Source organism: Cerasicoccus maritimus, from assembly GCA_031296935.1.
Taxonomy (GTDB): domain Bacteria; phylum Verrucomicrobiota; class Verrucomicrobiia; order Opitutales; family Cerasicoccaceae; genus Cerasicoccus; species Cerasicoccus maritimus.
This window is the reverse complement of the sequence record JAVDPD010000005.1, coordinates 230,687-272,499: the sequence shown is the minus strand read 5'-3', so window position 1 is coordinate 272,499 and position 41,813 is coordinate 230,687. Positions and strand designations below refer to the sequence as shown.

At 55.7% G+C, this 41,813-nt stretch carries 25 protein-coding genes; 14 read left to right on the top strand and 11 right to left on the bottom strand.

Going from position 1 to position 41,813, the window contains the following annotated elements; translation table 11 throughout:
* Positions 1-621 precede the first annotated feature (621 nt).
* Entirely contained in the window at positions 622-4,722 is a 4,101-nt protein-coding gene (locus tag RBB62_RS05400; RefSeq protein WP_309397712.1) for a hypothetical protein, read from the top strand.
* 163 nt (positions 4,723-4,885) lie between these two features.
* Here the strand turns inward: RBB62_RS05400 and RBB62_RS05395 are convergent, their stop codons facing one another.
* The 4 genes from RBB62_RS05395 to RBB62_RS05380 form a co-directional block, all read right to left on the bottom strand.
* Positions 4,886-11,377: a GH92 family glycosyl hydrolase gene (locus RBB62_RS05395; protein WP_309397711.1), complete on the bottom strand. Its 6,492-nt coding sequence runs from the start codon at positions 11,375-11,377 to the stop codon at positions 4,886-4,888.
* A gap of 239 nt (positions 11,378-11,616) precedes the next feature.
* Positions 11,617-12,333, bottom strand: a complete 717-nt coding sequence (locus RBB62_RS05390) for a PEP-CTERM sorting domain-containing protein (protein WP_309397710.1) — start codon at positions 12,331-12,333, stop codon at positions 11,617-11,619.
* Between the two features lie 356 nt (positions 12,334-12,689).
* Positions 12,690-13,328 (bottom strand): methyltransferase domain-containing protein, encoded by a 639-nt coding sequence (locus tag RBB62_RS05385; RefSeq protein WP_309397709.1) that lies wholly within the window; start codon positions 13,326-13,328, stop codon positions 12,690-12,692.
* 380 nt (positions 13,329-13,708) lie between these two features.
* Positions 13,709-14,581 carry a helix-turn-helix transcriptional regulator gene (locus RBB62_RS05380; protein WP_309397708.1) on the bottom strand — a complete coding sequence of 291 codons (873 nt, stop codon included), beginning with the start codon at positions 14,579-14,581 and terminating at the stop codon, positions 13,709-13,711.
* A gap of 88 nt (positions 14,582-14,669) precedes the next feature.
* Between RBB62_RS05380 and RBB62_RS05375 the strand changes: the two genes are divergently transcribed.
* Positions 14,670-15,716: a Gfo/Idh/MocA family protein gene (locus RBB62_RS05375; protein WP_309397707.1), complete on the top strand. Its 1,047-nt coding sequence runs from the start codon at positions 14,670-14,672 to the stop codon at positions 15,714-15,716.
* Positions 15,717-15,730: 14 nt separating this feature from the next.
* Entirely contained in the window at positions 15,731-16,519 is a 789-nt protein-coding gene (locus tag RBB62_RS05370; RefSeq protein WP_309397706.1) for a ThuA domain-containing protein, read from the top strand.
* Between the two features lie 66 nt (positions 16,520-16,585).
* Here the strand turns inward: RBB62_RS05370 and RBB62_RS05365 are convergent, their stop codons facing one another.
* On the bottom strand, positions 16,586-17,254 hold the full coding sequence (locus tag RBB62_RS05365) for a Crp/Fnr family transcriptional regulator (protein ID WP_309397705.1): 669 nt from the start codon (positions 17,252-17,254) through the stop codon (positions 16,586-16,588).
* 139 nt (positions 17,255-17,393) lie between these two features.
* On the opposite strand from RBB62_RS05365, the gene hcp reads away from it, so the two are divergent.
* Together hcp and RBB62_RS05355 are read left to right on the top strand one after the other, a co-directional pair.
* Positions 17,394-19,025, top strand: coding sequence for a hydroxylamine reductase (hcp, locus tag RBB62_RS05360; protein WP_309397704.1), 1,632 nt, complete (start codon positions 17,394-17,396; stop codon positions 19,023-19,025).
* A gap of 27 nt (positions 19,026-19,052) precedes the next feature.
* A complete protein-coding gene (locus tag RBB62_RS05355; RefSeq protein WP_309397703.1) occupies positions 19,053-19,307 on the top strand; it encodes a YecH family metal-binding protein in 255 nt (84 codons plus the stop codon).
* Positions 19,308-19,539: 232 nt separating this feature from the next.
* On the opposite strand, the gene RBB62_RS05350 is transcribed toward RBB62_RS05355, so the two are convergent.
* Entirely contained in the window at positions 19,540-23,112 is a 3,573-nt protein-coding gene (locus RBB62_RS05350; protein ID WP_309397702.1) for a LamG-like jellyroll fold domain-containing protein, read from the bottom strand.
* Between the two features lie 243 nt (positions 23,113-23,355).
* On the opposite strand from RBB62_RS05350, the gene RBB62_RS05345 reads away from it, so the two are divergent.
* Positions 23,356-23,571, top strand: coding sequence for a hypothetical protein (locus RBB62_RS05345; protein ID WP_309397701.1), 216 nt, complete (start codon positions 23,356-23,358; stop codon positions 23,569-23,571).
* Between the two features lie 869 nt (positions 23,572-24,440).
* Here the strand turns inward: RBB62_RS05345 and RBB62_RS05340 are convergent.
* From RBB62_RS05340 to RBB62_RS05325, 4 genes are all read right to left on the bottom strand, one after another.
* The gene (locus tag RBB62_RS05340; protein WP_309397700.1) at positions 24,441-25,544 is read right to left on the bottom strand and encodes a hypothetical protein; all 1,104 of its coding nucleotides are present in this window, start codon (positions 25,542-25,544) and stop codon (positions 24,441-24,443) included.
* A gap of 229 nt (positions 25,545-25,773) precedes the next feature.
* Entirely contained in the window at positions 25,774-29,289 is a 3,516-nt protein-coding gene (locus RBB62_RS05335; RefSeq protein ID WP_309397699.1) for a transglutaminase family protein, read from the bottom strand.
* A gap of 406 nt (positions 29,290-29,695) precedes the next feature.
* Positions 29,696-30,538, bottom strand: coding sequence for a helix-turn-helix domain-containing protein (locus tag RBB62_RS05330; RefSeq protein ID WP_309397698.1), 843 nt, complete (start codon positions 30,536-30,538; stop codon positions 29,696-29,698).
* Positions 30,539-31,063: 525 nt separating this feature from the next.
* The gene (locus RBB62_RS05325; protein WP_309397697.1) at positions 31,064-32,338 is read right to left on the bottom strand and encodes a BaiN/RdsA family NAD(P)/FAD-dependent oxidoreductase; all 1,275 of its coding nucleotides are present in this window, start codon (positions 32,336-32,338) and stop codon (positions 31,064-31,066) included.
* A gap of 87 nt (positions 32,339-32,425) precedes the next feature.
* On the opposite strand from RBB62_RS05325, the gene RBB62_RS05320 reads away from it, so the two are divergent.
* Together RBB62_RS05320 and RBB62_RS05315 are read left to right on the top strand one after the other, a co-directional pair.
* On the top strand, positions 32,426-32,866 hold the full coding sequence (locus tag RBB62_RS05320; RefSeq protein ID WP_309397696.1) for a DUF1294 domain-containing protein: 441 nt from the start codon (positions 32,426-32,428) through the stop codon (positions 32,864-32,866).
* A gap of 76 nt (positions 32,867-32,942) precedes the next feature.
* A complete protein-coding gene (locus RBB62_RS05315; RefSeq protein ID WP_309397695.1) occupies positions 32,943-33,776 on the top strand; it encodes an RNA methyltransferase in 834 nt (277 codons plus the stop codon).
* A gap of 91 nt (positions 33,777-33,867) precedes the next feature.
* Here RBB62_RS05315 and RBB62_RS05310 read toward each other — a convergent pair whose 3' ends face one another.
* Positions 33,868-34,503, bottom strand: coding sequence for a ThuA domain-containing protein (locus RBB62_RS05310; RefSeq protein WP_309397694.1), 636 nt, complete (start codon positions 34,501-34,503; stop codon positions 33,868-33,870).
* Between the two features lie 80 nt (positions 34,504-34,583).
* Between RBB62_RS05310 and RBB62_RS05305 the strand changes: the two genes are divergently transcribed.
* From RBB62_RS05305 to hisS, 6 genes are all read left to right on the top strand, one after another.
* A complete protein-coding gene (locus RBB62_RS05305; protein WP_309397693.1) occupies positions 34,584-35,981 on the top strand; it encodes a sulfatase family protein in 1,398 nt (465 codons plus the stop codon).
* 12 nt (positions 35,982-35,993) lie between these two features.
* Positions 35,994-37,385 carry a sulfatase family protein gene (locus RBB62_RS05300; protein WP_309397692.1) on the top strand — a complete coding sequence of 464 codons (1,392 nt, stop codon included), beginning with the start codon at positions 35,994-35,996 and terminating at the stop codon, positions 37,383-37,385.
* 263 nt (positions 37,386-37,648) lie between these two features.
* On the top strand, positions 37,649-38,548 hold the full coding sequence (locus tag RBB62_RS05295; RefSeq protein WP_309397691.1) for a TIGR01777 family oxidoreductase: 900 nt from the start codon (positions 37,649-37,651) through the stop codon (positions 38,546-38,548).
* Between the two features lie 3 nt (positions 38,549-38,551).
* The gene (locus RBB62_RS05290) at positions 38,552-39,523 is read left to right on the top strand and encodes an NAD(P)/FAD-dependent oxidoreductase (protein ID WP_309397690.1); all 972 of its coding nucleotides are present in this window, start codon (positions 38,552-38,554) and stop codon (positions 39,521-39,523) included.
* 8 nt (positions 39,524-39,531) lie between these two features.
* Complete coding sequence (locus tag RBB62_RS05285; protein ID WP_309397689.1) at positions 39,532-40,407, top strand: DMT family transporter; 876 nt, start codon at positions 39,532-39,534, stop codon at positions 40,405-40,407.
* Between the two features lie 60 nt (positions 40,408-40,467).
* A complete protein-coding gene (gene hisS / locus RBB62_RS05280; RefSeq protein WP_309397688.1) occupies positions 40,468-41,799 on the top strand; it encodes a histidine--tRNA ligase in 1,332 nt (443 codons plus the stop codon).
* The last annotated feature ends 14 nt before the right edge of the window (positions 41,800-41,813 follow it).

Sequence of the window (41,813 nt, the reverse complement as noted above, 5' to 3'; positions counted from 1 at the left end):
ATACGACTAACGCTTCGTTCGCTCACCAGCAGCCGCTGAGCGATATCAGCAACACGATTTCCTCCCGAGCGAAGTTCTACAATACGATTTCGAATATCCATGCTTAAGGCTTTCATGAATAAATACTGCTAACACCTTTTTCAAAAAAGACGCCTATAAAATATGCCTATATCAAGAAAAAATGCTCTAGAGATAACATGAAGTTGCCGGGTCCAGCACTTACTCAACCCGGCAACTTCATGTTATCTCTAGACTTGGTGCCGATGAATACTTGTGTAAAGATCTTGTGCGTGAGCCCACAACGGCCGAGTGCATGACTTACACGCATCCGATCAGACTATAGACATTGTATCAATTGCCACTCAGCACCAACTAATGCTAGCGCATTGCAGCTTAATACAACATTTGATTAACATTCATCCACACTGAACTGGACACGAGCACCACCTAGTAAAAACGTCCAAGCGGTTGATCAAAGCTACCAATCAAGTCGGAAAAGTGCATTTGAATCTTCCGTAAACCCCTTGATCTCTGATTGACGGATCAAAGACTAACTAACAAGATATGTATGTCGCACGAGTTCGCGACCATACCTCTCTAAAATTAAACCGTACCCCTGATATGCATACTCCCCCAATCCGCTGGCAAGCGGCTTTTGGGGCGATAGCTGGGCTTTGCCTGGGCGCCCCGACTTATGCCACGATCGACGTTACCGGCGATCAGACCATCTGCCAAACCGGCAACACCATCACCGACACTGGTGTCGTCATCGACAATACCGACATCGCCCGCGTGACCGGCGGCGACCTGACCCTGACCAACCTGCCTTGTATTGCCCTAAAGGACAGCGGCAGCTACATCCAAACTGGCGGCAATGTCGATTTGTCCTACGAAGTGCAGGTCAACCGCAACATCGCGACCGGCGACGCCGTGTTCGAGATCCACGGCGGAAAATTCAACACCACCGAAAACAGCGGCGTCCACCTAACGATGCCCTACGCCGCACACACCAACGGGGGCACGACTGGCGCTGCGCTGGTCACCGGCGGAGAGCTGCATCTGGACCGCCTGAGCCTGTCCCATGTTGGAGGCGCGAACAGCGGCACGTCGTATAGCTTAACCCAGACTGGCGGCAAAACCGTTTTCCGCTCGATGAACCTCGGCACGGTCACAAGCCCGGCTGCGGTGAGTGTGGAAATCTCAGGCGGCGAATTCCTCGACGACCACCAGTGGCATAGCAACACCATCGACCAAGCCACCTTCCACGTGAATGGCTCCGGCGCGACGCTGATTGATTTCACTGGCAACCTGACCACCACCGCCAACGCCACGCTCAAGTTCACGGTGGACGCAGGCGGCGTGACGCCGATCAGCCTCAACAGCGGAGCCAGTGACAGCTTGGCTGGCACGATCGACCTGGAGCTCAACGGCGCGGCCCCGGCCAACGGCGCAACCTACACGCTCTTATCCGCGACCGACGGCGGTAACATCTACGCAGGCTTGGCCCTTGATGCCAACGATGCGGCCGACTGGGCGCTTCAGGTCAACGGCAACAACCTGGAGGCCGTTTACCAAGGTGCCCCGCCCCCCGTAACCACGATCGAAGTCTATGCGACCAACAGCGACCAGGCGATCAAGGCCGATGGCAGCGCGCGCTTCATTGGTGAAGCCGGCTCGCGCATTGGCAGCCGTAGCTCGGTGCTGGAGAACTGGGTAGTCGTGATCCCGATGGCCCTGCCCGACCTCAATGGCGGCGCCCTGCAAAACGCCACGTTGGAGGTCAGCTTCAGCAGCGCTTCTACCTGGGCCGACGCCAACCTCGACAACATCGATCTCTACGGCAGCACGCTCTATGACTACATTGGCGACGCCGCCGATGCCCAGTTCTTTGTCGACGGCGAGAACCCGACCAACCCCAACGCCACGCTCCTCACGGACAACATCCTGACACACGCCGACATCGTGGCTGACAGCTTCGGCTGGCGTGTCTCAGCCGACATCAGCAGCTTCGTCGAGAGCTTCTACACCGCGGGCGCGCAGCCCGGCGCGTTCGTTTATTTCATCCTCACAAACGACAAGGCGCCGAACGCAGGTTACCAATACGTGATCTACGACACCGCCGACAGCGGGAACAACCCGAAGCTCACGCTCGAAGTTGCCGGCAGCCAAACCGTCGGCACCAGCTACGGCACCACTAGCAGTATCACGAGTAACGGCGTTACCTGGACCTTCGCCTCGCCGGTCAGCTACGGCACCTTTGTTTCGGGCGATTACTGGGTCGTCGGCCCCGTGACCGTATCGAGCATTACCAACAACCTGAACGACCCCGCGTGGACGCCCGGCGTTGGCCAAAACGGCTCAATGCTCAACCCGCTCTCGCCAGGCCAGGACCGCGAAGAGCAAGGCTACGACGACGGCATCAGCAGCTACAACGCCGCGCTCAACGTCGGCCTCAATCTGCCGCTTACGATTCAAAACGACAGCACACTGATCTCCTCCGTCAGCTGGATGTATGACTCCGTTAGCGGAACCGCCGAGCCCGGTGCCCCGACGTTTAATGGTGGCACCGGCACCCCGCGCCCCGTCACCCGATCGGCTGCCGTGCTGACCGTGCTCGACGCTGCGCCCGCCGACTATTCCTTCCGCCCGCCCTACGCTGGCACGGACAAGACGGTGAACTACAACCTCAGCGACATCGACACCTCCGTCCTCGCGAACCTCGCCCCCGTCGGTACAAGCGTCCCGGACCCGGCGACGGTCGAGTCGTATTTTGCCCGCCCGTGGATTGACCACGTCTTCGAATACCTCGGCGCGTTCATCCACCCGTCCGAGCACATGGACAACTACGGTCAACACATGGCGCAGGACATCAATGAAGCGCTGATGATGCTCAACCTCGACTACAGCCAATTGCCCGGTTCCCCGAGCAAAGACCAGCTGCTCATCTCCTTCACCCAGCTCGGCATCGACCTCGCTGGCATCGCTGACAATGGCGGCGGTTGGCGCGCGAACGGCGGTCATGGCCTGGGCCGTAAAATGCCGATCATCGTGGCCGGTCTCCTCCTCGACGACCAGCACATGAAGGACGCCGGCATCTGGGGCCAGGGCGACGGGCTCGGCAACGGCGGGGTGGAATTCCAGGAGTTTCAAAACACCTTCTACGTCGACCAGGCCATTGTCGACCTGACCCAAAGTGGCCTCTCCGACACCTCTAACAAGTGGCCCGCCACGCACCCCGGCGTCCTGCCCGGCGGCCAGTGGGAGCCCGACTACCGCAACGTTTGGGACTCGACCACGCAGACCGTCATCAACGAATACACGCCCTACACCACGGCCGACATCGGCATGCCCGATTGGGGCATTCGCCATAGCTACGTGCCTGCCTCCGACAACGCCCACTTCGCCTCCAAATACCGCGATATCAACGGCAGCGTCTACCCGGGCATCACGCTCGCCGTCGAGATCATGGGCGCGCGCACGCTCTGGAATGACAACGCGTTCCTCGACTACAGCGACCGCTACATGGACATCACCGGCGGTAACAACGGCTCCAACAACCTGCCGCAATTCATCAAAGATATGTGGAACGCCTACCGCGCCGACTACTCGCCCATCTGGCCCGATACCGGCAATGGTGCCGGCGGTAGCCAGCAGCTGAATGTGCCCGTCCCGGCCGATGGTTACCACTACGATTCCTATGCCGAGCTTGAGTGGGTCTGGCCTGCCAACCACGGCGAAGGCCACGTCTGCCTGTGGAAGGATGACAAGCTCGCCGCGCTGTCCATCACCATCGATGACAACAACGCGCCCGACGTTCCCTTTTGGGAAAGCATGGCCGCACAGTTCGGCTGGAAGTTCACCTGGTTTCTCATCGTGCACGACGGCATGTGGGACATCTACCTCGACCAGACCGGCTACAATAACGGCTATGCGGGCACCGCCATCGGCACCTGGAAGCCGCTCTACGACGCCGGTCACGACATCCAGCTCCACGGCTCCTGCACTCAGATGAACGGCCTCTCCGCCCAAGACTACCTCGACCATTGCCTGCTCGGCATCGACCACCTCGAGGGCGAGATTGGCAACTACATCTCGACCTACGCCTACCCCTGCGGCGACCCCGGCACGAACGACGAGTATAAGATCGCGCTGAGCGACAATCTTATCTCAGCCCGCGGCACCTCCGGTGGCCCGACCCCCATCCACATGGCCGACTTCATGGAGACGAAATCCATGGGCGCGATCAAGACCTACGACACCGTTATCAACGGCACCTGGTTCAACCGCCTCGAAGACCAGCGCAACTTCGCCTACTCGCAGTACCGCGGCTGGGGCGTGCTACTCTACCACGGCATCAACGGCGACCAGCAGGACATGGATGACATCGAAGCCGCCTTCCAGGCCATCAAGGACAACGAGGCAAAATACTACGTCGACACCTACACCCACGTTGCCCAATACGCCCAGGAGCGCCTTACGAGCAACCTCGTCATCGACTCCGTCAGCGCCAGCGAAATCCGCTTCACGCTGACTGACGAAATGCACGACGGCCTGTTCTACACGCCGCTCACGGTGAAGCTCCGCGCCGATGGCTGGACGGGCGTCTCCGCTCTGCAAAACGGCATCTCCGTCCCGGCCCAGATAGTCACCAACAACGGCGACACCTACGTCTTCGTGGACGCCGTCCCCGACAACGGCCAAGTCATCCTCACCGCCCAATAAGCAGCGTCCCGCTGCACCGGAAGATTTGCGCATTGCGCAAATACGGTGAGGCAAAAAGCAAAGCCAGCTACCGAATCCCATTGTATATTATGGTTAATCCGACCGCTCTTCTCCGAGAGATGAGCGGTCGGACTAGGCGATATGGGAAACGGGTAGTCGGCTTTTAGTCAGTGCTTTCCATTAACACTGCATCTGTAGTATCAGGCGTCCAAATGAAAAAGCCTGCGCCATCAGTGTCCACATCAGGCTCGACTTCGATAAGTTCGATGTTCTCCCATGACTGTAGATCATGGCTAAACAAAAGCTGAAGTTTCAACTGAACCTGACCTTCATCTCCAAGTTTAATCACTGGACGCTCACCTGCCAAGCCTACGATCGTCGACGAAGTGAAGAGGCCAAACTCAGTCTGCAATCCTAGATTATTACGCAGAGCTTCCAACATGCTATCACGCAAATCACTGTTCATGACGATTGGATCGAGCCCCGCCTGGTATTCAACACCGTCGCTAAACAAGTCACCATCGCTATCCGCCAAGGTTGGGCTAGTATGGATTTTCTGCTCGTCAAGGTTGTTCAGGCCGTCGCCATCCACATCGTCATCGGCTCCATAAACAAGGGAACCAAAATTCGCTATTTCCCAAGTATCCTCCAAGCCGTCGCTGTCCGAATCGATCGCATTCGAAGCGATGGCAAAATCGCCTTGGTAATCAAGACGCGCCCATACTATATTGTTGTCCACATCGACACCCCAAACACCGACCTCATCATCTGAACTGGGTGCACGGTAAACTGGCTCAGCGACTAAATCTCCGAGGGTTGCGCCCGCAGCATTGGTCCAATCACCAGGATCTGAATCCGCATCGTCGTAATCAACAAAAGCAATTAGATTCAATTGCTTCTCCTGAGAATCGGATAATTCACTATCATCGTAGGAAAGGCTTAGTGTGTAAGCGTCACAACGGTTACGTACGGGATCATTCCGCATGCCATGAATACTGGCAATGTCAGACGCCAAATCGACGCCATCTGCATCATGCCACTGAGATTGCATAATCCAACCAATGGTTATGTTGCGGTAGAGTCCGAACGTTTCACTATCCACTGTATAGTAAGTAGCATCACTATTTACACCGTCACTCACCTTCAAACTGGTCCCCACAAAGCCGTCTTTATCGGGCGCTGTGTCAACGATGTTGGCGTCGTTATAGGTGCCCTGCGCTGCAACATTGTACTGGCCCCCATTTCGCGAGTAGGTGTAGGTGTCCCAAATCGACCATTCCGTGAAAGAACCATCATCATGCTCGGGCGTCATCCAATTGTGCATGGTGACAAAGTCGCCGTTGATTTCGATGATTTGAAACGCAATCGGCTCGCCTTCAGTGTGCGTACTGTCAACCAAGTGGTTCAGGCGCTGATCATCCGCGGGGAGTCGGGACAGGCTATAGAACTTTTCCGATGCCGATCCACATGTGATGTAGAAGAACTCTGAGCGTGCGTCGTTGTCCAAATCCACCGCCATAGAACGGTCGTAGATATGGTTATGCCCTGCAAGCCAACCATCTATTTCATACTCCGCACATGCTTCGATAAATGGCTCCGGACCAGTGGAGATGTATTCAGTCATGGCCGGGTGCAGCGCCATTGCGAACAAACCAGTGTGTGAAAATGGGAAGATGTGCGCATCCGGGTGCTCGCTGCGAATCTCCGCCAGCTTATCAGTGATCCATTCGCTGTAGTTTGTGTCCGTGCCTCCATCCCATTCGTCGAGCGCAATCATGAAGGTATTGGCACCTGTATCATAAACGTAGGAGTAGTTCTTGTAGTTCGGGGTATCCGCACTGCCGCCGGGGACATCCGTGGGATCGATTACTGCACCGTCTCCCTCGAAGAGCCAAGGGAACGCCGCCTGCCAAACCCAGCTCAAACTGCTCGTCAAAGAACTGGCCAATGAATCGTGGTTACCGCGCACCGGATAATACTCGATGCCATTGTTGCGCAGTGGCGTGACCATTTGTGCCTTGAGCAACTCAAGTTGAGACAGCTTTGCGTCGCCCGATGAATTGCCATCGGTTACGTCACCGACTTCGATCACAAACGAAGGAGCCAGCTCAATAAGCTTGAGCGCAACTGCATTCGCTTCGTCAACTGGTACTCCATTGGTCGATCCTTGCGTATCAGGGATCACACCAAACCGAAGCGTATCGCCCAATGCTGGGAGTGGCGCACGTAGTATTTCAATCGCCTCTTCCACAACTATGTTCAAAGTAAAGCTAGCGGAGCCATCTTCATTATCGGTGACTGAGATCACGAACACACTCGTGCCGACATCGGAAAAATCCGGCTTCCCCGAGATCGTGCCATCGGAATTGACCACGAGCCAATCTGGACCGCTTACCTTCGTGTAATAAAGCGTATCACCATCGGGATCCGTTACGTAATCATTGAGGTCGCCCACATAGCCGCTCAGCGCACTGGCATTGACCTCCGAGGTCACGGCATTGCTTTGCGGGACCGGAGCGAGCTCAGCCAGATTGCTGGTGTAAATCATGCAATCACTGATTGCTACCGTATCTGCATCCAGGTCATTACCCACACGGAAACCGACGCGATTGAAAATCGATGCATTCGGACTGGAATCCGATCCCGTGAAGGCGCTCATCAACACGCCGTCGCTTTCACGAACAAGCGCAGCATAGTAATCCATCGTAGAGTTTTCAGACCAAGTCAGCGTGAGGACCAAACGGTAGTCACCATCTTCGAGCGGTGCTTTGGGCAAGGCAAAACTTGCCAGCGAAGATGCTTCGCTTTGCACATAAAAGGCCTCATCATCAGCCGACGTTTTACTGAAAAAGGCTGAGGTTCCCGCATCATCGATACCATCAGTTGCCGCGAGATAACCCGACCAAACAAGCGTATCTTCATCACCTGAAAAGAGCCCCCAAGCGAAATTCTCCGCAGCGCCATTATTGTCGTTGCTTAGTCCACTGAAGCTCACTTTGGCGCTGAGCGTCATCGTAGCGCCACCTTGGTTCAGGAACACTGACTCAAACGGAGCATAGATGGCAGAGTTTGCGGCAGCATCAGTCGAACCACCCCAGGAAGGGGAATCAGTTTCGGCACCATCCAATGGAGCATCCCCCAAAGCGCTGGCCCATTCACCCGACACAGCAAAAGAATCATCATAGTTGAGTGGCGCCTGGAAATCAGCACCCGTTCCCCACTCATTGGGATAGGCACCCATGACCAACTCCAGGGTTGAGCCATCGGTAAAGTCTGCATGGCGAATCAATGCTTCATCCAATACCTCACCATTGAGCTGAGCGGATTGAATGTAGTAATTTTCACCGCCAGCATTTTCCGCCAGAATCGTAAACGTATTTCCATTCGGCGCATGAAACGACACTTCGGGAATACGCGGACCATGCAGGTAGTAAACGTCTTCTGTCGCCATTGGGAAGAAGCCCGCCGTAGTGAAGAAATAAAGCGACGACATGGCGCCAGAATCTTCGTCTCCCGGGTAGCCATATTCGCTGAAACGCTCACGTAGCTGCGATGCCCAATACGAAGCCAGGTATGGTCGGCGCGCATAACCGAAGAGGAATGTTGTCTGAAAACCGGGCTCATTCGTGTAGTCAATATAACTGCCGTCACCCTGCCCCAACGCAAACTCAAGTCGCTGAATGAAGCGCGCATGCCCGCCCATTAACTCAACCAGTTCATCGCGCTCGTGTGGCACGTTGAAAGAATAGTTCCAACTGGTTCCCTGATAAAACCCGCTCGACGAAGTTGCAGCCGATTCATCAAACTCACCATCGCTGCTGCGTGCTTTGATAAAGCCCGTGAAGCCATCGCTGGTGGCGGATTCATCCCACACGTTTCGCCAGTTTCCGGAGCGGTCGCGCAAAAGCTCAGCTTCGGTCGAATGTCCCAGACTCTCAGCGACCAGCGAAGCGCACCAGTCACCATGTGCAAATCCGAGCGTAGACGATGCAGAGGCAAGGCGGAAGTCGTAGCCATTGGAATTTCCGTCCGTAGCGACATAGCCAAGATTCCGATATTCTGGCGTACGCCGCGACGCATTAAACTCAAGCAAGTCCCAGACTTTCTCCCAGTCGATGCCCTCAATCTGTTTGACGAATGCGTCTGCGATCACGCGATCCACTTCGTCGCCGCCTTGGCCGACTTGATAATCCTTGCCTTGAATAAACGCGGTTTCGGCAACGCCATTGTGTTCGAATCGCTCGGCAAATGAATTAACATTCGCGGCGACGGACTCCGGCCTCACGATAGCAAGTAGCGGGTAGAGTGTTATCCAAGTATCCCAAAGCGTGTATTGGTCATCCCAAAACGGCGCATCTGACGGCCAATCAGCTGGATCGCCGGTACGGTCACGAGGCTGAATCAGGCTATGGTAAAGCGCGGTGTAAAATAGACGCGCTTCGATCTGGCTAATATCAGGGGTTGAAACTGTTCCTAGGGCGTCATTCCACGCTTCTTTCGCCTGAGCTTCAACAGTGGAAAAATCCCAACCGGCATTCTCACTTTCGAGGTATTGCTGCGCCTTAGCCACGGAATCGAAAGATACAGCGATCTTCAAGCGAACCATCGTATTTTCGGTGGTGTCAAATGTCAGCCAGCCTCCTAAGCGTTGGCGTGTTTCAGTGGAGGCGGTTAAAGCGCCTTCAGTGGCAGTCGCTCCAACCCACGAACCTCCGGAAATCGGCGTACGGTCAACCACCGCGTAAAAGTAGAGGTTGTAAGCGGCGGGGTTCCAATTCCCATCAAACTCACCGCCGCCGCTAATGGTCCCGCTTTCGAGATCAATCTCCAAAGAACCATTCACCATACCGGTGCTGCTGCCCAATTTACGCGCAACATCGAAGTTAATCCGCGCATCTGTCGAGGCAGGGAACTCAAACTCGTAAATGGCAGTATTGGCGGTTGGCGCGAGCGCAAAATCAATTCCCCATTCGCTAAGGGTTCCCTTAAAGGAATAAGGATGTGCTTCCGCATCTAGTAGGACGGAAGCATGATCATCCTCATCGATGTCGAGCCCTATGCGCGGCGAGACCAGAAAGTTGCCATAAGATAGAGTCGACGAACCTGCGCCCGTGGCGTGTATCTGCGCAAAACCAACCACCGAACTACCAGCCGCATAGCCCGATGAAGCCGCCGATTCCGTATTTGGGCTGGGATAGATTGATGACTGGGGCAGACAGGCACCTGGAGGGCAGGAACCAGCGCCAATCGTACCAATCCAGACGTCAACCAGATCGGCCAAATCAGTATTAGGGTCGACCACCGGATCTGGTAAATCTTCATCCAAAGTACGCCCTGGGTTTTGGTATAGCTGCAACGCCTGCGTATCATCGATGCGCCCGGTGTAGACCTGAAAATCATCCACATCACCGTGGAACTCATTGATAATCGAGCCGTTTTGCATCAGCGCTCCAATGGTAAAGTAACGCAGCGGATTGGTCGTTATCGCAACTGCTGCATCATCACTTCCGACCAATTCACCATCAACATAAGTGAAGCGAGTATTTTCCAGAAACACTACCACCACGTGACGCCATGCCCCCGTAGCGACATCTACACCAGTCGCAATTTCGCCTACGGTACTGCCGTTGCGTTGCCACGCAAACAAAGAGCGAGCACTTGCATCATGAGTCGCCACCTCGAAGCCAGTAGCGTAAGTATCTGGGTTCGTTGACCCAGTGCTCATTCCAAAAACCGAATGCGTTCCATCCGTAGCATCAGTCGGATTTTGACGAATCCAAAACGCCAAACTGAATGGACGAAAAACACTGTAGTCACCCAAAATGGACAGCGCGCTGCCCAGGCTCAAATCTGCCAGTAAGCAATCTTCTGCACCACCTAGATTAACGTATCCATCTACTGCTCCATCACTGCCAACGAAAGTAACTGAGTCGCCACTGACACTCAAGTCCGCCAAGCCCAATGCGTCCGTAGCGTCATTATCAAAAGGATAATGGTGCACCAAGCTCGCCTCAGCCGCAGGATCAGGATATTGGTTAAAGCTGAGGTTATCAATAGCGTGGCGACCGTTCGAACTGTAAGTCTGCGAAGTCAGATCAAAGGTCAGCGTATAACTCTCGCCCAACTCGCCGGTGAAGTCTGGCTCAACTGTAACAACGGAAGTACTGGTGCTAGAGCTATCCATGTTTAATGTTTCAGTCCAAACCACGCTCCCATTGGAATCCTTCAGCGTGAGTGCCCAAACAGTAGTCCCACTGGTTTCCTGAGTATGAACGAAATCAAATGAATTCAGTACAACGGCGTAACCTGCATCGGCTTCAAATGTAATCGTGTGATAATCGATATCAAGCTGCCCCACCCGTGGACTATTTCCTTCGTTATCCCAATCGCCACCTCCCACGGTGAGGCTTTCCAAGTTATTGAACCATGAGCTAGTATGTATATCCCACGCAGCATCCCAAAGAAGCGCGATGTTAGGCGTTACGCCATTAGTTACAACATAGCCACTGCCATCCACCGAAGCATTAGAAGCTAAATTTGAGGGTATCGAGGTATTACTGCCACCTAATTCACCAAAGCCAATGATGGTTGCATGCCCCGAACTAACAGCGCCAGCCAACAAGCCTAAGGCGAAGAGTATTTGAGAATTTTTCATATATTAAATTTACTAAGGCTTATACTTATTAAATTCCGTTAGCCTAAATTTTCTGCGATAATTGCCTTTCTTGAACTCAGCTCAAACGCTCTGTAGGTCAGTGATACGAACGCAAAATGAGACAACGCGGCACCGACCAATCGATATGACTGGGTTGGAAAAACGAAGAGAGGTCGCGATGGTGGACTGCAACCACCATCGCGTGCGCACTAACTAAACGCTGATAAAAATTCTATTAATTAATTGGCCTGCTGCTGGCGCCGGCGAAGTAATGGAACTAAAACGCACAAACCCATGATTGCAGCAACCGTCGAAGGTTCTGGGATCGCAACCTGACTGAAGGTTAAGTTATCAATAGCATGGCGCCCGTTGGAACCATAAGTTTCCGAGACCAAGTTGAATGAAAGCGTGTAGGTTTCTCCGTCAAGTCCTGTAAATTCAGGCGCTATCGTAAGGATGGAAGTCTCAACGCTCGAATTGTCCAAAGTCAGGAATTGGCTCCAAACAATGGCGTTGTCAGAATCAGTCAGCTCCACATCCCAAGTCGTTACTCCAGTGGTTTCGGCAGTGTGCCCGATGTCAAATGAGTTTAGGACCAACGCGTATCCGCTATCCACATCAAACGTGATGGAGTGTGAACTGGAATCCAGCTGCGCAATGCGATTTGTGCCACCTTCGTTATCCCAGTCACCACCACCTACAGTTTTGTTTTCCAAATCCGTAAACCAAGAACTCGTGTGGACATCCCACTCAGAATCCCAGGTAAGGGTAACATTGGGCGTTGCGTCGTCCGATATGATGTATCCGTTTCCGTCAACAACAGCATTAGATCCAAAGTTTGTCGAGATGCCAGTATTACTGCCCCCGATCTGACCGAACCCGAGTGAAGTCGCGTGAGACACGCTAGCTAAGGTCGCTGCAAAAGCTGCGGTAAAAACATGTATGTACAATTTCATTTTAAGAAGTTATAGGTTTTAGAATAGAGTAATTAGAAATCATCTGTATAGATCTTAAGGACCCCCCTCACGACAGGGTCAATAGACAAGATCGTTGCCACCTCCTTATTTGCTTTGACGTAACTAATGTTTTCCAAACGACATAATCGTAACATTATTCCATTCAGTGAAACCACTAATCCGAAATGTTCTGGCACCATCAAAAGACAGGCATAAAGTTAGCGCATGACGTGCATTAGAGGAACTTCGAAGCCAGCCTGATTTGACAGTTGAGCTGGTGTGAATAGTTGCGCCCAAGAAAGAAGCTCGACTACAACCTACATAACAGCAAAGCCCATGTCTCAATGAATTGAAAATTACCGCGTAGAAGAAGAAGCATTTGTCTTTTTTTCAAAAACATAGCTGGTCCATTCCAAACCGCGACGATGCCACTGATCATCATCATGCCAAGCCTGCACCAGTTCGAAACCTACCACATCTGCAAGAGCGATCACCCTCTCGTAAGGCAACTCAGCATAGTAGCGATTGTATTCATCACGACGCTCCTCGTTGAGACCATCACGCGTCGCGGAAACCGTTAGAAAGAGCCGACCATTGATGCGTAGCAAGTCATACATATTCTGAATCGCTACGCCCTGCTCTTCCTCCTTAAGATGCATCAACACCGCCGAGCAAAGAATTCCGCGAAAATGCCCATGCCAGCGAGTTAGCAATTCTCCGTTCAACGGCAAAGCGCCCTGAGTAATGCGGCCTTTAAGCCGCGGAAAATGCTTCACCGCACCATCGATAAGAGTGATGGCCGGCTCCAACCCACGGGAGTCGTAACCGGCTTCCAACAAGCGGTCCATGTCAATACCGCCGCCTATCCCTATTTCCAGGATGGGGTAGCGATGCCCAAAAGCCTGCTTTAATCGCTCAATCGGCGCGCGCGCTCCATTTCGGTAACGTCTGGCAAAACTATCACCATGAGTATCATAAGCTTCAATCGTAGGCATATCCATTTGCTGTAGTTCCTTTCAAGTCCTGACTGACCCCGTGTCCCCCCAAGCACGACAAAGATGCTATCCGCCCGCCAGGCAGACTTCATCCTCATCAGATCCCACGAGACAACTTTCGAAGTAGGCGGCGGAAAACCGGATAAGCGCACACCAGCGTGTTTCACATATACGGTACGGGTAGTCATGGATGGGTGTTCAAAGTAAGCAATCAGCCACAGACCTGAATGGGGTAGGCCTGTTAACTGTATTCATCCTGATTGGATGACCAAACCTTATAACAAGACGCCAACCGTTGAAAGTTTAATAATACCCAAACAACACAGAAGTAGCATAAGTTATCATTTCAAGTAAAACACAAACGGTCACTTATACCTATATTAGAGGATAGAATTTCGGTAATTTTTGGGTGTTTGTCCGAACTCCTGACGAAAAGCGCGGATAAAATAGTTGAGTGAGTTAAAGCCACATGACCACGCCACCTCTGAGATACGCAACTCGCGCTGCGCGAGTAGTCGCTTGGCCAAGGCCATGCGCTCGCGCCTCAGATACGCCTGAGCCGACATGCCCAAGACCGAGCGGAAGCTCCGCGATAAATGGTCTGGCGTGCAGCCGGCATCGGAAGCCAGCGAGGCCACTGTTAAGCCGGAGTCTGCCAAATAAGCATCAATTGTCGCCTGAGCTTTTCCAACGAGCGCCGACGACTGATCCATGCTCACGACACCTTCAACCGACTGCCTCAGCGATTCCTCTAACAAGCCCAGCAAAGCATAGAGTAACGCGCTGCGCACATCGTCCCGGTTCACGACTGCCACATCCTCGAGCAGGCGGCTAATACGGCCTCTATTACCCGGAGCCAGGTGCATAAACTGGTCCACGTAAGGCTTGCCTCCCTCTGAACGCACGCCCGAAAGAATAAGCGTGACCCCATGCGGATGCTGACAGACGACAAGACCACGGAAAGGCTTCCCCGCGTGCGAATAGGCTCTCTCAGCATGCGGTACCGATGCCGGCACCACCGCCAACTCATTAGGAGACACTGAAAACTTTTCATGCGGGCAACGAAAATCCCAACGCCCACTGATCACCATGAACAGCTCCGCATAGTCATGGAAATGCATCTGCGGAAGATTCTGGCGCAAGCCCAACCGCTTGGCGACCATCACACAGCCGTCATCCCTAAGCCTGCGCTGAAAGGCTTGAATCGGTTTCATCAGCTCTGCCTCTTGCGCAACGGGCGCGATGTCTTCCAATCTAGCCATGTCGGATAAGTGCTATTTTTGGCGGTTCCGTGAGGCCTAATAAATTTGTGAAAAACTTACCTGAGTCAATCCTAGAGGCATGATTAAAGTTGCTGTTATTGGAACTGGCGGCATGGCCAAGAACCATGCCCTAAAGCTATCCCAAAAGGATAAATCAAAAGTAGTCGCCTGCTGTGACATCTCTGCCGAGCGCGTGGCGGAGTTCGCCAAGACCTACAATATCCCGGAGACCTACACAGATCTTTCAGAAATGCTGGAGAAATGCGACTTCGACGCGATTTCCATTGTCACTCCGGATGCATTCCACGCCCCCATTGCCCTGCAAGCGCTCGCCGCTGGCAAGCATGTGCTGAGCGAAAAGCCACTCGCTACTAGTGTTGAAGACGCGGAGAAAATGGTCGCTGCCGCGAAGAAAGCCGGGGTCATCAACATGGTAAATTTCTCTTACCGCGACAGCTCCGCAATTCAGCGTGCGGCGAAGATGGTTCAAGGCGGTGAGCTAGGTCGGATTTTTCACGTCGAGGCCCACTACCTACAGAGCTGGCTTACTGCCAAGGATTGGGGTGACTGGGCAACCAGCCCAGGCTGGCTCTGGCGTTGCTCAACCGAACACGGCAGCAACGGCGTGCTTGGCGATGTCGGCGTACACATTTTGGATTTTGCCACGTTTCCCGTCGGCGATGCCGCCAGCCTACAAGCTCGCTTGCATACCTTCGACAAAGCCCCCGGCAACCAAATCGGCGAATACAAACTCGATGCCAACGACAGCGCATTGATGATTGTCGAGTTCGCCAGCGGCGCCATGGGAACCGTGACCACCACGCGTATGGCGACTGGCCACATGAACTCGCTTGCTCTGAGCATTCATGGCGAGAAAGGCGCGCTGCGCATCGACCTCGATAAGTCCTACCACATGATCGAGACCAGCCGCATCGGCGCTGACGGCAAAACCGAGCCTTGGGAAAGCCACTACTGCCCGCCCACTCCGAATATCTACGAACGCTTTATCGAAAGCATTGCGAGTGGCGTGCAGGATCAACCCGACTTTGCTCGCGGCTTAGCCGTCCAGAAGATGCTCGACGCCGCAACTGAATCCAACCAAAGCAAACAACCCGTCCAACTTTAACCCCCGTATATATTATGCCAATCCGCGTTACCATCTGGAACGAATTCGTTCACGAAAACACCAACAAGGTCGTTCAGGGCATCTATCCCAACGGCATCCACGGTGCCATCGCCGAGGGACTCAAAAAGCTCTTGGGCGACGAAGTTGCCGTCACCACGGCAACCCTTGACCAACCCGAGCACGGCCTGCCGCAAGATGTCGTCGACAACACCGACGTCATGCTCTGGTGGGGCCACTGCGCACACGGCAAAGTCAGCGACGAGATCGTTGACCGCGTGCAAAAACGTGTGCTCGAAGGCATGGGTTTGATCGTCCTGCATAGCGGGCACTTCTCGAAGATTTTCAAGCGCCTCCTCGGGACCTCTTGCGCGCTCAAATGGCGTGAAGCAGGCGAGCGCGAACGCCTATGGGTCACCTCCCCCGCCCATGCAATTGTTAAGGGCCTCGGCGAATGTATCGAACTGCCGGAAACGGAAATGTATGGCGAGCCTTTCGGCATCCCCACCCCGGACGAGCAGATCTTCATCTCCTGGTTTGAAGGCGGCGAAGTCTTCCGCTCGGGCTGCACCTGGCGTCGTGGCGCGGGTAAAATCTTCTACTTCCGCCCCGGCCACGAAACGTATCCGATCTACCACAACGAAACCGTCCGCCAAGTCATCGCGAATGCCGTCGAGTGGGCCAAGCCCGAAGGCAACTGGGCCGGCGCGATGGACGCGCCAAACGTCCCCGTCGACAAGGCGCCCGAGAAGATCACCGCCAAAGGCGGCAGCCTCCACGAAGAAGGTCAGGAAGGCTTCAAGTAAGCCAAGAGCGCCAAGTATCTGATATCAACGCCCGGGCATCAAGCTCGGGCGTTTTTTGTGTGCCACTTAGCCCGCCAACTCGCGTAATTTGGGCCAGTCGAGCAGTGCAATGGCCTTGCCTTCCGAGCGGATCACGCCCGACTCTTCCAGCCGCCCCAGCACACGCGACAGCGTTTCCGGCGTCGTGCCCAGAAGGTTGGCCAGCTGGCCCTTGGGCACGCGCAGCGTCACAGCGTCGGTGCGCTTTTGCGACTCGCTGAGGTAGATCAAATGCGAGGCCAGCCGCGCAGGGACTTCACGCAGCGCGAGGTTTTCAATCTGCATGGAGAAGCGCCGCAACTTCTGGGCGAAATTCGCCAGCATATTCATCGACAGCGAGGGATGCTGCTCGATGATTTCCACGAAGCGCGCCCGCGGAAAGCACAGCACCTCCGAGGCCTTCATCGCCATCGCCGAAGCAGGATACGGGTCGCCGTGAAACACTGGCACTTCCGCAAAAGATTCCCCCGGCCCGAAGATGTGGAGGATCTTTTCGCGCCCCTCGGCGTTGCTCTTGTAGATCTTCACTTGGCCCGTCGCGACGACGTAAAATCCGACCGCCGCCACCCCTTCGAGGAAGATCACTTCACCGCGCCCGACCTGCTTCGTTTCACAGGCAGCGGCCAGCATCAGCACGTCCTCTTCGTTCAGACCGTTGAAGAGGCTGCATTGGGCTATAATTGCGGCGCGGTCCATTGAGGCAATCTGTAGCGCCCCGCCCGCTAAAGCACGCAGTTTTTTCGAAAAACTTTCCGGTTCTTGATCTAGGTCAAGGAAACCGCCGCCTCATTTCTGCTATGCTACTGGAAAACCACAACTGGGAGGATTCAAAAACATGTACTGCAACCAATGCGAACAAACTGCTAAAGGGGTCGCCTGCGAAATCGGCGGCGTCTGCGGCAAAACCGACATCACCGCTGCCCTGCAAGACGCGCTCATCTACGCGCTGCAAGGCCTGGCCTTTCCCGCCCATGAAGCGCGAAACCTCGGCATCGTCGATGAGGAACTCGACTTCTTCGTGCTCAAAGGCGTCTTCACCACGCTGACCAACGTCAATTTCGACGCCGATCGCCTGTGCGATCTCATCCGCGAAACCGTCGCCCGCCGCAACGCGCTGACCGCCCAGCTCGCCGAAGCTAGCCGCGACCTTGGTTTTCCCCATCCCTCGGCTCGCTTCATACCCGCCGACACCAACGAGGCGCTAATTGAACAAAGCCGCGCGCTTAACCTCATCGAAAAGCTCGATGCCGACGCCGACATCCGCTCGCTCAAGCAGATCCTGCTCTACGGGATCAAGGGCATCGCCGCCTACGCTGAGCACGCCTACAAGTTTGGCGAGGCCGATCCGGTCGTCACTGAGTTCATCTACGACGCCCTCCTCGCGCTGACTGCCGAGGGCTTGACCGTGGAAGACTGCGTGAAGGCTGCGCTGCGCGCTGGCGAGATCAACCTACGCGCGATGGAGCTGCTCGACGCCAGTAACACCGGCCACTACGGCCACCCAGAGCCTACCGCCGTCCCGCTCGGCCACCGCAAAAACAAGTGCATTCTCATCACCGGGCACGACTTGCAAAACCTCGAAACCCTCCTGCGCCAAACCGAGGGCAAGGGCATCGATGTCTACACCCACGGCGAGATGCTGCCCTGCCATGCCTATCCGCAGCTCAAGAAGTATCCACATTTCTTCGGCCACTTCGGAACCGCCTGGCACAACCAACGCATCGAACTCGGTAACTTCCCCGGCGCGATCCTCTTCACCACGAATTGCATTCAACGCCCCTTGGCCAGCTACGCCGACCGTGTGTTCACGACGAACCTCGTCGGCTGGCCCGACGTCCAGCATGTGCCCGAACACGACTTTTCCGCTGTCATCGACAAGGCGCTGGAGCTCGACGGCTGGACCGACGACACCGACCAAGGCACGGTCACGACCGGCTTTGCGCGCAACGCAGTGCTCGGCGTAGTGGACAAGATTATCGACGCCGTCAAGGCGGGTGACATCAAGCATTTCTTCCTGGTCGGCGGCTGTGATGGCGCGCGCTCCGAACGCAGCTACTACACGGATTTCGTGCGTCAGACACCCGCCGACTCGGTTGTTTTAACCCTCGCCTGCGGCAAGTTCCGCTTCATCAAGGAAGACCTCGGTGACATCCGCGGCATCCCGCGCCTACTCGACATTGGCCAGTGCAACGATGCCTACTCGGCCATTCAAATCGCCGTGGCGCTGAGCAAGGCCTTCGACTGCGGCGTCAACGATCTGCCACTTTCGATGGTGCTTTCCTGGTATGAGCAAAAGGCGGTCTCAATCCTGCTTACCTTGCTCTACCTGGGCATCAAAGATATCCGCCTGGGGCCGACGCTGCCAGCGTTCATTACGCCCAACGTGCTGAATTATCTGGTGGCCCATTACAACATTCAGCCAATCACTACGCCCGAACAAGACCTGCAAGTCCTGCTCGCCTCCTAACTTATAATCCATTACGAAAGTATCATCATGATCAACGAATCCAACGAAGTTCACGGCCACGCCGTTCTCGAAATGATGGCCTCCTCTGGCCAAACTTATTCCCGCGACTCGCTCATCGCCGCGATCAACGAAAAGTTCGGCCCCGAAACCGAGTTCGTCATCTGCACCGGCGGCGGCATGTCGGCCGAAACGCTTGTGGATACACTCATCGAACGCGGAAAATTCATGGGCCCGGATGACGCCTTTGTCTTCAATCCCGCCACCAAGTGCGACCACGATTAACGGCGCCGAAACTGCGGATCGCTCAGCGTTTGTAGAGCCGTCACGGGCGCGAGCCGATTCATCCTCGCTGAGGTTTCAAGCCTCTGCGAGGATGTTTGGCAAAGCTAGGGACCACCCAGTGAAGCACTGTTCCACGGAAAGCATTGCGGAGATGATGCTTTCAACGGACGAGAGCCATGCGCCCCTCAACCGTAGTTGTCCTGGCTAACGGTTCGGTTTTCCAATCTTGAAGCTAATCGGCAAGGCTCAGAATTTCCAAAGCGTCCAAAGGACGGTCATAGGTCCGAACCTCATCGATCAATCCGCAAAAGCCCGTTCCATAATCGGCGTTTAAAATGCCAAATGTGAGGGGCGCGCCGATGTCGGGAATCACCTGCGCCACAGGTTGGGTGGCATATACCTGAACGCCGTCGATATATAATTTCAGGCTGTCCTGCGAAAGAGATCCATCAAACACAACCGCGATATGGTGCCACACAGATAATTCGCTAATTGAGTAACCCGTGTCAAAACGCTCGCTGCCGATATCAATATAAATGCGGTTGTTCCAACTGTTAGTGAAAATGCTGAAGGCACGGCTTTGCGGGCTCGTGCGCTTGGAAATCAACCCCCGCGGCTGGCCATCCAACAGTTGCGGCTGAAACCACATCGCCAAAGTCAACTGACTACCTTCATACTCGGCCAGATCAGGTACTTCGAGCCAGTCGTTTTGCCCATCAAGGTACAATGCCTGACCTGAATAGCCACTCGTGGCCCAGGCTGCGTCACCTTGTAAATCTGCGTCCTGAAAACCAGTTTCGTCAATTGCCACGACGCCACTGCTTTGGTCCAGAGACCAAAAAGACACCAAGCCCTCTTCCACGACATCCTGATTGTCTGGCTCCAACCCTTGCGCAAGCAAGGCGACACCATCGACATCCAAGACCAAATCATATATGCGAATATCATCGATGTAGCCGCTGAAACTCGTTCCATAATCAGCGTTAAAAATGCCCGCATAGATTGGGATGTCATTATTCGCAATTTCAGCAGCGCTAGGTTGTGCTGTGTAAATCAAGACTCCATCCAGATACAGCTTGAGACTATCAGTACCAAGTGAACCGTCAAAAACCATTGCCAAGTGCTGCCAAACGCCGGTTTGGGTAATTGCATACCCCGTATCAAAGCGTTCGGTTCCGATATCGATGAATAAACGGTTATTGGACTGGTTCATAAATATGCTGAATGTGCGGTCGATATTCACACCCCAGCGTTTGGAAATGAGCGCGCGCGGACTGCCATCCAAAACATCCGGATTGAACCACATCGAAATGGAAAGCTCACTGCCACTGTGCAAGTCATTGTGGGGAATTTCCACCCAATCATTGCTTCCATCCAGATAGAGACAGCCGTCGAAACGACCGCCAGTATCCCAAGCAGCGTCTCCGTATAATGTGGCGTCTGATTCACCAGATGAGTCTTCTGCGGTCACGCCACTGGTTTCATCAAGCCTCCAATGCCCCACGGACGCAATGCCTTCGCCTTCGTTAATTTCAATGATCTGAAAATCGCTAAACTGGGCTAGCGTTGCGATGGAGTCATCGCCGCTTGTGCCGAAAATCCCGAGGTAGACACTGCTCGACAGGCTCGGCAACGTGACGCTATCAATCTCAGTATAAGCGTTATCTTGAGCGGAGCTCGCCAACGTTATCACATCCCCCTCGCGTTGCAGCAGGAGCCAAAGATCAGGGAAAAGATACTGCATTGAGCCGACGGTCTCACTACTGCTGGCGCCAACCGTAGCACGACCTCCGGAGTAAACATACCCCGATGGAGCAGAGCCCAGCCATGCATTTCGGGAATCCGCATCCAGGCTTTCCCTAACCATTAGACCTGCACGCAGACTCGCCGGTGAAACACTGAGAGCTTGCACGCGAACCAGGGCTTGAAAGTCGCCTTCGATGGCAAGCTGTTCGAAGTAGAAACTATCCTCAGTTCCAATAAGGCCTTCACCGCTGCTGGTCACTTCCCAAATATCATCTGGTATGACGCGTGACGAACCCGAGGCGTTTGCCCCAATCTCCCCGCCAGTAAGGCCCGCATCCGTCAAATCATCTGCGACCGCGATACTGTTAACCTGCACCGTTACTGTGGCAGAAGCAGTGTCTACTCCGTCGGTCATCGTATAGCTGAACGAGTCCATCCCGATGTATCCATAATCGGGCGTGTATTCGATTTGGTCTCCAACGATACTCGCAATTCCATGAGCAGGCGCGGTGTTTGCGGCAATAGAAAGCATGTTGGCCGGGAAATCATTGGCCAGCACATCGACGAATACAGCGGTGCTTTCATCGGTCGAAGCATTGTCATCGTTCGCGGTCAGCTCATTGCTGAGAGCAGTGATGACTGCCGCGCTAATCAAACCAAAGCGCGCATTGGTATCAGGCGAAGGCAACACATTGAGCGTAATGGAGCCGTTCGCGTCTGCGGTCACTTCAGTAAATTCCGCAAACGTGCTCTCATTTAAATAAGGATCCAAGTCAACGCTCGCGCCGTGTATTTCATAACGAGTGGTCCGCGTTCGCCCACCGTCATCACTTGAACTGGTGGCAAATATCTGAACCCGGTAGGATTGATTGGGGTTCAGGCCGTGAAAGGCGATCGTGGAAGTCGGGTCTGCATTTGTTTGCCCATTCAAGGTTGACCAGCCATCCAGCGCAATATTGTCCTCAAAAGGTAGCGTTCCAGTCGTGCTCGCGATATGCCAACCTGCAAAAGTTTGAGCGACTTCAACCATCACCCGGGTCCGCTCGCCAGTCTCAGTCTTACAAAACGGAAAAACCATCGCATCAAGCGTACGCTCCAACCAAGTGCGACTGGAATTCCAGTAATGGCCTTCGGAATCTGGTTCAGAGTAGGCGCTGTTCCCAAAATCAAAGCGCATGGACTCACCAGCTTCCAGAGAATTCAGTGAGCGACTCTGTTCCAGCAACCAGTCATAGAGATGGCTCTCACCATATGCTCGCCCCCAAATTCCATGTCCGCCCTCGGAGTATTCTGTATATCGAAGACCATCCTCATCGTAGAAAGTATGTCCAGAAGAAGCACTGTAGTAAGGCTCGCCATTATTATAATATGGGTTACTGGGATCGTCGTTCAGACGCCATGACAACGCCGTCTTGCCTTGCTCAGCCCGCATTCCATTAACTCTATCACGAGAATAGGTCACATTATTTTCAGTGTGATCATCAATCGCATGAAAAATCCACAAGGGAACTTGGATTAATTTTGAATTGTCAGTCGCACTGCCCGTATTTCCGCAAATAGCGACACCTGCTGCGAAAGCCTGAGTATAGTTGGATAACATTGTGTAAGCACCGGCGCCCCCATTCGACAGTCCTGTGGTATACACCCGGTCAAGATCCACCGAGTAAGCTTGAGAAATCTGGCCAGCCATCCGCATGATTGCATCCATCTTTTCAAGATCCCACCCCTGCGTAGCAGACTGTGGCGCGTAGAGGAAGAAGTCATGGCTTTTTGCCGCAGCTAGCAGATTATCAATGTTCCCATTGACCTGATCAGCGTTATCCGTGCCGTATTCCCCTAGACCATGTAGCGAGATAACTAATGGATAAGACTGCGCACTATCATAATTATCAGGGACAAATAGGCGACCATACATATTCACGCCGTTATTACCCAAATCATAGTTGATCACTTCAAACTCATTGGGATCAGCCGCATAAGCATTTGTGAACATTCCCAACAATAGGCTTAAAAAAATGCCGATTGTACGGCATGTAACAACAAAATAAAAGCGGGGCATACTAGGTCCTTTACTCTGGGGTTAATTCGTGAACCTCAATACTAAAAGATTGATTCGTGATAATTTGCTATCACTCAAACCATGCATTACAAGAAAAAAACATGAGATCATGAAATTGTTAACATTCCCATTTTTCATAGATTGAGCCGATCCTTCACTCATCACCCACCGGCGTGCCATGACACTCAACGACTCTTAGCGTCAGAAAAACAAGATGAAACCATTACCATGAATTGTGCTCGCATGAAGACTTTCGAAGAAGCGACCGAGTTTGTGCTCAAGCATAAGGTAGTCACGGTGTTTGGCAGCAAGAGGTCGCCGCATCCTTCGCTCTGGGACAACACCGACCTCTCCGCCGACAAGCCTAAGACAGGCGGATGGAGCCCGCGAGTCAGCGCGGTTTGGGATTGGAAAACGCGCATCCCAAAAACCTTTCCCGAGCTCCAAACTGACTCCTAAAAGGCCTCCGCAGAAGTCCCCAGCCATCAGGTTGAATCCAAAGAACTGGGCGACGCGCGGGGAAATCATTGCCATCGCCAGCTCACAGCCAGTTTCTCGGTTAGGAACCGTCAGTTCCTCGGTTAGGAATTACCAGTTCCTCGGGCAGGAACTGCCAGATCCTCGGCGAGGAATTGGCAATGCCTAAGCTAGGAACAGCCACCTGCACTGGAGAGCGAGCTCCGTCATCGCCGTTGCGCCGGAGTACTCGCAATAAGTAGCACTGGCGGGGACACCCGTGCTACGGAAGACGCAACGGCGATGACGGAGCCTAGCCCTCCAGCCAATCCACCGGTCCATCGGGACGCTGGCCACTAAGCATACCAGTAGGTTGCGGCAACGACGAAACATTGCCCTCCAGCAGCGGCGACCTCTCAGCTGTTGCAATCCATGCAACTTACGCCCGACCGAAAGATTGCGGTTTGACAAGTGTTGCGGTTATACCTTTTCTCGGTTAAATTAAGATATTGAGCACTATACTTGTTTCAGTGTCTCAATTTAACCGAGAAAAGGTATAAGGTAATGGACATGGACAGACTTATCGACCCTGTGTTGCTCCATAACAATGGCATAATGGGCTACGAGGCAGGTGATATCATCCACTAGCATCCGCCTCAATACCCCACCGTTTATTTAACAACCACAAGGTAGGGACGGTTGCCCTCAACCGTCCGCGTTTCATCCACATGGTTATGGCAATGGAACGCGCATCCATTTCGCCGCAACGGACGGTTGAGGGCAACCGTCCCTACCCAGTGGTTGATCAGCACATGTAAAAAGCCGCCGGATAACCCCGACGGCTTAATGGTTAAAGTGACCTGGCAAGAAGCTTACTTCTTCTTGGAGGCCTTCGAAGCCTTCTTGATCGAGGACTTTTTCGCTGCGGCCTTCTTCGCGGCCTTCTTGGCGGCAGGCTTGGCAGCTTCCGTCTTCGGTTCAGCCTTGGCCGGGGACTTGGCTTCAACCTTCTTGGACTCTGCCTTGGCCGGAGCAGCCTTTACTTCAGCCTTCTTGGGCTCGGCCTTGGCGGCGGGCTTGGCTTCTTCCTTCTTGGCGGCCGGTGCGGCAACCTTCTTAGTGACGGCAACCTTCTTCTCCTGCGTAGGACCGTCCTTGAGGGCAGCCTTGGCGAGGGTCGGCTCCTGTGCAACCACCTTAGCGGTCACTTGAGCGACGGGCGCATTGAAGGCGTCGGCAACTGCATTGAGCTGCGGCGGGAACTCGAGGGCGTTTTCACCAACGATGCGGTCACGCACGAGGTAGCCAGCCGGGGTCCATTCGCGCAGAACGATGGCCGGGAAGAACTTGCCCGTCGGGTAGTTCGGGTAACCATTGAACTCGATGCTGGTGGAGACTTCGCCGCCTTGAGCGGAGATGTATTCGACACCGCCGAGGTGGAAATCGCTGCCGGTGAAGCCGTTCTTGTCGGACATGGCCCAGAGCTCAACCACGAGGGAGCCGCTGGCGTTGCCGGAAGTGCGGGGATTGCTGACGCCAGCCACCGAAGCCGAGAAACCATCGCTGCTGAGCTTGGCGGCTGCAGGCTGGATGAGCTGCGGGTGGTAGAAGTCCACGAGGTCGGGCATCACCACGATATCGTCGTAAGAGCCGGACTCGCCGGCGCGCGTCACGACGAGCGCAATCGTGTAAAGGCCGCGCACGCTGTCGGCGAGGACTGCGTCGAGGGAAATGAATTCGAGATAGTAGCCACCGTAGAGGGCCTGGGTTTCGGCTTCGGCGAGAAGCACACCGTCGATTTCGTCGCCGGTCGGAGCACCATAGAGGGCCCATACCTGCAAACGCGGGGTGCTGGCTTCGCCGTAGTTGTCCAGACGGCCAACATAGATGGAAGCGCTGTCACCATTGATGACAACACTGCTGTGGCCGCCGAACTGGAAGCCACTTTCTTGGGATTTTCTGCTGCTTGTGATCATTATCGTTTGGGTTTTCTATAGGCTGAGACTGCGATTAACCCGGTAGTTAGTACAATGATGGTTTGTTGAGGATCAGCCTAAAAAGATTGTTCTGTGGAAGTGAGGGTATGCGTGGCGATATACCGCAGAGCTCGCGGAGGCGCGGAGAGCGCAGAGACTAAAAATTCAAATAATATGAGGAACTCCTCTGCGCTCTCCGCGCCTTCGCGTGCTCTGCGGTAAAAAATAGTTAGAGGTTGCTGAGGGTTTGGGGTTGGCGCAGGTCGAGCGTCATCGGGAAATCGATGGAGTGCTTCTCGCGGCGCGGCATCGTTTGAGCGCCGGGCGTGTGGCCGATCTTCTCAAAACGGCTGAGGCGACGGCTTTCCGCCGCGAGGGCGTTGACCGGGAAGTCGTCGTAGCCACGGCCACCCGGGTGGGTGATGTGGTGACGGCAACCGCCTAGGCTAGTGTTGTTCCAGGTGTCGACGAGGTCAAAGGTGAGCGGAGAATCGATGGTGATCGTCGGGTGCAGGGCCGAAGGCGGCTGCCATGCGCGGAAACGCACGCCAGCAACGTATTCGCCTTCCACGCCACCGGGGCTGAGCGGCACCTTGTAGCCGTTGCAATACAGGGCGTAGCGCTCGGGGATGAAGTTTTCGATCTTCACCTGAACGCGCTCGACCGAGGAGTCCACGTAGCGCGCGGTGCCCTGCCCCGTGGCCTCTTCGCCGAGGGTCAGCCAAGGCTCGAGCGCCTGGCGGATTTCCATGCGCATACCGTTGTAGCTCACTTCGCCAAACTTCGGGAAGCGGAACTCCAAATGCGGCGCAAACCAGTCGATGTTGAACGGCATGCCCCACTCCTTAAGGTCTTCCAGCACTTCGCTGAAGTCGCGGAAATTCCAGTGCGGCAGCATCCAGCGGTCGTGCAGCTGGGTGCCCCAGCGGACGAGGCGCTCCGGCTCGTAGGGGTTGTCCCAGAAGCGGTTGATCAGCGCGCGGAGCAGCAGGTGCTGCGTGAGCGACATGCGGGCGTGCGGCGGCATTTCGTAGCCACGCATTTCCAGCAGACCCAGGCGGCCCGTATAGCTGTCCGGCGAGTAAAGCTTGTCGATGCAGAACTCGGCGCGGTGGGTGTTACCGGTCAAGTCGGTCAGCAAGTTGCGGAAGATGCGGTCGACGAGCCATGGCGGGCATTGCTTGCCGTTTTGCATCTGCGCGTCGAGTTCGCGCATCGCGATTTCCATTTCGTAAAGCGAGTCATTGCGCGCTTCATCGATACGCGGCGCCTGCGAAGTCGGCCCAATGAACTTGCCGCTGAACACGTAGCTGAGCGACGGGTGCTGGTGCCAGTAGGCGATCAGCGAGGACAAGAGCTTCGGGTTGCGCAGGATGGGTGAATCCTTGGGCAAGTCGCCACCGCAGACAATGTGGTTGCCCCCGCCGGTGCCGGTGTGCGTGCCATCCTGGTCGAACTTGTTCGCGCCAAGGCGGCAGTGCTTCGCGGCTTCGTAAAGGAACTCCGTCTTTTCGACGAGGTGCGCCCAGTCGCTGGAAGGCTGCACGTTGACTTCGACCACGCCGGGGTCCGGGGTGATCTTGATGCTGTCCAAACGGCGGTCGAGCGGCGGCAGGTAGCCTTCGATCACGACCGGCATGTTGAGCTCGCCAGCGGTTGTTTCAATGGCGGTCAACAGGTCGATGTAGTCTTCGATCGACGGTGTCGGCGGCATGAAGACAAACAAGTTGCCCTCGCGCGCCTCTACGCAAAGTGCGGTGCGGATGATCCACGGCGCGGTGGTGTTGTCCAGCGGCGTGGTGTCCGGGCGCTGCATCGTCTCCGGACGCGGGCGCATGTGGACTGGGATTTGCCAAGTGCCGGGGGTCGCGCCAAAAGATTTCCCCGGACCAAAGCGGCGCATGTAGTCTTCCCACGGATCAAATCGGTCGCTCTGGGGAACGTTTTGCAGACCACCAGCGCGGGAATGCGGACCGCTGCCCAGGTCACCTGCGGAGGCGCCATCGCGGCGGTATTGGCTGGCCAGCGCATCGTAGTCCGGCAGCGGCGGCGCGTCTTCCGGCATCGGCGCTTCACCCATGAAGCGGTAGTCCGTCGGCGCTTGCCAAGGCATGGAGTCCAGCGGCAGACGTAGGCCCATGGGCGAGTCACCCGGGAAGAGGAACAACGTTTCCGGGCGCAGGAACCACGGACCGGTCAACCATGCGTAGCGGCCATTGACCCAGCCGCGCTCGATCGGCAAGGCGCAGCCGATGACCTTCTTCAGCCCCTGCTCGAAGACCTTGGCCAAGCGCGTGCGCTCTTCCACGTCTTCGATTTTGTTTTGCAGCGGGTTGACGTTGGTCGGCAAGCGGCGCTCGCGCCACATGTAATACCAGGCGTCTTCATAGCCGTCCATGGCCATGTTCGGGTCGAGGTTCAGCTTCTCGCAAAGGAGATTCATGAACGTGCGCGACTCGACCTCGGTGAAGCCGTAGTCCTTACGGAGGTCCGCCAAAAGCGCGGGGTCCTTCCAAATCGTTTGGCCGTCCTTGCGCCAGATGCAGGAGTAAGACCAGCGCGGCAGCGACTCGCTCGGATACCACTTGCCCTGACCGTAGTGCAGGAAGCCGCCCTTGCCATACTTCGCGAAGAGGCGCTTAAGCAAGTCTTCGGACTTATTGCGCTTGTCGAGCCCGACGGCGGAAATGGTCCACTCTTCGCTCTCAAAGTCGTCGATGGACACGAAGGTCGGCTCGCCACCCATAGTCAGGCGGATGTCCTTGGCGTCCATGTCCTTGTCGATCTCGGTGCCCAGCTCGACGATGTCTTTCCACTGCTCGTCGTTGTAGGGATAAGTCACACGCGGCGTCTCGTGCACGCGCTGAATCCACATTTCGTGCTCGAACTCGTCCTTGACCTTCTGGCCCTCGTCGACCGAGAAACCGCCGGTGATCGGCGCTGCGGTGCGCGGGTCTGGAGTCGCGGCCAGCGGAATGTGGCCTTCGCCGCAGAACAGGCCGGAAGTCGAGTCGAGGCCGACCCAGCCAGCGCCCGGCAGGTAAACTTCGGTCCAGGCGTGCAGGTCGCAAATGTCCTCTTCAACACCGGACGGACCGTCGATGGCCTTTTCGTCCGCGCGCAGTTGGATCGAGTAGCCGGACGTGAAACGCGCGGCAATGCCCAGGTGGCGCAAGATGTTGACGAACAACCACGTAAAGTCGCGGCAGGAACCGATGCCGAGCTCTAGGGTTTCTTCGGGCTCTTGGACGCCCGGGTCCATGCGCAGCGTGTATTTCAGCTCGCTGTTGATGCGCTGATTCAGCTCAACGAGGAAGTCGATCGTCTGCTTTTTGCTACGGTCAACGGAGTCGACCCACTTCTTGAGGAGTGGGCCGGGCTTTTCCGTTTTCAAGTACGGCTTTAGATCGTGCTCGGTGGCCTCGCTGTACTCGATCGGGTAATGCTCGGCATTGGTGTCGAGGAAGAAGTCGAACGGGTTGAACGCCTCCATGCGGACCGTCAGGTCGACGATCACCTCGAACAGGTCGGTCTTCTCGGGAAAGGCGACGCGGGCCAAATAGTTGCTGAAGGGGTCCTGTTGCCAGTTGACCCATTGGCCCTCGGGCTCAATGCGCATCGAGTAGGAAACGATCTCGGAGCGGCAGTGCGGCGCAGGGCGCAAACGCACAACTTGGGGCCCCATCGTCACCAGGTGGTCATAGCGGTAGGAAGTCCGGTGGAAAAGTTTGACGTCGATAGCCATATCGCTGTCTAAAAAGCAGTTAACGCCCCAAAACATGTATCGCTGTTAAACACATATTGGGTAGTATTTGGATGGGATTTAGAGTTAGTAAAGTCGTTGAGTGAAATAGGCGATTGTTCGTATGCTTATGCGTCTAACAATCCACTAAAAAAAGCCGCGTAACGTGAATTTCACAAGGCTGTCTCGTCAATACTAATTTTTGCATAAACTACTGAATATTAGCAGTATGAATAAATTTCATACTTCAGTTCTTCACCGTGTTCGTTTTCGCATAAATCAGAACCAAGTAGAAGCACTGTGTTCAACATAGCCGGACGATAAGCGCTAAAATCAAGAGCCCTCCAAACGCAAAAGTCACAACAGGCTGATTTCCCGCTAGTTAGTAGGATTTTTGGCCGACAAAGGTTCAGCCATTCACCATGCTTGGCGGCATGCCCATCGTCTTTTTGAAGACGCGGGAAAAGTGCAATGGATCGTCAAAACCGACCTGCTGAGCGATGTCCATCACACGAAGCCGACCATCCTTTAGTTGACGAAACGCCTCATTCATTTTCATACGCAAGAGCGCCTGATAGGGCGATTCGTTGTGGTAGCGTTTAAAAATGCGGCACAAATACTCCGAGCCGTAACCCGTACGGTCCGCCAATTCGGCCAAAGAGTTGATCTCGCGGTACTCTTCGTTGAGCACGCGCATGGCAATCTCATACACCTGCGCAGGGCCATCGGTATTAGTTTTTTCCTTGGATAAATCCCGCCGAATGTAGCTCGTCAGAATAAGCTCAAGCGAATTGAGAGTCTGAACCTTTTCCGCATAGCCCTGAGCGCCGTCAAAAATGAGCTGGTCCATCACCGCGCAAAACGGACTGCCCAGCGACAGCGTATTCACCGAACCGGGCGTGAGCCCACATTGCCGCCAACGATCCGGAAATGCGCCGTCTGTCCGGCAGAAAAAGTATTTATGAAAGGGATGGTCAGCGCGGTTATGAAAATAAATCGGGATCCCTGGCCCGTAGCAAATCAACGACCCCGCGCCCAGCTGGTGCTTTTTGCCGCGCACGCGCATCTCCCCCTGCCCTTCGCTGATGTATTCCAACATCCAGAATGGGAAATTTTCGCGGTCGATCAAGAAGTCCGGCGCACACACCTCAAAACCCGCGTAAAAAACACCATCCTGCTTAGGCTTCCTGGTCAGCGACAGATAGCGCGATTCCTTAACCTGCAGAGAAAGCTCTAGAGCGAGTTTGGCCATAGAAGGAAACCTACAAAAATATCCATACTCTGCGAGTCAATTTACAACAGCCTATGTCGCAAGCGATGTGACTACCCAGAGCCAACCAAAGGCAGGAACGAAGCGGCCAAACGCCGCGTTTGTTCGGCGGTTTCGAGTATCCGGCCAAAAGCTGGACGTAGCTACGCTGGGCTATCCGCAAGGCCGAACAAACCGACAACATTTTTCCATCTGCAATCGACTGACTGTGAGCGGACACCACATGCTGCGCAGCACGCACCGTCAGCGATGGCTACATCGCTCTATGGAAACCACAGTTATCCAACTCGAAGCCTAAGCGTTCTGGCGGCGGATCGAAGCGTTTTATCGCCAAACCTAGACGATCCAGCTCCGAACCTAGACGATCCAGCCCTAAACCGAAGCGGTCCGGCGCAAAACCTAGGCGTTCCAGCGCGAAACCAGCTTGGTTCGGAAGAAAACCTAAGCGTTCCAGGCAAGGATCGAGTCGAATTTTTAGCAGTCAGCTCACCCTCTGAGCGGAATAGCCTAATCACACGAGGCTTCCGCCATTGCCTCTCCAGCAATGCGCCCTGTCGTCCAAGCGGCCTGAAAATTAAAGCCCCCAGTAATGCCGTCGATATCAATGCATTCGCCTGCGAAATGGAGTCCGGGCACGATTTTGCTCTCCATACGCCGCCAATCGATCTCCTTGCGGCAAACGCCTCCGCACGTAACGAATTCGTCCTTGTTAGTTGTCTTCCCTTGGACTTGGTAGCGGCCATCGATGAGCTCGTTAATCAGTGTAGTTTCCTGATCCTTGGGCAACTGTGCCCAGCGGGTGTCTTCGCCGATGCCAGACACCGTCACCAGTCGCTCCCACAAACGGCGCGGCAGGGCGTCGAACACCTTGCTGTGGACGTTATTTTTGCCCGAGCGCTTACGTAGGCGATTAAACTGTTCGCGGACCTGATTCTCGGTCATGTCCTTGAGCCAGTTGATTGCGATTTCGAAATGGTAATTTTGCTCCTGTAGCGCCCTCGCCTCCCAGGCCGATAGGCGCAAAATCGCGGGCCCGCTGAAGCCACGATGCGTGAGCAAAATCGGCCCAGTCTGCGGTTTGCCACTGCCAACAACCTGCACCTGAGCATCCTGCACCGAGAGCCCGGCTAAACCATGCGTGCGCTTGTCCGCCACATTGAAGGCAAACAGCGACGGGGCCAGCGGCTCAATGGTATGGCTCAGCCCTTCCAGAGACCGAACCAACGACGACGCCTTCAGCGAGCCGGTCGCGATGCAAACGGCGTCCGCCCGGTCCACTTGATCATCGGTTCGCTCGAACTCAAAGCCCCCACCGTCGAGCACCTCGAGTGACTTCAGCCCGACGCCTTTCAATCGCTGAACGCCAGCCTCTTGCGAGGTTTTCAGAAAACAATCAATGACCGTCTGCGAGTCATCCGTAACGGGAAACATCCGGCCGTCCTCTTCGCGTTTAATCTTCACCCCGCGCTCCGCAAACCAGTCCAGCGTATCCTGCGGTTGCCACCGGTAAAAAGCCGCGCGCAATTCACGGGCGCCGCGCGGATATCGCATCGAGAGCTCCTTGGGATCAAAGCAGGAATGCGTGACGTTGCAGCGCCCTCCGCCGGAAATCTTTACCTTCGCGAGCCACTTTTGCCCCTTCTCGTAAATGGTGACCTTTGCGGAGGGATTCAACTCGGCCACGGTCAAGGCCGTGAAAAAGCCCGCAGCGCCGCCGCCAACAATGGCTACGTGTGGCGTATTGTTGCGATGTGAATGGGTGTCCTGCGGCTTCTTACTCATCCGCTTTCTGTTTGAGGCGCTAACCAGCCAAAGACAAGCCTCGCCTTAAAATTTGACGCCTGCGCTTGTCGTAACTTGAGTCCCCTCGTGCCACGTAACAGGAATCCCAACTCTCGCCGCCGCCCAGCACGCTACTGGCTCAATACCGCCTTGGTGGCCATCGTCGTATCCGTGCTCCCGTGCGCGGCAGCCATTAAGCTAAGCCAGGCAGTTCGCTACCCTTACCTTGCCGGCTACCTGGCCATTATCTCCATCGCCACCATCCTGGTCTATTACCTGGATAAACGTAAGGCACAGGTCGGCGCTTGGCGCATACCAGAAAGCACCCTGCATCTTTTGGAGCTGGCTGGTGGTTGGCCCGCAGCCTATGTCGCGCAACGTGCATTCCGCCACAAGACCTCGAAGACCGCCTATCAATTTACCTTTTGGGCAATCGCGCTCCTGCAAAATCTGGTTGCGCTGGACTACCTGCTCAACTGGCGCTTCACCCGCGGCGCAGTGCAGTTCGCCCAATCCCTGGTGGCCTGAACTAACGCACAAAACCAGCTTATGAAATCGCCAAACAGAGCTTGTCCGGCGACCACAATCCAACAAACTCCCTCCCATGACACAACCCACCTCCCAGGACGAACCACACGCCGAAGACTGGATTATCTGCGGACGCGCGGCCATTGACGCCGTGTTTAAGAACCGCCCCAAGGCGCTGCGCAAGCTGTGGCTCATGGAGGAGAACCAAGGCCCCATGGGCGAAATCTGCTCTTACCTGGCAGACGAAAAGCGTTCGTATTCCACGCAGACGTTCGACCGCCTGACCCGTGTCGTCAAACACCCGAACCACGAAGGCGCCGTCGCGTTCATCGATCCGCCACTCAAGCCACAGTTTCAGGTTTCGCACCTCGTCGACTGGCAAAAGAGCGGCGAGCCGCTGCTGATCATCGACCAGGTATCCGACCCCATTGAGCTCGGGCGCTTGCTCAAGGTCGCGGTCAGCTTCAACATGCGTCGCGCGCTCATCACCGATACGCCGATGCAAGCGCCTATCGATGGCGCGGTTTACTCCGCCAGCCAAGGTGCCCTGGAGCACATTCGCTGCTATAAGATTGGCCGACTCGTGCCCTTGTTTAAACCCATGGAGCAATATTTTCTGTCGATTGGCATTGGTGGACCGGGTGCCAGCCGTCCCAACTGGCCCAAGCCGCTCCGCGCCCCCGGCCGCTCCCCGGCGCTCATCATTAGTGACCGTCCCGAAGGCATCGACAAACGCATCGTGCCGCTCTGCGAGCACCGCGTTTACGTCCCAACCAAGGGCCCAATGTCACTTTCTCCGGCGGAAAACTTGGCCACCCTGCTCGCCTGGCTCACCGTCGAAGGCAAGCAAGGCAAAGACCGCGGTTTCCGCGCCCGCCAAGCCGCCAAAAAAGAGCAAAAGAAAAAATAGCAGCGTCCCGCTGCACCGGTAGATTTTCGCAGTGCGAAAATGGCGGTGAAGGAGTGGTGGAACGACTGCGAGACAGAGTGTACTTTGCGAACTAGAGTGACGCCCAGACGGCACCATCGACGATGAATTTCCACACGTGTGGATAGTCGTCGTATTCCTTCGGGTCATGGCCTAAGGCGCAGTAGAAGACATTGCCCACACCCCAGCTTTTGGTCCAAGCAACGGGCATATCGATCGTTTTGCCTTCGTAGAGATAATCGGTTGCCAGCAGCACTTCGTTACCTGGATCGACATGCAGGTAGTATTGCTCGGAATCATAGGGAAAGCTATCGGGCAGACCTTTGGTTAATGCATGACCTGGCTGAGTGATGCGGACGGTATAGTCTCCCACATGCGGATGCGAAACAAACTGTCCGCCCAGCATCATCACGTAGGTCAAGGCGGCGCGGAAGGCATCGCCAGAGCCATGTGCAGCAGCAAGCCCAACCCCGCCATGAACAGCCTGTGACAAGTTTGCTTCCTGCTCTGATGTGATCTCAGCCATCGTCACGCAAGGCACAATCAAGTCATAGCGGGCGAGTTGCTCGGCGTCCTTAAGGCAGTCTAATCCGGACTGCAAAGAGACCTCATATCCGCGACGCGTGAGCGCGTCCGTAAAGCGCTGGGCAACGTTTGCAGGTTGGTGGCCTTCCCAACCACCGTAGAATACAAGAGCTTTTCGGGGCATCGCACCTGTATGAGCGGATATGGATACGCTTGCAAACAAATTGGTTTGCCCGGTTTAAGGCGACCAGTTGAGTAACACAAATGCCTCGACCGAATATACTCCTCATAACCGCTGACGACATGAACTGGGACGCCGTGGGCGCGTTTGGCTGCCCCGACGACGGCACCACACCTAATATCGATCAGTTGGCGGCCGAGGGAATGCGATTCAATCATGGCCATGTGACCATCGCCGTCTGCTGGCCGAGCCGATCCGCCATGATGACCGGGCGCTACCCGCACCGCAGCGGCGGAGAAGGATTCTTCAACCTACGCCACCCCAACGTGCCCATTTTGCCCGCACTTTTGCGCGACGGTGGCTACCGAGTTGGCATCCTCGGCAAGCTCGGACACTCGACGCCCTATGCAGATTTTCAATGGGACATGGTCTATGACCAGCACGAGCTCGGCATGGGGCGCAACCCGACGATCTACCGCGAGCACGCATCTAACTTTGTATCGCAAAGTAAGGCGTCCGGTGAACCGTTTTTCCTGATGCTGAATTCCCACGATCCGCATCGCCCCTTCTACGGTAATGATCAGCAGGAGTGGTATTCCAACACATCATCGCCCGCGGTCGCGCCGTCCAAAACATTTACCACCGACGAGGTGACCACGCCAGGCTTCCTCACCGACCTGCCCGAAGTCCGCCTGGAAATTTCGGAATACTACAGTTCGGTTCGCCGCTGCGACGACACCGTGGGTGAAACCCTCACCATGCTCCGCGAGCAAGGCGTGGCCGATAACACTATCGTCATCTTCCTTTCGGACAACGGCATGGCATTCCCATTTGCCAAAACCAATTGCTACCTCAACAGCACACGCACGCCATGGATCATGCGCTGGCCCGGAGTCATCACCCCCAACTTCATCGACAACGAGCACTTCGTAACCGGCGTCGATCTCGCCCCCACCTTGCTCGAAGCCGCTGGCATAGAACAAGCCGCAGGCATGGATGGCAAATCATTCTTACCGGTCCTCCGCGGCGAAGCACAAGTCGGCCGCGAGTTGGCCTTCACCCAATTCCACCAGACCGCTGGCAAGCGAAACTACCCGATGCGCTGCGTGCAAAACCGGCGCTTCGGCTACATCTGGAATCCGTGGTCCGATGGCGAGCGCATCTTCAAAAACGAATCGCAGTCCGGGCGCACATTCAACGCGATGGAAGCCGCCGCCGCGCAAGACCCCGAGCTCGCGAAGCGGGTTGATTTATTCCTCTATCGCGTGCCCGAGGAATTCTACGATTTTGAAAACGACCCCAACGCATTGACCAACCTGATCGATGACCCAGCCTACGCATCTGAGGTTAATACGCTGCGACAGGAATTGGAAACCTGGATGGAGTCCAACAGCGATCCTGCCCTGAAAGCATTTCGCGCCAATAACGCGCCCCAAGCCAATGAAGCCTACATGTCCGCAATGGCCACGGAACTTTCCTAGAGAATTTTAGATATGAAGAAACGCCCAAACATCATGCTCCTCGTTGCCGAGGACACCGGTCGTCACCAAGGCTGCTATGGCGATCCGGTCAATTGCACGCCAGCCATTGACTCCATTGCCGCCGCCGGCACACGCTACGCCAACGCCTGCTCCACCGCGCCAGTTTGCGCGCCCAGCCGCTCTGCGCTGATGATGGGCAAGACTGCATTCTCCCAAGGCTCACACCACATGCGGTCCATTCTTAAAAATCCGCCCAAGCTGTTCACGGAAGCCCTCCGCGAGGCTGGCTACTACGTCAACTGGTCCAACAAGACCGACTTTAATTTCGAGCCACGTGACTCCTTTGCCGACGAGCGCAGCGAGTGGTTTGACGATCTAGCCGCCGGCAAGTTCAACGACCGCTCATGGCTCCTCTATCACAACTTCGTCGTCACCCACGAGAGCCGCATGTGGCCAGATATGTGGAAGAACGAGGTCGCGCCAAATTTAGAAGAAAACCAGCGTGTCGATCCCGCCAAAATTCATGTTCCCGCCTACCTGGCCGACACCCCGGAAATACGCGCCGATCTCGCCCGCTATTACGAGTCCCTGATCGTGCAGGACAAGGGAGTTGCCCACGCCTTGGCCGCACTGGAAAAATCCGGCCAAAAAGAGAACACCATCGTCATCTATATGTCCGACCACGGTCGCGGACAGATACGTGAAAAGCGCTGGATGTACGATGCCGGCATTCACCTGCCGCTCATCATCGATGCACCGGGCTTAATCAAAGCTGGTGCAGTCAGCGAAGAGATCGTCAGTTGGTTGGACATCTCCGCCACCATCCTTTCACTTTGCGATGCAAAGCAACTCGACGGCGCGCAGGGCCGCATTTTCCTGGGGCCACAGAAACAACCTGAACCCGAATATATCTTTGCCGGACGTGACCGCATGGACGAGCTCTATGACCGCGTGCGCGTTGCCCGCAGCCGTCAGTATCATTACATTCGCAACGACTTTCCACAGCTTCCCTGGGCCTCCCGTCTCAGCTACATGGAGACGCAAATCGGCACTCAGGTCATGCGCGAACTCAACGCCCAAGGCAAAGCAAACGCCGCGCAGGCATATTGGTTTGCCGCTGAGAAACCAGCCGAAGAACTCTTCGATATCGTGCAAGATCCAGACTGCGTTAATAACCTCGCCACCGACCCAGCGTTTGCAGACATCCTGTCCGCACATCGCGAAGCCTTGGCCGCATTCCTGGAAAAAACTGGCGACCTGGCGATGAAACCAGAGGCCGAACTCATCGCCGACGGCTTAGTCGAAGACCAGTTGGCGGAGTATTATTCGCGGGTCCGCTCTCTGCCCGAAGCCTACCGCATCGGCGGAATGGAAACAGCGCCTGTTGAGATGCCAGTAAGTTGATATATTCTCAGGAATAAATCCGTATTCCGCTGACTCTTATTCCTAACGGCGGCGCTTAATTTTACCAAGCCGCTGTCGATAGATAAGGCATCAGTAATTTAATCCCCGGGGCCTAACCCCGTGCAATCGTTTGGCGCTTCCAGCCCGCAACCGTGAAGCGCCAGAGATGACGGAACCTCCGCTTGATTACTCAGGCGGAGGTTGATTGCATTAAATCAATGCGGCTGACTTGCAGGAGGGGCCAAGCGTGCCATGTTAGAAATGTGCCCACCCCCCAACGCATTGCCATTACCGGGGCCACTGGCCTGGTTGGAACCGCCCTCACCGCGGCGCTACAAAAGCGCGGGGATACCGTCGTGCCGATTTCTCGCTCCCAGCAACCGGGCGGCATTGTGTGGGACATCGACTCCGGCAAACTCGACGCCGATACGCTCAATGGAGTCAACGCAATCATCCACCTTGCTGGCGCTGGCGTCGCAGACGAACGCTGGACGGATGAGCGCAAGCGCGTGCTCCGCGAAAGCCGTATTAAAAGCGGCCAAATGCTGGTCGATGCGATGGGAAAAATCGCCAACCCGCCCAAGGTATTTATTAGTGCTTCAGGCGCAGGCTATTACGGCCCCAAGCCAGGTAAGGAGGTCGATGAAACAGCGCCTCTGGGACCTGGCTTCCTCGCTGAGATTTGCCGCGACTGGGAGGCTACTGCGCTGGCAGCCGAGAAGCACGGCGCCCGCGTGGCCATTGCGCGTATCACCGTCGTGCTCGCAGCAAATGGCGGTGCGTTGGAGAGAATGCTGCCGCCGTTCAAGCTCGGCCTTGGTGGCCCATTGGGCGACGGCAAGCAACGCCTCGGATGGATCACGCTGGACGACGTCGTCGCAGGCCTAATTTTTCTGCTCGACCACGATGACTGCCAGGGCCCCTACAATTTTGCGGCGCCAGAGATCGTCTCCAACAAAGAATTCGCGCAAGCGCTGGGCAACGTCGTCAACCGTCCGGCCAAGATCCCAACGCCTCGCCTCGCACTGAAGCTCGCATTCGGCGAGTTGGTGGACGAAACACTCTTCGCCGACGCACCAGTCGTCCCCCGCCGCCTGCTCGACGCGGGCTTTGAATTTAACTTTCCGAAGCTCGACGCCGCGCTCGAACACGTGCTTAAATAAACCATGCCCGATAACCCGATAGATCTGCTCGTCATTGGCGCCGGCATTGCCGGACTGCTTGCTGCCCGCGAACTCACCGATAAACACGGCCTCCGCGTGGCCATTCTCGATAAAAGCCGCGGCGTCGGCGGGCGCATGGCGACGCGGCGCGACGGCGAGGCCACCTACGACCACGGCGCTCAATTTTTCTCGGCGACCAACCCACGCTTCAAGGCGTGGGTCGATCATTGGCTGGAGCAGCGCGTAGTCAAAATGTGGTTTGATCAGTTTAGCGACGAGCCGCCGATGTTTCGTTATGCAGCCTTTCCTTCAATGACCGCTGTGGCGAAAAAGCTTGTCGAAGGCCTGGAGATTCATCGTCAGACCAAGGTTATATCCGCCGCGCACGAAAGCGGCGGATGGGTCCTTAAAACCGAAGTCGGCAACACTTTTCGCGCCCCCAAGCTGCTGATCAACGCCCCCGTCCCTCAGGCTATGGAAATCCTTGATGCAGGCGGCACACAGCTCAAGACAGATGACGACGCCTTCCTACGCTCGATCAAGTATGCCAAAACCATCGCGGCTATGGTCGAGCTCGAAACACCCAGCCACCTGCCCAACCCCGGACGCCTGAAACTGGACCCACCGGAGCCGGTAGCGTGGATTGCTGACAACCAACAGAAAGGTGTTTCAGGCCTGCCCGCCGTCACCATCCATAGCGGACACGAATTTGCCGAAAAGTATTTTGACGAGCCCGACGAAGTCCGCGTGCCCATCCTCGTTGAAGCTGCCCTGCCCTACCTGAAGGCCAAAGTAGTTTCCGCAAAGGGGCATCGTTGGAAATTCGCGCATCGGCTGACGGAGCACAACCGTGACTTTTTTGCCGATCCCACGCTCGGCCTCTGGATGGCCGGCGACAGCTTTCACGCACCCAAAGTGGAGGGCGCGGCGATGTCCGGCCTACTCGCCGCGGACAGCATTGCGGCCTCGGCCTAAGCCAGCGCATGCACCTGCATTACCTTCTGCCCGCCTTTGCTGGGGCTGTTTACGCGCTGTCGTCGATGTTCTGCAAACGCGCCTTGCAGGAGGGCTCGGGCGCCCTGCGTTTGTCTTTTGTGGCGAATGTTTGCCTGTTTCTCGGCTTTGCGCCGCTAACGCTGATCCCTGGCGAGCCGCCCGACTGGAGTCAGCTCCATTGGCCAATTATGGCCGGCACGGGTTTCTTCATCGGCAACTTCCTCACCTTCATGGCGATCAAGTATGGCGACGTGTCGGTACAAGCGCCGATGATGGGCACCAAGGTCGTCTTCGTCGCCGCGTTCAGTGTAATCATGGGCGCAGGGCCGGTTCCACTAACTTGGTGGATCGGCGCAGGGTTGACCGCGATTGCGATCTTCCTGCTGAGCTTTTCCGATTGGTCCAACCGTAGAGCAATTCTGAAAACCGCGGTCCTCGCGCTGGCTGCGTCGGCGGTTTTTGGGCTCACCGATGTGCTCGTGATGAAGCATGCCGGCGGCTTTAGCCCGGGCTGGTTTCTCGCATTGGTGGCCGGGGTGCTGGCGCTGGAGTCGCTGTTGTTGATTCCGTGTTTTGAAGGCCGTCTCCGCGACACGCCACGTAAAGCCTGGCCGTGGATTCTTGGTGGCGCCGCCCTGATGTCGATGCAGGCAGTGAGTCTGGGCTCGGGTTTGGCGTTTTGGGGCGATGCCACGGCTTTGAATATTATCTACTCTTCGCGCGGGCTGTGGAGCATCGTTTTCGTGTGGGGCATTGGCAGTTTGTTTGCCAATCGCGAGCGCGAAGCGGGCAATAAGGTGATGGGCCGCCGCATGGCAGGCGCACTAATGCTCGTAGCGGCTATTGCGCTGGTGCTGATTTAGCGTTGCGCTGCGGGCGCGAGGGCCTACGTTTGTCCGCTTTTTCTTCAACCGACAACAGACATGGCCACGTACAAAACACTTCCCGGATTCCGCGACTTCTACCCTGAAGACTGTTCGCTGCGTAATCATCTGTTTAACGTGTGGCGTCAGACTTCCAAGCGTTTCGGCTTCCAAGAGTATGATGGCCCCGTGCTGGAATCACTCGAGCTGCTCACCGCCAAGAGCGGCGAGGAAATCGTTGGTCAGCTGTTTAACTTTGAGGACAAAGGCGGACGCCAGGTCACCCTGCGCCCTGAGCTGACCCCCACCCTCGCGCGCATGGTCGGCGCCAAGGCCAACGCCCTGCCTCGCCCGGTCAAGTGGTTCAGCATCGGCGAAAACTTTCGCTACGAGCGCCAGCAAAAGGGCCGCCTGCGCTCGTTCTACCAATTTAACGCCGACATCCTCGGCGAATCCGGTGTCATCGCCGACGCCGAAGTCATCGGCCTGCTCGTCGAGAGTCTCTGCAATCAGGGCCTCCGCGCCGGCGAATTCGTCGTCCGCCTGAGCGACCGCAATCTTTGGTATTACTTCATCGAGAGCCTTGGCTTCACCGGTGAACAAGCTATGGGCGCACTGGGCGTGATCGACAAGATGGAGCGCGTGCCCGCGGAGAAATCTCAAGCCGCTCTGGCCGAACTCGGCGCCAAGGATCCCGCCGCCACGCTGAAAGCGATTAGTGATTTCCAAGAGCTACCCGATGTTTGCACAATCAAGGCCTACCTCACGAATATGGACCTCGAAGAGTCCGCCCGGGACAAGCTACTCGCCCGCCTCGACGTGTGGCGCGAGCTGCTCAGCCTGCTGATTGCCGCTGGGCTGGAAAACTTCATCAAGATCGACCTGCGCATCGTCCGCGGTTTGGCCTACTACACGGGCTTCGTCTTCGAGGCATTCCAAACGGTTGGCAAAGGCCGCGCGCTCGCTGGTGGTGGTCGCTACGATGATTTGATCGAAAAACTTGGCGGCGCACCGATGCCGGCCGTTGGTTTTGGCATGGGCGACGTGACCCTCCGCGACCTGCTGGAAGAAGTCGACCGCCTGCCCAAGCTCATCGACAAAGCCGATATTTATCTGGTTTACAGCGGCGACGACGCCTTTAAGACCGCGCTGGCCGACGCCTACGCATTGCGCCGCCAAGGCCTGCGCGCCGAGCTCAACTACAAGGGCGCGGGCATGGGCAAGCAGTTCAAGCAAGCAGCTTCGTCGGGGGCCGATTTTGCCTTGGTTTATGGCCCGGATGAGCTCGCCAAAGGCATTGTGACGGTCAAACACATGCGCTCGGGCGAACAGCAGGAAGTGCCTGCGACCCAGCTGGTTGGCAGCGTTTTGGCGCTGTGGCGTGAGGGTTGATCCTAAGCGCTCTG

Coding starts and splice junctions, on each gene's coding strand:
- RBB62_RS05370 (WP_309397706.1), top strand. CDS start 15,731: ATGCCAATCCGCGTTACCATCTGGAACGAATTCGTTCACGAAAACACC.
- RBB62_RS05355 (WP_309397703.1), top strand. CDS start 19,053: ATGATCAACGAATCCAACGAAGTTCACGGCCACGCCGTTCTCGAAATG.
- RBB62_RS05325 (WP_309397697.1), bottom strand. CDS start 32,338: ATGAGTAAGAAGCCGCAGGACACCCATTCACATCGCAACAATACGCCA.
- RBB62_RS05290 (WP_309397690.1), top strand. CDS start 38,552: ATGCCCGATAACCCGATAGATCTGCTCGTCATTGGCGCCGGCATTGCC.
- RBB62_RS05300 (WP_309397692.1), top strand. CDS start 35,994: ATGAAGAAACGCCCAAACATCATGCTCCTCGTTGCCGAGGACACCGGT.
- RBB62_RS05390 (WP_309397710.1), bottom strand. CDS start 12,333: ATGAAATTGTACATACATGTTTTTACCGCAGCTTTTGCAGCGACCTTA.
- hisS (WP_309397688.1), top strand. CDS start 40,468: ATGGCCACGTACAAAACACTTCCCGGATTCCGCGACTTCTACCCTGAA.
- RBB62_RS05310 (WP_309397694.1), bottom strand. CDS start 34,503: ATGCCCCGAAAAGCTCTTGTATTCTACGGTGGTTGGGAAGGCCACCAA.
- RBB62_RS05365 (WP_309397705.1), bottom strand. CDS start 17,254: ATGGACCGCGCCGCAATTATAGCCCAATGCAGCCTCTTCAACGGTCTG.
- RBB62_RS05340 (WP_309397700.1), bottom strand. CDS start 25,544: ATGATCACAAGCAGCAGAAAATCCCAAGAAAGTGGCTTCCAGTTCGGC.
- RBB62_RS05330 (WP_309397698.1), bottom strand. CDS start 30,538: ATGGCCAAACTCGCTCTAGAGCTTTCTCTGCAGGTTAAGGAATCGCGC.
- RBB62_RS05395 (WP_309397711.1), bottom strand. CDS start 11,377: ATGAAAAATTCTCAAATACTCTTCGCCTTAGGCTTGTTGGCTGGCGCT.
- RBB62_RS05385 (WP_309397709.1), bottom strand. CDS start 13,328: ATGCCTACGATTGAAGCTTATGATACTCATGGTGATAGTTTTGCCAGA.
- RBB62_RS05315 (WP_309397695.1), top strand. CDS start 32,943: ATGACACAACCCACCTCCCAGGACGAACCACACGCCGAAGACTGGATT.
- RBB62_RS05305 (WP_309397693.1), top strand. CDS start 34,584: ATGCCTCGACCGAATATACTCCTCATAACCGCTGACGACATGAACTGG.
- RBB62_RS05400 (WP_309397712.1), top strand. CDS start 622: ATGCATACTCCCCCAATCCGCTGGCAAGCGGCTTTTGGGGCGATAGCT.
- RBB62_RS05285 (WP_309397689.1), top strand. CDS start 39,532: ATGCACCTGCATTACCTTCTGCCCGCCTTTGCTGGGGCTGTTTACGCG.
- hcp (WP_309397704.1), top strand. CDS start 17,394: ATGTACTGCAACCAATGCGAACAAACTGCTAAAGGGGTCGCCTGCGAA.
- RBB62_RS05335 (WP_309397699.1), bottom strand. CDS start 29,289: ATGGCTATCGACGTCAAACTTTTCCACCGGACTTCCTACCGCTATGAC.
- RBB62_RS05375 (WP_309397707.1), top strand. CDS start 14,670: ATGATTAAAGTTGCTGTTATTGGAACTGGCGGCATGGCCAAGAACCAT.
- RBB62_RS05350 (WP_309397702.1), bottom strand. CDS start 23,112: ATGCCCCGCTTTTATTTTGTTGTTACATGCCGTACAATCGGCATTTTT.
- RBB62_RS05345 (WP_309397701.1), top strand. CDS start 23,356: ATGAAGACTTTCGAAGAAGCGACCGAGTTTGTGCTCAAGCATAAGGTA.